This window comes from Sinanaerobacter chloroacetimidivorans (assembly GCF_018128545.1).
Lineage (GTDB): Bacteria > Bacillota > Clostridia > Peptostreptococcales > Anaerovoracaceae > Sinanaerobacter > Sinanaerobacter chloroacetimidivorans.
Genome location: NZ_JAGSND010000006.1, coordinates 1 through 57,671, shown reverse-complemented (window position 1 = coordinate 57,671; position 57,671 = coordinate 1). Strand labels below are relative to the sequence as shown.

50 protein-coding genes and 2 pseudogenes (1 of these 52 running past the window's edge) are annotated in these 57,671 nt (G+C 43.8%); 32 read left to right on the top strand and 20 right to left on the bottom strand.

The features are described from left to right. On the bottom strand, positions 1-656 hold the 5' portion of the coding sequence (locus KCX82_RS10335; RefSeq protein ID WP_227018388.1) for a transketolase family protein. 334 nt of this gene lie to the left of the window's left edge; only the first 656 of its 990 coding nucleotides appear in the window; it begins with the start codon at positions 654-656; its stop codon lies beyond the left edge, outside the window. Between the two features lie 21 nt (positions 657-677). Beyond that, positions 678-1,583, bottom strand: a complete 906-nt coding sequence (locus KCX82_RS10330) for a transketolase (RefSeq protein ID WP_227018387.1) — start codon at positions 1,581-1,583, stop codon at positions 678-680. A 408-nt stretch (positions 1,584-1,991) separates the two neighbouring features. On the opposite strand from KCX82_RS10330, the gene KCX82_RS10325 reads away from it, so the two are divergent. Continuing rightward, entirely contained in the window at positions 1,992-3,044 is a 1,053-nt protein-coding gene (locus KCX82_RS10325) for a zinc-binding dehydrogenase (protein WP_227018386.1), read from the top strand. 103 nt (positions 3,045-3,147) lie between these two features. On the opposite strand, the gene KCX82_RS10320 is transcribed toward KCX82_RS10325, so the two are convergent. Further along, positions 3,148-4,089, bottom strand: coding sequence for a sugar-binding transcriptional regulator (locus tag KCX82_RS10320; RefSeq protein ID WP_227018385.1), 942 nt, complete (start codon positions 4,087-4,089; stop codon positions 3,148-3,150). A 364-nt stretch (positions 4,090-4,453) separates the two neighbouring features. Here KCX82_RS10320 and KCX82_RS10315 point away from each other — a divergent pair, with 364 nt between their 5' ends. The 9 genes from KCX82_RS10315 to KCX82_RS10275 all read left to right on the top strand — a co-directional run bounded on the left by KCX82_RS10315 (position 4,454) and on the right by KCX82_RS10275 (position 12,764). After that, complete coding sequence (locus KCX82_RS10315) at positions 4,454-4,714, top strand: HPr family phosphocarrier protein (RefSeq protein WP_227018384.1); 261 nt, start codon at positions 4,454-4,456, stop codon at positions 4,712-4,714. Positions 4,715-4,748: 34 nt separating this feature from the next. After that, the gene (locus KCX82_RS10310; protein ID WP_227018383.1) at positions 4,749-6,389 is read left to right on the top strand and encodes a BglG family transcription antiterminator; all 1,641 of its coding nucleotides are present in this window, start codon (positions 4,749-4,751) and stop codon (positions 6,387-6,389) included. Positions 6,390-6,412: 23 nt separating this feature from the next. Beyond that, on the top strand, positions 6,413-6,868 hold the full coding sequence (locus KCX82_RS10305) for a PTS sugar transporter subunit IIA (protein WP_227018382.1): 456 nt from the start codon (positions 6,413-6,415) through the stop codon (positions 6,866-6,868). Positions 6,869-6,921: 53 nt separating this feature from the next. Next, complete coding sequence (locus KCX82_RS10300; RefSeq protein WP_227018381.1) at positions 6,922-7,215, top strand: PTS sugar transporter subunit IIB; 294 nt, start codon at positions 6,922-6,924, stop codon at positions 7,213-7,215. A gap of 62 nt (positions 7,216-7,277) precedes the next feature. Next, positions 7,278-8,690 carry a PTS galactitol transporter subunit IIC gene (locus KCX82_RS10295; RefSeq protein ID WP_227018380.1) on the top strand — a complete coding sequence of 471 codons (1,413 nt, stop codon included), beginning with the start codon at positions 7,278-7,280 and terminating at the stop codon, positions 8,688-8,690. A 99-nt stretch (positions 8,691-8,789) separates the two neighbouring features. Then, the gene (locus KCX82_RS10290; RefSeq protein WP_227018379.1) at positions 8,790-9,887 is read left to right on the top strand and encodes a 2-hydroxyacid dehydrogenase; all 1,098 of its coding nucleotides are present in this window, start codon (positions 8,790-8,792) and stop codon (positions 9,885-9,887) included. A 15-nt stretch (positions 9,888-9,902) separates the two neighbouring features. Further along, the gene (locus tag KCX82_RS10285) at positions 9,903-10,553 is read left to right on the top strand and encodes an L-fuculose-phosphate aldolase (RefSeq protein ID WP_227018378.1); all 651 of its coding nucleotides are present in this window, start codon (positions 9,903-9,905) and stop codon (positions 10,551-10,553) included. 27 nt (positions 10,554-10,580) lie between these two features. Then, the gene (ptsP, locus tag KCX82_RS10280; protein ID WP_227018377.1) at positions 10,581-12,311 is read left to right on the top strand and encodes a phosphoenolpyruvate--protein phosphotransferase; all 1,731 of its coding nucleotides are present in this window, start codon (positions 10,581-10,583) and stop codon (positions 12,309-12,311) included. 66 nt (positions 12,312-12,377) lie between these two features. Next, positions 12,378-12,764 carry a hypothetical protein gene (locus tag KCX82_RS10275; protein ID WP_227018376.1) on the top strand — a complete coding sequence of 129 codons (387 nt, stop codon included), beginning with the start codon at positions 12,378-12,380 and terminating at the stop codon, positions 12,762-12,764. A 135-nt stretch (positions 12,765-12,899) separates the two neighbouring features. On the opposite strand, the gene KCX82_RS10270 is transcribed toward KCX82_RS10275, so the two are convergent. The 9 genes and pseudogenes from KCX82_RS10270 to KCX82_RS10235 all read right to left on the bottom strand — a co-directional run bounded on the left by KCX82_RS10270 (position 12,900) and on the right by KCX82_RS10235 (position 21,567). After that, on the bottom strand, positions 12,900-13,580 hold the full coding sequence (locus KCX82_RS10270; RefSeq protein ID WP_227018375.1) for a class II aldolase/adducin family protein: 681 nt from the start codon (positions 13,578-13,580) through the stop codon (positions 12,900-12,902). 325 nt (positions 13,581-13,905) lie between these two features. After that, entirely contained in the window at positions 13,906-16,098 is a 2,193-nt protein-coding gene (gene vanT / locus KCX82_RS10265) for a serine racemase VanT catalytic subunit (protein ID WP_227018374.1), read from the bottom strand. Between the two features lie 178 nt (positions 16,099-16,276). Then, positions 16,277-16,388: pseudogene (locus KCX82_RS23370) on the bottom strand (D-alanyl-D-alanine carboxypeptidase family protein); the annotation flags it as partial. Between the two features lie 12 nt (positions 16,389-16,400). Next, positions 16,401-16,700 (bottom strand): annotated as a pseudogene (locus KCX82_RS23365) (D-alanyl-D-alanine carboxypeptidase family protein); the annotation flags it as partial. 139 nt (positions 16,701-16,839) lie between these two features. Then, complete coding sequence (gene vanG, locus KCX82_RS10255; RefSeq protein ID WP_227018372.1) at positions 16,840-17,904, bottom strand: D-alanine--D-serine ligase VanG; 1,065 nt, start codon at positions 17,902-17,904, stop codon at positions 16,840-16,842. A gap of 206 nt (positions 17,905-18,110) precedes the next feature. Continuing rightward, a complete protein-coding gene (locus KCX82_RS10250; RefSeq protein ID WP_227018554.1) occupies positions 18,111-19,208 on the bottom strand; it encodes a sensor histidine kinase in 1,098 nt (365 codons plus the stop codon). Next, entirely contained in the window at positions 19,201-19,914 is a 714-nt protein-coding gene (gene vanR / locus KCX82_RS10245; RefSeq protein ID WP_227018371.1) for a VanR-ABDEGLN family response regulator transcription factor, read from the bottom strand. Before vanR ends, KCX82_RS10250 begins: the two co-directional genes overlap by 8 nt. Further along, a complete protein-coding gene (locus tag KCX82_RS10240; RefSeq protein WP_227018370.1) occupies positions 19,911-20,999 on the bottom strand; it encodes a radical SAM/SPASM domain-containing protein in 1,089 nt (362 codons plus the stop codon). Before KCX82_RS10240 ends, vanR begins: the two co-directional genes overlap by 4 nt. Beyond that, complete coding sequence (locus tag KCX82_RS10235) at positions 20,989-21,567, bottom strand: TetR/AcrR family transcriptional regulator (RefSeq protein WP_227018369.1); 579 nt, start codon at positions 21,565-21,567, stop codon at positions 20,989-20,991. The genes KCX82_RS10240 and KCX82_RS10235 overlap by 11 nt, the downstream gene beginning before the upstream one ends. 252 nt (positions 21,568-21,819) lie before the next feature. Here KCX82_RS10235 and KCX82_RS10230 point away from each other — a divergent pair, with 252 nt between their 5' ends. The 6 genes from KCX82_RS10230 to KCX82_RS10205 are packed head-to-tail and all read left to right on the top strand — an operon-like array spanning position 21,820 to position 27,669. Next, on the top strand, positions 21,820-22,536 hold the full coding sequence (locus KCX82_RS10230; protein WP_227018368.1) for a GntR family transcriptional regulator: 717 nt from the start codon (positions 21,820-21,822) through the stop codon (positions 22,534-22,536). Positions 22,537-22,568: 32 nt separating this feature from the next. Continuing rightward, positions 22,569-23,504: a carbohydrate kinase family protein gene (locus tag KCX82_RS10225; protein WP_227018367.1), complete on the top strand. Its 936-nt coding sequence runs from the start codon at positions 22,569-22,571 to the stop codon at positions 23,502-23,504. Positions 23,505-23,518: 14 nt separating this feature from the next. Next, the gene (locus KCX82_RS10220; RefSeq protein WP_227018366.1) at positions 23,519-24,058 is read left to right on the top strand and encodes an ECF transporter S component; all 540 of its coding nucleotides are present in this window, start codon (positions 23,519-23,521) and stop codon (positions 24,056-24,058) included. A gap of 19 nt (positions 24,059-24,077) precedes the next feature. Continuing rightward, positions 24,078-25,802: an ABC transporter ATP-binding protein gene (locus KCX82_RS10215; RefSeq protein ID WP_227018365.1), complete on the top strand. Its 1,725-nt coding sequence runs from the start codon at positions 24,078-24,080 to the stop codon at positions 25,800-25,802. Further along, complete coding sequence (locus tag KCX82_RS10210) at positions 25,799-26,611, top strand: energy-coupling factor transporter transmembrane component T family protein (RefSeq protein WP_227018364.1); 813 nt, start codon at positions 25,799-25,801, stop codon at positions 26,609-26,611. Before KCX82_RS10215 ends, KCX82_RS10210 begins: the two co-directional genes overlap by 4 nt. 41 nt (positions 26,612-26,652) lie before the next feature. Beyond that, on the top strand, positions 26,653-27,669 hold the full coding sequence (locus KCX82_RS10205; RefSeq protein WP_227018363.1) for an ADP-ribosylglycohydrolase family protein: 1,017 nt from the start codon (positions 26,653-26,655) through the stop codon (positions 27,667-27,669). 142 nt (positions 27,670-27,811) lie between these two features. Here KCX82_RS10205 and KCX82_RS10200 read toward each other — a convergent pair whose 3' ends face one another. The 6 genes from KCX82_RS10200 to KCX82_RS10175 all read right to left on the bottom strand — a co-directional run bounded on the left by KCX82_RS10200 (position 27,812) and on the right by KCX82_RS10175 (position 34,149). Beyond that, a complete protein-coding gene (locus KCX82_RS10200; RefSeq protein WP_227018362.1) occupies positions 27,812-29,077 on the bottom strand; it encodes a glycosyltransferase family 2 protein in 1,266 nt (421 codons plus the stop codon). Between the two features lie 128 nt (positions 29,078-29,205). Continuing rightward, complete coding sequence (locus tag KCX82_RS10195) at positions 29,206-29,589, bottom strand: hypothetical protein (protein ID WP_227018361.1); 384 nt, start codon at positions 29,587-29,589, stop codon at positions 29,206-29,208. A 23-nt stretch (positions 29,590-29,612) separates the two neighbouring features. After that, positions 29,613-29,810 carry a hypothetical protein gene (locus tag KCX82_RS10190; protein ID WP_227018360.1) on the bottom strand — a complete coding sequence of 66 codons (198 nt, stop codon included), beginning with the start codon at positions 29,808-29,810 and terminating at the stop codon, positions 29,613-29,615. A gap of 112 nt (positions 29,811-29,922) precedes the next feature. Next, a complete protein-coding gene (locus tag KCX82_RS10185) occupies positions 29,923-30,147 on the bottom strand; it encodes a MoaD/ThiS family protein (RefSeq protein WP_227018359.1) in 225 nt (74 codons plus the stop codon). An 87-nt stretch (positions 30,148-30,234) separates the two neighbouring features. Further along, on the bottom strand, positions 30,235-32,028 hold the full coding sequence (locus KCX82_RS10180) for an aldehyde ferredoxin oxidoreductase family protein (RefSeq protein WP_227018358.1): 1,794 nt from the start codon (positions 32,026-32,028) through the stop codon (positions 30,235-30,237). A gap of 177 nt (positions 32,029-32,205) precedes the next feature. Continuing rightward, positions 32,206-34,149, bottom strand: coding sequence for a sigma-54-dependent Fis family transcriptional regulator (locus KCX82_RS10175; RefSeq protein ID WP_227018357.1), 1,944 nt, complete (start codon positions 34,147-34,149; stop codon positions 32,206-32,208). A gap of 195 nt (positions 34,150-34,344) precedes the next feature. Between KCX82_RS10175 and KCX82_RS10170 the strand changes: the two genes are divergently transcribed. The 7 genes from KCX82_RS10170 to hcp all read left to right on the top strand — a co-directional run bounded on the left by KCX82_RS10170 (position 34,345) and on the right by hcp (position 43,315). After that, a complete protein-coding gene (locus KCX82_RS10170) occupies positions 34,345-36,417 on the top strand; it encodes a sigma 54-interacting transcriptional regulator (protein WP_227018356.1) in 2,073 nt (690 codons plus the stop codon). Between the two features lie 268 nt (positions 36,418-36,685). Next, positions 36,686-37,726 (top strand): L-erythro-3,5-diaminohexanoate dehydrogenase, encoded by a 1,041-nt coding sequence (kdd, locus tag KCX82_RS10165; protein ID WP_227018355.1) that lies wholly within the window; start codon positions 36,686-36,688, stop codon positions 37,724-37,726. Between the two features lie 92 nt (positions 37,727-37,818). Further along, on the top strand, positions 37,819-38,634 hold the full coding sequence (gene kce / locus KCX82_RS10160) for a 3-keto-5-aminohexanoate cleavage enzyme (protein ID WP_227018354.1): 816 nt from the start codon (positions 37,819-37,821) through the stop codon (positions 38,632-38,634). Between the two features lie 20 nt (positions 38,635-38,654). Next, positions 38,655-40,100, top strand: coding sequence for an APC family permease (locus tag KCX82_RS10155; protein WP_227018353.1), 1,446 nt, complete (start codon positions 38,655-38,657; stop codon positions 40,098-40,100). 99 nt (positions 40,101-40,199) lie between these two features. Beyond that, entirely contained in the window at positions 40,200-40,490 is a 291-nt protein-coding gene (locus KCX82_RS10150) for a hypothetical protein (protein ID WP_227018352.1), read from the top strand. A 281-nt stretch (positions 40,491-40,771) separates the two neighbouring features. Beyond that, positions 40,772-41,515 (top strand): 3'-5' exonuclease, encoded by a 744-nt coding sequence (locus KCX82_RS10145; RefSeq protein WP_227018351.1) that lies wholly within the window; start codon positions 40,772-40,774, stop codon positions 41,513-41,515. A 159-nt stretch (positions 41,516-41,674) separates the two neighbouring features. Next, complete coding sequence (hcp, locus tag KCX82_RS10140; protein WP_227018350.1) at positions 41,675-43,315, top strand: hydroxylamine reductase; 1,641 nt, start codon at positions 41,675-41,677, stop codon at positions 43,313-43,315. Between the two features lie 69 nt (positions 43,316-43,384). On the opposite strand, the gene KCX82_RS10135 is transcribed toward hcp, so the two are convergent. Beyond that, positions 43,385-44,854 carry an aminotransferase-like domain-containing protein gene (locus tag KCX82_RS10135; RefSeq protein ID WP_227018349.1) on the bottom strand — a complete coding sequence of 490 codons (1,470 nt, stop codon included), beginning with the start codon at positions 44,852-44,854 and terminating at the stop codon, positions 43,385-43,387. Between the two features lie 133 nt (positions 44,855-44,987). Between KCX82_RS10135 and KCX82_RS10130 the strand changes: the two genes are divergently transcribed. Beyond that, on the top strand, positions 44,988-45,608 hold the full coding sequence (locus tag KCX82_RS10130) for a LysE/ArgO family amino acid transporter (protein WP_227018348.1): 621 nt from the start codon (positions 44,988-44,990) through the stop codon (positions 45,606-45,608). A gap of 78 nt (positions 45,609-45,686) precedes the next feature. Here the strand turns inward: KCX82_RS10130 and KCX82_RS10125 are convergent, their stop codons facing one another. Continuing rightward, positions 45,687-47,696: an ATP-dependent metallopeptidase FtsH/Yme1/Tma family protein gene (locus tag KCX82_RS10125; protein ID WP_227018347.1), complete on the bottom strand. Its 2,010-nt coding sequence runs from the start codon at positions 47,694-47,696 to the stop codon at positions 45,687-45,689. 203 nt (positions 47,697-47,899) lie between these two features. Here KCX82_RS10125 and KCX82_RS10120 point away from each other — a divergent pair, with 203 nt between their 5' ends. The 8 genes from KCX82_RS10120 (at position 47,900) to KCX82_RS10085 (ending at position 57,563) form a co-directional block, all read left to right on the top strand. Continuing rightward, positions 47,900-48,904 (top strand): substrate-binding domain-containing protein, encoded by a 1,005-nt coding sequence (locus KCX82_RS10120; protein WP_227018346.1) that lies wholly within the window; start codon positions 47,900-47,902, stop codon positions 48,902-48,904. A gap of 1 nt (position 48,905) precedes the next feature. Next, positions 48,906-50,399 (top strand): sensor histidine kinase, encoded by a 1,494-nt coding sequence (locus tag KCX82_RS10115; RefSeq protein WP_227018345.1) that lies wholly within the window; start codon positions 48,906-48,908, stop codon positions 50,397-50,399. Positions 50,400-50,417: 18 nt separating this feature from the next. Next, positions 50,418-52,022 carry a response regulator gene (locus tag KCX82_RS10110; protein ID WP_227018344.1) on the top strand — a complete coding sequence of 535 codons (1,605 nt, stop codon included), beginning with the start codon at positions 50,418-50,420 and terminating at the stop codon, positions 52,020-52,022. Between the two features lie 21 nt (positions 52,023-52,043). Further along, a complete protein-coding gene (locus tag KCX82_RS10105) occupies positions 52,044-53,111 on the top strand; it encodes a D-xylose ABC transporter substrate-binding protein (RefSeq protein WP_227018343.1) in 1,068 nt (355 codons plus the stop codon). 177 nt (positions 53,112-53,288) lie between these two features. Then, on the top strand, positions 53,289-54,416 hold the full coding sequence (locus KCX82_RS10100; RefSeq protein WP_227018342.1) for a sugar ABC transporter substrate-binding protein: 1,128 nt from the start codon (positions 53,289-53,291) through the stop codon (positions 54,414-54,416). 100 nt (positions 54,417-54,516) lie between these two features. Then, positions 54,517-56,037, top strand: coding sequence for an ATP-binding cassette domain-containing protein (locus KCX82_RS10095; RefSeq protein ID WP_227018341.1), 1,521 nt, complete (start codon positions 54,517-54,519; stop codon positions 56,035-56,037). 10 nt (positions 56,038-56,047) lie between these two features. Continuing rightward, positions 56,048-57,223, top strand: coding sequence for a sugar ABC transporter permease (locus KCX82_RS10090; protein WP_227018340.1), 1,176 nt, complete (start codon positions 56,048-56,050; stop codon positions 57,221-57,223). Between the two features lie 202 nt (positions 57,224-57,425). After that, entirely contained in the window at positions 57,426-57,563 is a 138-nt protein-coding gene (locus KCX82_RS10085; protein ID WP_227018339.1) for a hypothetical protein, read from the top strand. The last annotated feature ends 108 nt before the right edge of the window (positions 57,564-57,671 follow it).

Sequence of the window (57,671 nt, the reverse complement as noted above, 5' to 3'; positions counted from 1 at the left end):
ATATGAACGTGCTGTATAGATAAGCCCTTTTCTTCCAGGACTTTGGTAGCACGCATAGCTTCTTCTGTGCAAATACTGGAAGAGAAAATGGCAATATCGGTTCCTTCGGATAAAACCCGTCCTCTGTTAAATACCAGCGGCTCGTTGGCCGGGAATAGCCTTGGTACGTCTTTTCTTAACATTCGAATAAAGACAGGGCCGTTTACCTGATGTGTAACTTCCAGCACCGATTCTATATCCGTAGCGTCTCCTACATCAAATATTGTCATATTCGGAATGTTGCGCAGAACTGCCACGTCGTTGATTGCCTGGTGGGATACTCCGCCGGGCGTCATAATGCCGGGCAGGAAACCGACAAAGGTTACGGGCAGGTTTGGATAAGCCACCGACATTTCCAGTTGATCCAGTACTCGGCGATAAAGGAAAACGCCAAAGGTGTGGAGGTAGGGTCGGAAACCTTCTCTGGCAAGTCCGGCTGCCCAGCTTACCATGTTCTGCTCTGCTATACCCAGAGAAAAATATCGGTCTGGATAGGTTTTTAAAAATTCCTTTACTTCACAGGAACTGCCGAGGTCGGCGGATAATACTACGGCTTCCGGATGCTCGGATGCCCATCTGATCATACTTTTTTCGTGAGTGTTTACTTCTATTTTCATTTTGGTCACCTCATCCTTTCCTTACATCTGCTCGTAGAATTTTTTATATTCATCCATTTCGGAATCGCCGATGCGTACGAAATGTAAGAACGGTTTTCTCTTTTCCAGCATTGGAATACCATGTGCGGAAGATGTGCGACATAGAACCACTAAAGGCTTGCTTTCGTGATCTATTTTGGATGCTTCGATAAGTGCCTGAACATCATGTCCGTCCACATCGACGACTTTAGCTCCAAAAGCTTCCAAACGTGCTTGTAGAGGCTCGATGTTCATAACATCTTTGGTATAACCTTCAACCTGCTGCCCGTTGACGTCGATAAATACGACCAAATTGTCAAGATGATAAAAAGACGCTGCCTGAAATGCTTCCCAAGCCTGACCCTCCTGGATTTCACCGTCAGAAAGCAGTACGTAAATTTTACCGGCTTCTTTCTTCAGCTTTCTGGCGTGGGCAGTACCGCATGCGATGCTGATGGTCTGGCCTAAAGAGCCTGCGGTACATTCAAAACCCGGAGAATGTTCTGCTCCGATCATTTCCATGTTCCATCCGTCCACGTTGAACTTATCTATCGCCTCGTGAGAAATTCTGCCGCATTCTGCAAGGGTGCAGTAAACGACGGAAGCGTAATGTGCCGGGGAAACAAAGAAACGGTCTTTGTCAGGCTCAAAAGCTCCGTGATACAGGGAGCCTTTCGGATAATTCATGTTATCGGGAGAGGGTACTCCCGGAAAAGGCAGTGCGTCCATTGATCCAATGCTTGGTCCCAAATTTAATATTTCCATATATAATGATGCAAAGATTTCTGCAGAGGAACAAGCTTGGCCGAGATAGCAGCCGCCTCTTTCCAGGGTAAGCCTTAAGATGTTCTTTCGAACTCTTGTAGCCGCTTTTTGAATTTCTTCTTTTGAATAATTTTTGTCTGGCATTGATCTGACTCCTTTTCCATTTCTATTTATTATAACGCAACCGTAGAAAATCTTTCGACTGCAGAAAAATTTTCTTACATCTATGCGTTTTAACGTTCCGTAAACAGAACGTTATTGCATTAGCTCGTGCCTTGTCGCGAACAAAATAATTAAATAATGAACGGTTGACAACATTATTATTTCATAGAGAAGGAATTGTGTCAATAGAAAATACATTAGAAAAAGAAAACTATTTAAAAGGCATGATCTCTAAAAATCTGTGAAAAACAGCGAAAATTTAAGCATTTTATATTGACAAGGTTAAAAACCCAATTTAATATTATAAGTATAAAAATTAAAAAATTACACATAATATCATAAGCAAATGATAATGAATGTAATCAAATGTTCAAATAGGAGGAGTTCATTTTGAAAGTTGTAATGAAAACGGCCAATGGATATGACCATATGGAAATCATGGATATTCCTGAACCGGTTGCCGAGGCGGATCTTGTGAAAATAAAAATAGCATATTCCGGTATTTGCGGCACTGATCTTCATGCCTTTAAAGGGACTTATGCCAGTACAAAAACTCCGGTGGTACTGGGACATGAGTTTTCGGGCATTGTCACTGAAGTGGGACCAGACGTAAAAAGAGTAAAAGTAGGAGACCGGGTTACCAGTGAAACCACCTTCGCTACCTGCGGAAGCTGCGTTTATTGCCGGACGAAGGATTATAATCTTTGCTCCAACAGAAAAGGAATTGGAACTCATCAGAATGGGAGTATGGCAGAATACACGCTGACCAGAGAAGAAAGCGTTCATGTTCTGCCGGATAATGTAAGTTTACTGTCTGCATCCCTTACGGAACCACTGGCCTGTTCGGTGCATGCCAGCATAGAAAAAGGAGATGTTCAAAAGGGTGAAGTGATTTGTGTATTCGGAGCCGGAGCCATCGGACTTCTGCTTGCCCAGGTTGCGAAGGCAAGAGGGGCTATCGTAATTCTGGCAGGGTTGACCAGCGACGCGGAGCGTTTTGAAGTAGGAAAGAAAATCGGCGTTGACAGAGCGGTAGATCAAATGAAAGAAAACCTCGCTGAAATTGTCGGGGAAATTACAAATGGAGTAGGTGTAGATAAGGTGTTTGAATGTTCCGGCGCTGTTCCGGCGTTGAACAAAGGGCTGGAGATCGTGAAGAAAAAAGGAAAAGTTGTGCAGATGGGAGTTTTCCCGGAAGAAAAGGAATGTATCGCAACGGATTTGATTCTTCATAAGGAAATCGAATATATCGGATCCAGAAGTCAAAAACCCAGTTCCTGGGAAAAATCAATTGAAATTTTAGCATCTGGAACAGTTGTGCCGGAAATTATTGTAACAAAAATTGTATCGTTGGACAATTGGAGAGAAGGCTTTGAAGCGTCTATCAGGGGTGAGGGCGTAAAGGCTGTCGTTCAATGCAATGAGGGAATGGAATCGTTATGATCCGGCCGTAAACTCCAATAATCACAAGCACCAAGAAAATGAAATAACGCTGCTGAAACAACAGCCTCCTGCATAGTTAAAACCGGGCAGGAGGCTTGTTTCTTTATTTTTGCAGTTCCAGTAAACGATTTGCCAGAGATTCATCGCAGATCAGCGTATTGATATATCCTGCTTTGACTGCCGCCAGAGCAGGAGGCGCCTTCATCTCTGAAACACAGATTCCTATCGACCATTTAGGTACTTTTAAAGCTTCTAACGGGGCGGAAATCACATATTTGTTTTCGAGGGGGATTTCCTTGCCGTCAGCATCAAACATGCGGGAAAGCAAATGCCCTACTACGCCTTTTTTTAACAAAGATAATCTGTCTTCTTCGTTCAGATATCCTGCTCTCTGCAACGTAGAGGTGCTGTCGAATAAAGAACCGATGCCGGTTAATACTATATCTGTATGAAGCGCTTTTTTCAGTGTTGTCTGGATCTGAGGTTCTTTTAATAAATAGGAATGAACAATTTCGTTGTCCACAAAAGCCGGGGCGTAAATATTGGAATAGGTGCCTTTTAACTTGGATGAAATTTTCATCGCAAGCTCCAGGCCGTCCAAGGTGGGATTGCCCGTGCCCAGACAGCCGACCATCTGGATGACGTTTATGTTATAGAATTCTCTTGGCTCGATGGCATCGCACAAGTAATTGGTGGCTGGACCCCAGGTAATGCCAATGGTAATATTGTTGTCCAGGATGCTGTTTAAAAAGTGGGCTGCGGCAGTGCTGCATTTCTGCAGTGCGGTATCGATTTCGTGGCTTCCGGAAATAACGATGGCATCCTTTAACTTTAGTGCGGTACGAAGCTCTTTGGATAGTTCCGGATTTTTTTTTATGGGACTGTGAATGATGATTTGCACGATGCCTGCCTCTCTGGCTTCGTCTAAAATTCTGGATACGGTAGGCCTTGAAGTACAGAGGATTTCCGCAATGGCATTTTGGCTTAGCCCCTGATGATAATACAGCTCGGCAGCTCGGATGAGCAAGTCTTCTCTTGTGTCCATGGATTTCGATTACTCCTTTGCTCCTTTGTTAGCTCTCGTACAATTTTGAACCAAATTGACGGTGAACTATGCAAGGAAAATTTGCCCGCCATTTGCTTTTCAAATCGGCAGGACTTTTCAAGAACATTGTATTATATAAATGAACATGTGTAAACCCCAAAATACGAGGAATATAACAAAGTGAAATCAAAGGTTATTTTGAAAAACGTTCAAAATTCAAAGATTGACAAGCATTTAACAAGAGAGGAGTATACTTTTTGTACAGGAAGATCTCTGTTTGTTACAAAAAATGTTGTTCCGGTCGTGATACAAACGTGCTACAATGATGCCAATATGACAGCTAAGAACAATGGAGTGTATGTTTATGTTTGAAAAACAAATTATAATTCAAAATCCCACCGGACTTCATGCAAGGCCGGCAGCTCAGTTAACTGCTCTGTGCAAAGGGTATACAAATAATATCACGATCCTGTTTGGGGAGATGAAAATCAATCCCAAAAGTATCATCGGCCTTTTGTCGGCGGGAGTAAAAAAAGGATCCGAAGTGGTGATTCAGGTAGAAGGGCCTGATGAAGATAAAGTGGGTAATGAAATCGTTGAATTTTTAGAAAACCTGGATGAATAACAAAATGCCCGTAACGATGTGGTGATGGTGGCTTATGGAACTGAATGGAAGAATGGTTAATATTTTGAATGCAATGATCAATTCGTCGGAAAACTCATGGAATGAGATTCCTGTTTCCGATCTGCTTTCTGCGCTCAAAATTACGAAAAGAACCTTCTACTATAATTTTGATAAAATCAGTAAATGGCTGAAGGAAAATGATTTGGGAACCGTCAGTCTCAGTGAAGGCAACTGCTTTGTAAAGTTTCCGAAAAAGGACGAATTAAAGGAGTTGCTTCAGAGCTCCAATACGAATTATTTTATGTCTGCAGAGGAGAGGCATGCTCTGGAAATCCTTTATATCACTTTATCTTCTGAGATTATTACCATTGAACAATTTCAGCAAATGTTTGATGTAAGTAAAAACACCATCCTTGCTGATATAAAAAAACAGAAAGAAAATCTGAAAGAATTCCAGCTTGATATTAAATATTCAGCAAAGCAAGGATATTTTATCGAAGGAGAAGAATTCTCCATACGAAAATTTCTGGGAAACCAGGTCTATAGACTGGGACACATTCAGGCGAAAAAGGATCTCTACCGCTTACTGGATAATGCGCTTTTTGAACTTACCGGAAAGCAGCTGGATTTTCGTGATCGGATCCGGGATGCGATCAGGATCTATGAAACAGATATTGATACCGACCTGGTTCAAAGCTACGTGGAACATGAAGTGCTAATGATTTTCATTGCCTATAAAAGGTGCATGGGGGGAAGGCATTTTACCATAGACGAACAGGAGAAAAAGACCTTGGAAAAGCTTGCAGAGTACAAGGGAGTCCAAAAAATCATCTCCTGTTTGAATGAAAGCTGTGGCTTAAATCTGTGTGAACAGGAATCGTACTATATTACCATCCTGCTGCTGGGGGTAAAGAATTTTGATTTTAACTCAAAGATAGAAGAGGACAGCTATATACGAAACATCACAAAACAATTTATTGCCAATGTAGAGAGAAATGCAAATATAACCATAAAAGACAGGGAACCCTTTATGGCCCGGTTAGTATCTCATATCGGACCCATGTACTACAGAGTTAAATATGATATTAAAATTGAAAACCCCCTTCTGGATGACATTAAGGCGATGTATAAGCAGGCTTTTGAAGTTACTCGCAAGAGCCTTGGAGAAGTGGAAGGGGATTTGAGCGACCTGATTGATGATAATGAAATGGGATACTTGGCCATGTACATAGGCGGAGAACTCAATCAGGTAAAGCGGGAAATAAAAGCAGATCAGAAGAATGGTCAGTCGGTGCTGATTGTTTGCGGTGCGGGAGTAGCTGCTTCTGTGCTGATAAAAAGCCAGCTCATTGAGCTGATTGGAGATCAATTTAATTTTGTGCTCTGTTCCGTTGGAAAGTTAAAGGATAAGAATCTCGCTGAGTATTCGTTGGCGGTATCGACCGTAAGGTTTGATGAACTGCCGGAGCATACGGTATATGTTGGGGCAGTTCTCTCGGAACAGGACAAAAGAAAAATTATTACAGAGCTGAATAAATGCAAGATGAAAGTAATGAATGAATTTACTCTAGGTGATCTGATGAAGATTATATCCGGCAGCTCCGGAGGAAACTTAACCAATGGAGAACTGGAGGAGATCAATTATGAGTTGTGCAGATTCTTTCATACGAGCTAAAAATCTGAAAAGGAGTTGGATTCATGGCTATTGTTTTTAAGGAATTAATAAGATCGTCTATATCCGCAGTTGATAGTGAAGATGTGATTCGCCAGGTTGGGAAAGCACTTTTTGACAATGGGTTTGTAAAAGAAACCTACGTAGATGCGGTGGCTGAAAGAGAAAAAATTTACCCTACGGGTCTCCAGCTGAAAGGTATTGCGGTGGCCATGCCTCATACGGACAGCGCTCACGTGAATAAGCCTGCCATCTGTGTGGCAAAATTAGAAAAACCGGTGGTATTCGCCCATATGGGGGATCCGGATACGCTGGTGGAGGCCGAAATTATCTTCATGATGGCTATCCGCAGTCCTGATGAGCAAATTGACAATTTAAAGAGTGTGCTGAAGGTATTTACCAGCGAGGAAGCGACAAATGAGTTCAGGAATGCCAAGGATGACCAGGAGTTATTTGAAATAGCAGACAAATATCTTAACTAGGAGATTTGAGGCTTTATAAACTACAAAATTATATCATTGAGGGAGGAAACAAAATGAAAAAAGTAAAAATTTTATGTGTATGCGGTTCCGGAACCGTAAGCTCGGCTATGGTAGCTTCCAAGCTGAGAGAACAATTAAAGGAAAAGGGGTTTGACGCAGACACAGTAGAGACGAGCCCAAACGGTATTGAATCTGAAATTTCGGGAACCCATTTCGATTTAATTGCCTGTGTCAGCCCGGTGTATACAGATTATGGAATCCCCAAGGTGAACGCAGTAGGAATGCTGACTGGATTGGGTGAAGAAAAAGTCGTGGATGACTGCGTTGCAATCTTGAAAAATGTTTAATCAATAAGCCGCTTTGGCTTATATGAATTAATAAAAAGTTATATTTAGAGGAGGTATTTTTCATGACAGCAGGTTTTTTTCAAATGCTCAGTAATGTCTTTTCGACATTAGGCGCTGCCGTATTTGTTCCCATCATGCTCTTTATTATTGCTAAGTTTATGGGTGTGAACAATAAAAAGGCTTTTACATCTGCGTTGTTATGTGCGGTAGGTTTGACGGGCTTCAATCTTGTAATTGGAAGCTATAGCGGTGTTATTTCACCGGTAGTAAGTCAAATGGTTGAAAATGCAGGGGTAAATCTCCCGGTGCTGGATACCGGCTGGCAGTCTACTTCAGTTATCGCATATTCCACACAAATCGGACTTATTTTTATTGGTGTTGCAATCTTCTTGCAGATCGCATTGTTCTTTGTAAAGTGGACCAACGTATTTATGGCCAGTGACCTTTGGAATAACTACTCCTTCATGGTTTGGGGCTCTATGCTGTATGCTCTGACAAAAAATATCTGGCTGGCGCTGGCGCTGATGGTTGTACAAAACCTTTACATCTTATTGTTCAGTGAAGTAGCGGCAAAAAGATGGTCGACCTACTACCAATATCCAAATTGTTGTATGACCGCACCTCATCACTTGGAGTCTTTGCCTTTTGCAGTACTTATGAATGTATTGCTTGGCAAGATCGGTTTTAATAAGATCAATCTTAATGCTCAAGAACTGCAGAAGAAATTTGGTATTATGGGAGAGCCCATGTTCATTGGTTTGGTTATCGGTGCTTTGATTGCTATTATTGGTTACTACAATGCGCTTGGCCAGCTTGCTACCTGGGGCGTCATTTCGTCCTCGGCAATTTCCACTGCCGCAGTTATGGCTGTTTTTCCAAAAGTTGCCGGTATCTTTGCTTCTGCTTTCACAACTTTGACAGATGCATACAAGAAAAAGGCTGCTGCAAGCGGACAGGGCAGAGAGTGGTATTTGTCGGTGAATGATGCGGTAGGATATGGTGAACCAAATACGCTGGTAACTGGAATTCTGTTAATCCCCATCATGCTGCTTATCGCTTTTATCCTTCCGGGCAATAAAATTTTACCAATGATTGACCTGGTTGCGCTGCCTTATATGGTAGAAGTATTCGTTGCGGTATCCCACGGAAATATAGCGAAGAGTATCGTTACAGGTGCGGTATGGTTCTCGCTTGGCATGCTTGTCTGCTCCAACCTGGCACCAACTTTTACGGAAGTTGCTGTGAATGCCGGATTTGAGCTGTCTCAGGCAGGAGTTTACATCATCAGTTTCGGAATCATGTGTCATCCGTTTATTGCGGGACTGTTCTATGCATTCTGGACCCAGAACATATTTGTTATCGCAGCGGTAGTTGTTCTGTACTTTGTGCTGTACTTCGTCTTTAAGAAGTATAGAGTACAGATTGTGGACTTCCTTGAAAAAACAAATCAGGATGCTCCTAAACTACAGGCATAAAACACTACAATTACCTGAAATTCGATACCGCTGTTGCTGCAACAACAGCGGTTCGTTTTTGGGAGGCAATTCACACGATTGAAATTGGGAGGTATCGGAATGTTTGAGTATCTTTTAAATAGAAAATTAAAGATCGTCGTGGTGGGTGATGTGTTCGTATCTCCCGAGACTATGGCGGAGGCGGTAAAACAGTCGCCTTTAGAGGCCGGCGAAATCGTATCCTGCTTTTGGGGAAAGGATGACAAGCAAAATTTTACGGAGAGGCAGATCAACATCGAAAGGAACGGCCCGGAGGCGGAAAGTTATGCGGAAGGCCTGGATGAAGCTATCGTAGATGCTGACATTCTCTTTACCCATTTTTCTCCGGTTCCCCGTACGTTAATCGAAAAAGGAAAGAGTTTAAAAGCCATCTTTACCTGCAGGGGCGGTTTGGAGCATATTTGTATCGAGGCTGCCAGCAACAAAAATATACCGGTAGTAAATGTTATCAGAAATGCAGAACCGGTTGCGGATTTTGTTTTGGGATTGATCATTGCACTAACCAGAAATATAGCGGTTTCTCATAGGGGCCTTATGGAAGGAAAGTGGATGAAAAACTTTCCCAACTCAGAGTTTACCACTACGCTGTCCCAGCTGAAGGTAGGACTGGCAGGTGTAGGCAATATTGGGATTGAAATTGCATTGCGCCTGAAAGCTCTGGGGGTAACCGTCATCGCTCATGATGATTATATCTCCAAAGAAAGACTCGAAAAGAACGGGCTCTCGGATATGATGCTGGTTTCTTCCCTTGAAGACTTATTCCGGGAATCCGATGTTGTCAGCTTGCATTTGCGATTGACAGATGATAACCTTAAGATGATCAACAAAAAATATTTTTCTTTTATGAAGCCCACGGCTTATTTTATCAATTCCGCAAGAGGAGGTCTGGTAGATCAGGAGGATCTCATAGAGGCTTTGAAGAGCCGCAGCATTGCGGGAGCGGCTTTGGATGTCTTTGATTCGGAACCTTTAAGCTCGGAATCCGAATTGCTATCGCTGGATAATGTGATACTGACGCCCCATATTGCAGGGCAAACGGTGGACGCCATTCCGAAGGCTCCCTTTATGCTTATGAAAGAAGTTGGGAAGATTATCAATAATGGCGTTACAGATCGTATTGTGAACTACGAAAATATCCTGAATGACAGGTTAAAATAAAAGGAGGAAACAATTATGATAATGGAAAAAGAAAGAGAGATCGTGGTTGCCTATGGCAAAAAGCTGATTGAGACCGGTTTGTCGGTAGGAACCTTTGGAAATCTCAGCGTTTATAATCCAGAATTAAATTTAATGGCAATCAGCCCCAGCGGGATGGACTATTTTGAAACGGAACCTCAGGATGTTGTTGTGCTGACTCCGGATGGTGAACTGATAGATGGAAAACGAAAACCCTCCAGCGAATATGATATGCACCGCATCTTTTATCAAAAAAGGCCTGGTATTCGCGCTGTTGTTCATGCTCATTCCAAATTTGCCACAACATTGGCATGCTTGAACTGGAGCATCGAGCCGCTGCATTATCTGGTTGGATATGCAGGAAAAGATGTTCCCTGCTCCAAATATGTTCAGTTTGGTACGTATGCTTTGGCGGAATCTGCATTGGAAACGATGGGAGACAGATATGCGTGCCTTTTGGGCAATCATGGCTTGCTGGCCTGCGGCGGGGATATGGGCTATGCCTTTGATGTAGCCCAGCAAATAGAATTTGTGGCAGAGCTTTACTACCGTACAAAAGTGGCGGGAAGTCCGGTGCTTTTGAGTGAAGAGCAGATATCCGGCGTACTGGAAGGCTTTAAAACTTATGCAGACAGAAGCCATAAGTAGGTGCGGGAAAGAGAAAGGAAGGTTAAAATGAATCTTTTACAGGGACTTACGGGCGCTTTGGGATGTGCTAAGGGCACGGCTGTTGTAATAGATAATAAAACTGCTGTCGTTGAAAAAAAGACGATCTCCAATGGAGATGATGAAGTGTCAAGATTGAAAGAGGCGAAAGAACGCTACTTTCTTCAACTGGCCGAATTGGAAGATCATGCGAAAAGGGAAGTCGGAGAAAAGGGGGCCGGAATCTTTGCGGCATACCGTGAGATTTTATCTGATGACGTTTTCTTCGATAAAATAATCGATAAAATCAAGGCGGAAAAGGTAAACGCGGAGTATGCAATAGATGTGGAACGGGCAGAAGTGGTTGCTCTGTTCGAGCAGCTGGATGACGAATACCTTCGGGAAAGAGCGACGGACATTACCAATGTGTGTATGGAACTTATCGGAGAAATGCAGGGCGTAAAAAAAGGTATTGCTTTTGATTCTTCCATGGGTCACGAGCTGATTGCGGTGGCAGAGGATCTTACGCCGGCAGATACCATAAAGATGGACAAGACTGTCTTAAAGGGCATTGTTACAGAAACCGGAGGCGTTACTTCCCATACGGTTATACTGGCCAAAACGCTGGGAATTCCGGCTGTTGTGGGACTAAAAGGCGCGATGTCGGAAATCCGAACCGGAGATGAAATCTTAGTTTTTGGAAATGAAGGAAAAGTTGTAATAAACCCTGATGATAAGCAGCTGACGGAGTTTGAAAGCTGCCGGGAATTGGAGAAAAAGAAGAAGAAGCTCTTTGAAACCAAAAAGGGGCTGCCGGCTGTCACGTTAGACGGTAAAATGATTAAAGTCAATGTAAACTCCGGTGACTCGGACAGCATAGCATCCTTTCGATGTGATGAATGTGACGGCATTGGTCTTTTCCGTACGGAATTTATCTATATGGATCATAAGCAATATCCTACGGAAGATGAGCAATTTGAGGTATATCGATCCATGGCGCTGAAAAATCAAGGCAAGGAACTGATTATCAGAACCTTGGACATCGGCGGCGACAAGCAATTGGAATACATGGATCTTCCTAAAGAGAGCAACCCTTTTCTAGGTTACCGTGCTATCCGGATTTGCCTGGATCGGGTGGAAGTATTTAAAACTCAGCTCAGAGCAATATTGCGGGCCGGCGTATTCGGCGATGTAAAAATTATGTTCCCGATGATTGTAAATTTGGAAGAATTGCTAAGGGCAAAAGAAATTTTGGAAGAAACAAAGAAAGATCTTCAAGCGGAAGGAATCGATTTTAAGAAGGATATCCCTGTGGGAATTATGATAGAAACTCCTGCGGCGGTGATGCTGAGCGATAAATTAGCTGAGGAGGTGTCCTTTTTCAGTATCGGATCCAATGACCTCATTCAATACACTACTGCTGCGGATCGGATGAATGAAAGAGTGCAGTCTCTTTATGACAGTTTTAATATTTCTGTACTGAGAAGCATTCAACTGGTCTGTGATAATGCAAAGAAAAATGGCGTGATGGTTGGCATTTGCGGAGAAGCGGCTTCGGAAAGCAAGCTTGTTCCGCTTTGGGTGGCCATGGGGGTAGATGAACTGAGCATGGTGCCCTCCCAGGTGGGTAAAGTGAAATATATGATCGGCAATCTCTCGGCAGCCGAAATGAAAAAGACTCTTGATGATGTACTGAATCTTGGCAGAATTGAAGAAGTGAAAAGCAGACTGGCAGACGTTGAAAAAAAGATTCTGGGTTAGTGCGATACAAAACGGCCGCCGGAAGACCGGCGTGCCAAAATTGTTTTAAAAAGGCGGATGGAAGATATGAGTAAATGTGTATATTGCGGCAAAAAAATAAAAGAGGAAACTTACCTGGCCGGTGCTTCTACCAGGGAATTTCCGGTGTGCAGTAAGGAATGCAAAGAAGATACGGAGCAATATGTCCGGATGGATAAGAAATATAAGCTGTACATGTATCTGGCCATCTTTGTTGCGGCTGTCAGCATTCTCCTGAATCTTGTGCTTTCCAAAGGAATGACTTTGATTTATGTGATGCAGATTCTGGCAGGGTTTGCTTTTTTGTTATTTCCTTATCCGATATCGTCCTTTGAATCCTTTTACAGCTGTCCTATCAGAACGGTAGTGTGGATTTGCAGAGTAATCGGTGTGTTTTTTATCCTTTTTGGGATTTATTTACTGATAGCCCTGTAGGCTCAATTAAAATTCAACGGGAGCATGCTGCGAAATGCGGCTTCCTGTATTCTAAAAAGAGGGTGCATCGCCGAAGCGGATGCACCCTCTTTTTAAATCTATATCGGAAAAATCGTTGGAAAACTCTGATTTGGTCTACGATTCGATACGCTTTACAAGCTCTTTCGGAATGGTAGCGGTTCCTTGTCCGTAGTATTTAAATACATCTACCGCTTGTTGAATTTGTTTGTCGGTTAATTTCTTGGTCTCTCCGCAGGCTCTGGCTGCCAGATAGCATTTTGCGGACTCCTCCATATAAACTGCGGCATACAATGCCTGTTTCAAAGATGTACCTACGGTCATAACACCGTGGTTTGCCAGTATGACTGCCAGGCTGTCGCCCAGATACTTGACGGTATCGATGCCCATATCGATACTTCCCGGAGAACTGAAAGGAGTTACTTTTACGCTGCCTGCAGTGGCATTTGCCAACGTCGTGAGGTCAGCTCTGAATTCATCCTCGATCAGGCTGATGGCGGTGGCATAGGGTTGATGAGTATGAATCACCGCATTCAAATCGGATCTCTGTTGAAAAATGTAAAGGATACCCTCTGTATCGGAGGAAGGTTTTCTCGTCCCTTCGATTACATTTCCCTGTAAATCCATAACAATGACGTCGTCTGCAACCATGTCTTCGTAAATCATTCCGGAAGGAGTGATCAGAATTTCGCCGGTAGGAGTTCGCAGACTGATATTTCCTCCTGAGAGTGCAATTAGACCATATCTGTCTAAGGTGATCCCAGCTTTTATAATCTCTAATTTTTCTTTTTCGAACATCGGGTATAACCTCCAATTATCATTTTCATCTCTTGCTTATTATGATACCATAACCCGGAATCCATAACAATAAATTATTAGAAATATTTCATAAATATTTTACATAATTTCATGTCACTCAAAAGAGAAAAGTATCACGCCTGGCAAAAAAATGATTAAATAATTGTTGATATTCCAATAAAATTTTGATATGTTTCACAAATTTGGCGTTATTTACTGATTTCTTGCATTCTAGATTATATAAAATAATGATGAACAAATGTAATTGTTAGTTAAAATATGTTCAAATATCCTGCAGCAAAGCGGTGATTAAAGTTTCGCTTTCTCATTTTTCCTTGTAGATTCGCTCCAGTCGGTTTCCAAGCCTGCTTAAAATTTCATTGGCTATGGTGCCGGACCAGCCGGCGACCTGTTCGGCAGTAATGACCTCTTCTCCGTCCCGGCCGATAATCGTGGCAATATCACCCTGCCGGACCTCCGGGATTTCGCTGACATCTACTGTGAGTTGATCCATGCAGATTCGCCCTATAATAGGTGCCCGTTTCCCATTTATAAGAACATAGCCTCCTGTCAGATCCCTGGGAACTCCATCTGCGTATCCCACAGATATTCCGGCAATTTTCATAGGCGTTTCGGCAATAAAGGTTCTCCCGTAGCCAAGAGATTCCTTCGGAGACAGCTCTTTTACGATAGATACACGGCTTCGGACGGATAACAAAGGTTTTAAGGACGCATCAAGTCTGGTTCCGGCTTTCTCCTCACTGAGACATCCGTACAGGGCAATTCCCAGACGAGCGTGCGTACATTCAAGCTGCGGATAATTCAGAACTCCGTAGCTGCTTTGAATATGGACTTCGGGGAGGCTGCAGCCTTTTGACAACAAGTAACGGACAACCTGATAAAAATTGCGGATCTGCTTCGTCGTATAGAAAATATCATCTGCGGACAGGCTGTCTGCTGAGCACAGGTGAGTATAGATTCCATGAATGGTAAGATTGTTGAATTTTAGAATTTGGGAAAATCTCTCAAGGTGACCCCAGTCCTCACCTAATCGGTGCATGCCGGTATCCACCTTCAAATGTACATTTATTTTTTGTCCCATTCTGTCTAAGGCTTCAGCATAGGCATAATCCACCACCGTTTGAGTCAGACCGTATTTGTTCAGCTGTTCCGCATCCTCCGGAATTGTATATCCCAGAATAAGAATACTGCCTTTGATTCCGTATTGACGCAATCGAATCCCCTCCTTCAAGGAGGCCACGGCAAAAGAAGTAATTCCGATACGCTGCAGTTCTGCTGCAATTCTGCAATCTCCGTGGCCATATGCATTCGCTTTAACCACCGCCATGATTTTGCATTCCTCGGGCAAAAGTGATTGCAGTTCCTTCACATTATGTTGCAGGCTGGGCAGGTGGATTTCCGACCATGCTCTTCCGGTAGGATCTTCTTCTGCCAGGGCACCTTTTTCAATTGCTCTGGCAGATATCCATAATTTGCGGAAAAAACAGGATAGCAATAGAGAAAGCAGCGCCGTCAGAAGAAAATGGATCAGGCTGTTATTCACCAATAAAGATTGAGTGCCCGTAAATTTTACAATACCTCTGATCAGGACGATACACCAGGGGTGGATCACGTAAACTGCCGCAGCGATGCTGCGCATTTCCGGATGCCCCTTTCCCCTGAGCGCTATCAGAGTCTGAAAGAGGAAGTACATGGAGGGAAGCAGCATCATGTACATGCTGTCGTGCCTCGGATGAGAAAAGGTATGGAGGAGAAACCCTTCCAAAACCATCAGAGACAGAGATATCCATAAGTTTCGAAGACTTACGTTCACAACAGGAGACTCCTTTTTATCCGCCAGTCTTGCGCCAAGAAAGAGGAAAACAGGAGCAAAGAACAATCCGTTTCTTGTATAGTCAAAAAAGTGAAACAGAAACTCATAGAAAGAAGCAATCGGTGCCCATTGGGAGGCGATGCCATAATAACTGTCACCCAGAACACCGATAAGATACAGTGTTAAAACTACAGTCAAAACACCTTTCCCGGAAAGACGGCGAATCAGAAGGATCAGAAGACCGGTGCCCAATAAAACGCCGGGAAAATACCAAAGGTGGTAGAAAGTGCCGTCAAAGACAAGATCCTGCAGGAATCCGGTGAAAGAATCTCCTTCGGAAAAATGACCGGCATAGAAGTTCAGGGGCAGGTATAAAAGAACTGCCAAAGCATATAGTTTGGCGTTCTTCAGGAAAAAGTTCCGGTAAGAAAAGTCCGTCAGCCTCTCCTTGGATAGCAGAAAAAATCCTGTTACCATGAAGAAAAAGGGTACTGCGACTCTTGCCAGAATACCCGTTAAAATCATATCGCCGGTCTCGCTGTAAGAAACTAAAGGAGCGGTGTGGATGGCTACCACAAGGATCGCGGCTGCCATGCGGAACCGGTCCAAGCCGCCGTATTCTTTTTTTGCACTTGTGACCAGCGCTGCTCTGTCTTTTACGGGATCTTCCTTTTTCTTATTCATGCTGCCTGCCTCCAAACTGTTATGATTACGCCATCTACGTTGTTTCCGGAGATCTGCCATAAACCTTCAGGTGCGGAACAAGTGATGCCAGGGCTGTCTCCCAGTCTGAGACAGGAAATCTGAATCCGCGCACCGTTCTCCTCGAAGAATAAAGGATTTTCTCCATACGGGAACCCCATCAGAAAATCGATGTATTCCTCCAGACTGAATTTTTTTTCCTCCATAATTTTAGAGTGGGGGTAACCCACATAGCGGAAGTGCCAGGGTTCCGGCGAAATGCCGGTTATATGCTCCTTTCCGTCTTGATACCGTTGAACAAATCCGAAGTTTGCAGCTTTCTCCCGAAAACGCCTGCAGATTCCCGAGTAGGGAAAATCCGGACAGATCCAATGAATGTCCTCTTGCTTTTTTGCTACATCCACGGCAAGGCCGGTCTGGTGTTCGCTGCAGCCGGGTAATGCAACAAATTGCAATGTAAAAGCTTTACCGTTTTCTGTCATCGAGGTGTCAAAAATAGACTGCTGTTCCCGATGGGAACGGTAACCGCTGACAGGAATGATTTCTTTTTCGCCCTGACAGGCTTTAATTAACTGCGCCAGCATAGCTCCAGCGTGGGATTCCATCATCACCGACGGATATTCATGGGTTACGGAAATGAGATTTCCGGCAGCCTTTTCTTCCTCTTGACGGAGCGGGTAGTTTTTATTGACGAGTATGAGTTTCCCCTGATGAATATTTTCTTTAGTTAGCTGTAACAGTTTCATTTTTCACCGCCATATCAATTAATTGCTCGATTGTTTCCTGAAAATCCATACCAACCATGTGAAGCATGCTGGGATAACGACTGTGTGCAGTGAAGCCGGGTATGGTGTTGATCTCGTTAAAAATCACTTCTCCGGATGGCGTCAGGAATACGTCTACTCGTGCAAATCCCCTGCACTCAAAGAGATGATATAAAAACTTGGCAGTTTCCTTGATCTCCGCGGTCTTTTCTTTGCTGATCCTCGCAGGCAGATGAATTTTGGATGTTTCCAAAGTATACTTTTCAGTAAAATCAAAAAACCCCTTTTGAAGTTCTATTTCATCCAACTCTCCTACCGTTAGTTCCTGATTACCCAGGACGGCGCATCCTACTTCAAAGCCATTGATGGCTTTTTCAACGACGACTTTTTCATCGTGCCGGAAAGCCAGGCAAAGGGCTTCCTCCAAACGACTGCGGCCTTCCACCTTGGTAATACCAAAGGAGGATCCTGATCGCGCCGGTTTCACGAACACCGGATAACCCAATGAGTCTGCAAGAAGCATTGCTTTTTCCGGAGACTCATGCCGCCTCGCGGTAAAAAAAGGAGGCGTTTTGATGCCGGATGCCTCCGCGATGACATGCGCCAGATCCTTGTCCATACAAAGAGCAGAGCTTAATGTGCCGCAACCCACAAAAGGGATCCCCGACAGCTCCAGCAATCCCTGGAGGGTGCCATCCTCGCCGTTTTTCCCGTGCAATACCGGAAATGCGGCATCGATGTAGATTTGCTCTACTTTTGTATCGGAAAATTGCAGGATACCATGCACTTCTTTGCTGGGGGAAATGACTGCCGGCGTACAATACTTAGGATTATGCCAGGTATCTTTTGAAATCTTTTCCGCCGGCCCCTGAAACCTCAGCCAGCTGCCTTCCCTGGTAATCCCGAGCAGGATGGGATCGTATTTCTCCCTGTTGATATGATTCACCACTGCCGAAGCGGATTGAAGGGATACCTGATATTCTGTAGAACAACCCCCAAACAGTATTGCGATCTTTTTCTTCATAAAGCACTTCTCCTTTACAGTTGATCTATCCTTGGGCACCATACCCGTAAGGTTTTTATCTGAAAAGCAGTTTTGCCAATCAAAAAGCACTGCCTTTCAGTCATTTCTATTTTACTGAATAAAGCAGTGCCTTTTCTTTCGCTTTCCTTAAGAATTCCTGCGGATTTCCTGATAAATTTCTTACGATTTTCCTACAAAGAGATTCTCTAAATCCCAATAGGCAGCCGAATGGTAAATTCAATGAGTTCGTCGCTGCTGGCCGCTGTTATGGTGCCCTTGTGAAGCTCTATAATTTCCCTGGCAATGGCAAGGCCCAGCCCTGCGCCTCCCGTTTCAGAGCTTCTGGCTGTGTCCAGCCGGTAAAATTGATCGAAGATATGCTCCAATTTATGCGCAGGTATGGTATCTCCATGGTTCCGAAACTTCATGAGCAAATCATTTCCTTCCGTTCTCACATCGATTTCGATTACGCTGTTTACAAAGCTGTAGCTGATGGAATTTCGAATCAGGTTGTCGAATACCCGCTCCAGTTTCCTGCCATCCGCTCGGATAATGATTTCTTCTGAAGTCTTCAAACTGCATGTCAGATTCTTGTCTTTCATCATGGGTTTAAACTCGTCTGAAATTTGCTCCAGCATGCGTGTCAGATTCAACTTTGACGTCTCCAAAGTAAGATCCTTTAAATTAAATCTGGTAATTTCAAAAAATTCATTGATAAGATCTTCCAGACGCTCCGCTTTGTCCAAAGAAACGGCAAGATATTTTTCTCTGAGTTCTTCCGAAATCCTTTGTTCCTCCTTGAGTAACGTCAAATATCCGATGACAGAGGTAAGAGGCGTCTTTAAATCATGGGCCAGGTAAACCACCAGATCGTTCTTCCTTTGCTCGGCTTCCTTCGCCAGCTGCTGGTTTCTCAAATTGTTATATTTAATCTGATTTAATCTGTCCTCTACATCCTTTAATTCTCCGGAGAGCTTCATTAAATCAGATTCTGATTCAAACAAGCCGTCAATGGCATTGGTCATCTCTGCAATATAGCCAATGGCAATTTTAAAAAACCGCAGTGTGATGAAGAGGAAACCAATTCCCCAGACAATAATAAAAAAGATATATCGCTGATTGTCAACTACATTCAAGACCCGATACATAAGGTCAAAAGGATTTATCCAGATAATCAGGTTGTGTCCTGCATATATTCCCAACAGGAAAACGATAATCAATACTGCAGTAAACAACACCACCGACAGGCAGAAGCGCAGGAACAGCCTCAGTGTTAACTTATTCTGAAAGCTTTTTTCACCGATCCATTTCAATTTGATACCCTACCCCCCATACTGTTTTTATGAATTTTGGCTTTCTGGGCGGCTCCTTCATCTTTTCACGGAGTCTTCCGATATGTGCCATAACGGTATTATTGTTATCCAGATACGTTTCTCCCCATACGGCTTCGAAAAGTTCTTCTGATGAAACCACCCGTCCCTTGTTCTCGCAGAGATACCAGAGAATGGAGAACTCGATCGGGGTCAGCTGCAAGGGCTTTCCATAAAGGCTGCACTTGTGTGTTTCCTTATTGATGGTCAGCCCTCGAAAATCATATTCGCCGGCCTCCTGAAGCTTGTCCGGTACGGATTCCGGAAGATTGTAGCGCGTGTATCTCCTGAGCTGCGCTTTTACCCTTGCCATCAATTCCATAGGATTAAAAGGTTTGGTGACATAATCGTCCGCACCTATGGTAAGGCCCGTAATTTTATCCATATCTTCAACCTTTGCCGTAAGCATGATAACCGGATAATGATACTGTTCCCGGATTTTCAGGCAGATTGAAAATCCGTCGGTATCCGGGAGCATTACATCCAGGATCGCTAAATCCAGTTTGGTGGTCCGGATACAATCCAAAGCCTCCCCGGAAGTATAAAATTTATAGACAGTAAATCCCTCGTTTAGAAGGTACCATTCCACCAGATCTGCGATTTCCTTTTCGTCATCCAGCACTAAAACAGACTTATTCATCCCAGCAGCTCCTTCACTTCCTTATCCTTCTGGAAGAGTACACAGCCCCCTTCGTGTTCCTGCTGCAGCAGACCTGATTCTGCCAGTTTTTGAAAGAATGGAGAGGACAGGACTTCCAACAATGCAGCATCTTTCAGATTCGTTTCGGAGTAGGGCGAGAACGGGCAAGGTTCCGCACCGCCGCCGGCGTTGATATGAAAAAATCCTCTTCCTGCTGCAAGACAGCCTCCGCTGTATTTCTCATCACCCGGAAATGAGAGAAATACCATCTCGGGATGTCTTTGGCGCAGGTGAGCCACGTCACGATCAATCGCATCCGATTCTTCCCGGCTGAGAACCAGTCCTTTGCTGACACCATCTACAGGTACATATTCTACAAAAAATACCGTCTTGCAGCCCTGGCGTTTCAAACTTTCAATAAAATCATCCCGGGTGACAAGGCTGTTGTTGGCAGCGGTGACGGTAATAGAGACTCCGAAAAAGATTCCTTTCTTTTTAAATTGCTCCATAACCTTCAGCAGGACTTGGTAGATACCGGAGCCCCTTCTGGCATCCGTTTCTGCTTCCCCGCCTTCCAGGCTCAAAATCGGCACCAGATTTCTTTTTTTATCAAAAAGAAGAAGCTCTTCACTTCCAATCATGGTTCCGTTGGTAAATATGGGGAAAATGATGCTGCTGCATTCCCCGGCACAACGGATCACCTCTTTCTGCATCATCGGCTCCCCGCCGGCAAGGAGGATAAAGGATACGCCTATCTGTTTTGCCTCCTGAAAGATACGGCGCCAATGATCGGGAGTCAGGCAGCAAGGATCCTCTAAAGCGGAATGAGAAGGGCATGCCCGGGCATAGCAGCCTTTGCAGGACAAATTGCAGTTTGTTGTAATGCTTGCAATAAGGAAGGGAGGAATGTGCTTTCCTTCCTTTTCGTACTTTACTCTTATTTTTTCCGCTTTTTTGCTCTCCAGGAGATATTTAAAAAGGAAAGCAGACTCCTTCGGGTTCTGTATAGATGCCCTGGCTGCACTGTGAATGATACTTTGTATAGACTGACTCATATATTCGGCCAGTTGAAAATCAGATTGCATGGTGTTTTCCTCCTAAAAATATGGATATCTGCATTCGTATCAGCTTATCCCGGGTCTCTTTGATCTGTATATTTTCACCGGTGTATTTTTGAAATTCCTCCGCCCTCAGAAAAATCAGCTGAAGAAAGGATACGATTTCGTAGGCTATGATTTTCAGTTCCGTTTCACTTTTTCCGTCTTGAAAATACTCTTTCAAGGTCGGAATCAAATAATAGGGAAGTGATATTTGATTTTTTGTCAGTTCATATTGGATGGAAATCTTTGTAAATTTGGAATATTTCATCACCATGTCGCTGAGTGCGATAAGCATCTTTTCCAGTTTCTCTTTTGGCGGAAGGGAGTCATCCATCATATCCTTCCACCGGTCTGCAGTATTTTGGACGATCTCTCCGATGGCCTGGTTGATGAGGTCGTCCTTGGATTTATAATGATAGTTGATCAAAGCCAGATTTGCATTGGCTTGGGCAGCGATTTGCCTTGCAGTAATGGTCTCCGGCTGATCTGCCTCTTTTAACAGCTGTTTGGCGGCCTGGAGCAGCCGATTTTTTATTTCTTCATTTTTCATCATATGACTCCGTCTTCTCATTATGTAGGAAATATCGCATTGATTCCGTCATTTCCACATTCTTTATTCATGGTTATTAAACATGTATTAAACGTGTTTAATTTTATGCCGGAGCCCTGCCGTTGTCAAGATAAAAATTTATTTTTTTATAATAAATTATAAAACAGGGGAACAAGCAGGTGAAATAGGATTGACTTATATGCAAATAAGTTTTATAATCCAGACATAATGATGTCATTAGGAGGTAATGTTATTATGTATATGGAACCCCTTTATTATAAAGTGAAAAAGGATATTGAGCAAAAGATCACAGAGGGTGCGTATAAAAAGGGAGATTTTATCCCCAGTGAGCCTGAATTGGAACAGTATTATAAAGTGAGCCGTACAACCGTTCGAAAGGCCATCAATATGCTGGTGGAGGAGGGGTACCTTACCATCGTCAGGGGGATGGGAACCAAGGTCACTCCTTCAAAGCTCAAACACAAAGGAGCAGAGCTGATGAGCTTCACCGAATTGATGAAGCGGCAGGGAATGGTACCGGAAGTCAGGGATATTCAGATAAGGCGAATCCACCCTGACCAGGAGGTTCTTGAGGCTCTTGAACTGAAGCCATGGGAAGAGGTATATGAAATCTTTCGCGTACGTACGGCTGATGGTGAACCTATTACCATCAACACATCCTACATTCCCTATCGACTGGTGGAGAATCGGGATTTGTCGGTGCTGAAGGACAAACAGTCGCTGTATCAGGTACTGGAGGATTTCAATATCTTGGTACAAAACACTGAGGATACGATGAGTGCGGTAAAAGCAAGCCAAAAACAGGCGGAAATCTTGCAGATCAGTAAAAATGATCCGTTACTCTATATTGAAAGAACAGCCTATGACAGGAACGACAGAATCATTGAATTCAGCCGAATCGCAATTCGGGCAGACCGATATAAACATATTATTACATTACGCAGAAGATAAAGTAGAAGAAAAAAGAAAGGTGATGGTTGGTTATGGATATGATTGGATTGGCAACCCTTGCTATGGATGTAATGCTTCAAGTGGACAGTCTCCCGGGTGAGGACGGCTTCGCCGTGGTGATAAAAAACACCTATGTGCCTGGGGGCAGCGGAACCAATGTGATGGTTCAGGCCGCCCGACTGGGAGCTTCCTGCGGGTTTATCGGACAAGTAGGTGACGACAGTCTGGGAAAAGACATCCTGAAGAGCCTCATTTCAGAAGGGGTGGATATTTCCGGTATGCGTGTAAAACCAGGCGGGATCTCCCTTCACACGGATATTGTGGTGGACAAGGAAGGGCGAAAGTTTATTCTCCTGAACATGGGAGATACATTTTTAACCCTGGAAGAATCCAAGGTAGATAGGGATTATTTGAAAAGCGCCAAGATTTTCTATACCGACCTCCTGCCGGGAGGCCCGGCCATTGCAGCCTTAAAGGAAGCAAAGGCCGCCGGCATGAAAACTGCGTTTAATATGCAGGTTGGACTTGAAGCCATGACAGGCTTTGGAGTTGACAGGAATCAAATCCTGAGCAGTCTGGCGGATGTGGATCTCTTTGCCCCCTGTCGTGACGGACTCTATGCTTTATGCGGAACACAGGATCCGGAGGCTTGCCGGGATTTCCTGAGGCCGTGGTTTCGTGGAACCCTGCTGATTACTTTGGGAAGCCAGGGCTCGGTGGCTTTTGATGAAAAGGACAGCCGGTTCGAGCAGCCCGTGATTTCCGTTCAAGCAGCAGATACCACAGGAGCCGGAGATGCCTATATGGGCGGTATGCTCTACTCCTACCTTCTTAACAATATGCCGCTGGATGAAGCAATGCGGTTCTCCACCGCTTGCTCTGCCTATACCTGCATGGGATTGGGTGCGCGCAGCGGACCCAATCTGGCCCAGGTTCGATCGTTTATTCAAAATAATGAATACATATAAGAGGAGGTATTATTATGAGTATTAGTGAAACGAAGGTTCGGGAAACAAAGGTACCGGATCTGAAGAAAAAGAAATGGACGGTAAAAAGAATCTCCATCATGGCTATTTTTATTGCACTCAGTGCGGTGGGTGCCATGATTAAGATTCCAAGTCCCATTGGTTCTATTGGCTTGGATTCCTGTCCAGGATACTTTTGTGCTCTTGCCTTCGGCAGCGCTGAAGGAGCCATTATTATAGCCATCGGACATTTGCTGTCTGCGGCAGTGGTGGGGTTCCCTCTTACAATTCCCATCCATTTGGCAGTTGCAGTGTGCATGGGCATTCTGGCAGTAATTTTCAGACTGATAGGACGCAAGGGAACCGCCGGACTGGTGGTGTCTGTTGTTGCCATCGCTCTTCTGAACAGCTTCGGAGTAGGCTTGCTTCTGCTTCCGCTGGGAGGTTGGGGCTTGTATTTGGCAAACATTGTATCCTTATTGGTAGCGGCAGCAGTCAATACGATTATTGCTGCAATTGCCTATGCATCCGTTAAGAATAGCAAGCTGCTGAGTTAATTCATCGGAAAGGGTCGACATGAACGAAATTATCACCATCAGAGATGTCACATATACCTATCCTAACTCGTTAGAGCCGGTGTTGAAGAATGTCAGCCTGGCAGTGCGGGAAGGCGAATTTGCAGTTATTATGGGAAGAACAGGTGCAGGTAAGACGACCTTGGCTATGACTTTAAACGGTATTATCCCCCAGCTCATGGAAGGGGAAATGGCAGGTGACATTACCGTTGCTGGTATGGATCTTTCCAAGTATCAGATACAGACCATCACCCAGGAGGTGGGTTTGGTGCTACAGGATCCGGAAACCCAGATCGTAGGCCGAACAGTGGAAGAGGATGTGGCCTTTGGACCTCGTAACTATCTTATGGAACGCGATGAAATCTATCGCTGCATCGATGCCTCTCTCGCCAGGGTTCGTCTTGCCGGTTATAATAAACGGGCTACCAGCGAATTATCCGGCGGAGAAAAGCAGCGTCTCTCCATTGCAGGGGTACTTGCTATGAACCCTTCAGTACTTGTTTTGGATGAACCTACTTCAGAATTGGATCCGTTGGGCCGAGAAGAAATCTATACAACGATCCGTGACCTAAAGCAGGAGAAAGGACTTCCTATTGTTGCAGTGGAACATTCCAGCCAGGAGATCTGTGAAAAGGCGGACCGTCTGATTATTCTTGATGAAGGTGAAGTGGTCTGGAGCGGCATCCCTCGTTGTTTCTTCACTGATCTGCCCCTTGTACACCGGTGCGGTATCAAACCCTTGCCGATTAGTGAAATAGGCTGGGCCCTGGAACAGAAAGGTTTTATCGCAAAAGAAGAAATCCCTATTAACATCGATGAAGCCTATACCCTGATCCGTCGTCTGCTGGACGGCCGCAGGCTGACTACGACGCCTAAAGAACCGGCACAGGTGCCAGGACCCTCTCTTATTCGGGTGGAGAATCTTTCTTTCTGCTACGACAGCGGCAAAAAGGCACTGGACCAAATCTCCCTGAATATTCATGAGGGGGACTATATTGCGATTATCGGGCAGAACGGTTCAGGCAAAACTACACTGGCCAAGCATTTTAACAGCTTATTGAAGCCCACGGACGGCAGTGTCACAGTATGCGGTCTGGATACGGCAAATCAGGAGCCTGAGAGCCTGGCAAGATATATCGGATACGTATTTCAAAACCCAGACCATCAGATCTTCTGCTCAACTGTCTACAAGGAGCTGGAGTTCGGACTGAAAAATGCCGGACTTTCTTCGTCGGAGATTGAACAGCGCATTGATGAGGTGGCGCATCTTACGGGATTGGAAGCCGTTCTGCAGGAACATCCCTATTCCCTGGGCAAGGGCGAGCGTCAAAAGATTGCAGTGGCCAGTATTCTTGCCATGCATCCCAAAATTTTGGTAGTGGATGAACCTACCACCGGTCAGGATTGGAGCGGGATACAGGTGATGATGGAACTTATGGATAATTTACATAGAAACGGAACCACCATTGTAATGATTACCCATGACATGGACGTGGTTGCCCATTATGCCAAAAGAGCCGTTGTAATGTGCCATGGGAATATCGTAATGGACGGTCCGGCAGATGAGGTTCTGAATGAAAAGGAGATTTTGGCAAGTGCCTTCGTGACTCCACCCCAAGTGGTGGAACTGTCGCAATTGCTGGTTTCCGAAGGACTGGAGCGATCCATTACCAGTGAAGAGGAACTGGCGCGGATCCTTATTGAAAGTTTGGAGGAAGCAAGATGATTACTGTATGTAAAGAGGAAAACTCGTATCTGCATCGGCTGGATATTCGCACCAAGCTTCTGGTCTTTCTGTGTATTGTCGTGATGGTATTTCTGTTTAACAGTCCCCTCTATAACCTGGTCATTGCTGTTGTTCTGCTCGGACTGGTAGTGCCTGCAAGGCTTGATTTAAGAGGAATCATCCGTACGATAAAGCCCTTGATTGCCATTTTCCTTATTATTATTATCATGACTTGCTTTACCTCTCAGCCGGAAAAATTTATGAACGATTCCAGTCGGTACGTCTTCTTCTATTTATTGCCGGATCAGCAAATACCTGCGACCCTGGGCGGGCTTTTTATAGGACTTACCTATCTGCTTCGCATTTTTTTAATGGTGTTTGCAACGGGAATCTTTACGATGACGACCCCGATCGATGATATCCTACAGCTATTTAATAAGATCAAAGCTCCTTATGAGCTTTCTATTGTGGTAACAACAGCGATTTCATTCATCCCCACTATGACAGCAAAAAAGGACATGATTTTTCAAGCCCAGAAAACACGAGGTGCAGGCATCAGCAAGAAGGGCATTATCAGGCAGCTGAAGGCCTATGTACCGATCATGATACCATTGATAACCAATTCAATTCTAATGGCTAACAACCTGGCAGTATCTATGATGAATCGCGGCTATGGTGCCAATAAAACCTGGACAAGCCTTCATGACATTAAAATGAATGGACGGGACATATTGGTAATGGCCGGCGCCTTGAGTTTGTTAGCTGTCTGTATTTGGCTCCGTTATGGACTGAACGCAGGGGTGGTTTAATGGTTTCGTACGTAATTCTATTAGGATGAAGGGGGATGAGTATGAGTGAAATTTATTCCAGAATATTGGGTGCCCTGCTAGGTGTTGCGGCAGGGGACGCAATGGGAATGCCCACGGAAATGTGGAGCCAGAAACGAATAAAGAACAGGTTTGGCAAGGTATCGGAGTTTCTTCCCGGTCCCCCTGATAATGAAATCTCAGCCGGTCTTGCAGCAGGTGAAACTACCGACGATACCATCGTCACAGTATTGGTGGCAGAGACCCTGCTGGAATGCAACGGTCGGCCTGATGCGATAAAAATTGTAAAGAAAATAGAAAAATGGGCACAAAATAACCCCAAAAGCAAAACGGTAATCGGACCCTCGACACGTCGTGCCTTTGCCCTGATTGCCAATGGAACGCCTGTTGAGGAAGCAGGGCGTTCCGGCGATACCAACGGTGCAGCTATGAGAATTTCTCCTGTGGGCATGATCGCCGACTGGAGGGATCTGCCGGGTTTGGTGGACCTGGTTAGCCAGGTCTGCCTGCCGACCCATAACACCGGTACCGCCATATCCGGGGCAGCTGCCGTAGCAGCGGCAGTATCCTGTGCAATCGATGGAGAAGCCAGTTTGGATGTAATCACAGCTGCTGCTGTGGATGCCGCCAGGTTAGGTTCCCAAAGAGGATATGATGTATGCGGAGCTTCGGTTCCCGAACGTTTATTGTTTGCCGTAGAATTGGCTAAGCATAGATTTTCAGATGAGGAATTTTTATACCAGTTATACTCTCTGGTAGGCACTGGCTTACCTGCCAACGAAACGGTACCTTCTGCATTTGCGTTGATGTACAGAGCGGGAGGAGATGTCATGACCTGTGCCCGTCTCTGTGCAAACGTGGGAGGGGACACGGACACGTTGGGAGCCATCGCCTGCGGAATTTGCGGTGCACTGGGGGGTGAGAAGGCAGTTCCTGCAGAAATATCCGAAATGCTCCAGCGGGTAAATGGATATGATTTTGCGGTCCTGGCTGAACACCTGACTGAATTACGGCAAAAATACAGATCTGATCATCAATAATTCGGCTTAATGCAGGAAAGTGATTTCCTTTCCGGCTTGTCAGCATGTTCGAATCATCCCGGTTAAACGGGATGATTCGGACACCCCCAATTTGTTGGGTTCGGCGAAAGTGGCGTTAGCCGCTTTTTTGACCTCCAGTGAACTATGATATTGGAAGATCGCTGAGCGCTAAGCTTCTGGTATGCTCAATCTGTTTCCATTCCGTATCCTTCTTAAAGAGACAGATGCAATTAATAGGAATCCAGCTGGCGATAAAGAACCATGCTGTTAAAATTCCTTTCAGCATCGGCAATGGATTTTTATTTTCTAAAAGTAATACAGAAACGGCAATCAGCAATGATGTTGCATAAGAGGTATCAAAGGAAATGAAAAGTTTAAAAGCAAGATCTGTTTGAGGGAAGAGATTGTAGCTGATATGCAGCACCGTCAGGGTAATGGTGAGCAAAAAGGAAAGAAAGCCTGCGATCTGCATGTGGGTGGCTGTAAACATCAGGAGAAGATCCGTGCAAAGGAGACTTCTCCTTTTTGCTGCGGCTTTCAGTAAGGGCCTCCAATAGAATGAAAGGCACTGCTGCATGCCTGTGGACCATCTCATGCGCTGATGCCAGGACTGGGAAAAGGTTAAGGGCTGCTCATCATAGAAAACAGCTTTAGGTACCCAGCCTATCCTAATCCCGTTCAAAGCACAAAGCGCACAGAATTCGAGATCCTCTGTCATGGTTACCGTATTCCATCCGCCCAGATCTTTTATGGTTTCCGCGCTTACCATAAAACCTGTTCCGTTGATCACCGCAGATAGGCCCAGAACGCTTCTGGCATGATTATATAGTCTGTTTATGCTATAATAATAAATCGTGTGGTTGGCGGAAATGATGGTGTCCAATGGGTTCTTGCTGTCCCGGTATCCCTGAGCAACCTTGATTCCGGAACAAAGCGCTTGGTTCATTTCTTGTAAGAAATCAGGATCTGCCAAATTATCGGCATCAAAAATACAGAAAGAATCAAAATGATTTCTGTTCTTTAAAATTTCGTTTATGGCAAATTGGAGCACCTGGCCTTTTTGTCTCACCTTTATTTTGCAATCAAGTATGGTAGCTCCGGCCTTCAGAGCCGCTTCACGGGTATTGTCGGTGCAGTTGTTCGGGATCACAAAGATTTCATATAAGTCCTTTGGATAATTCTGCTGCTTTAAACTGTAAACCAAGTTTCCGATTACTTGCGCTTCATTCCTTGCCGCAATCAAAACGGCAAATCTATGTTTGGGTGCAGCGGTGGGAATTTCTTTGCACTTTTTTAAGGCAAAGAGAGTGACGATTCCATAATAGCCTGCGTAAATAACCATAACAAAGCTGCATGCCCATAATAAAAATGTTACCGAATGGTAAAGGGTAAAAGGGATTACGTTCATATTCTGCCCTCCTGATTAACATGAATCCTTATGTTTCTCTTCTATTTCATTATAAATTTGAAATGGATCATGCGGATTAAGGGCGTGTTAATTGTATGTAAAAGATGTACTTCGCAGCAGTACTTCTTTTAGAAGACTTTTATGCTGTCAGCGGCCCTGATTCCCAGTTCGGTGATTGCGGCGCTGCCCTTTTCTATATTTGCGGTATCGCAGATAAAGTTCGGCTTTTCCTTTCCTTCCCTTACGGTTTCTTCAAAGTACAAGTATGCGGCAGAACTGATGTGCAGGTCATAATCATATCCTTCAATAGGGATATCATAATCCAACGAAATCAATCCTTTTTTCTCCAAGTTTATGAGTATACCGGCCCTTTCTTTTACTGTCTCCAGGCTGTCGTCCCGGCTATTGACGGAGGCCGGTGCCAGGGCAACGAAGCTTGCTTCTTCTGTGCTGCTGCTTATGATAAAACGACTAATTGGCAAGTAGATATACTGGGCCAAATCTAACAACATCATCAACTCTGCTTTGTTAAGGTTCAAAGGTTCCTGTTTGTGGCTGTGACAGCAGCCTTCCTGACCCGCTCCCTGCTTGCTGCTGCAGCAGCCTTCAGACTGTTGATGACTTTCAGGCCGCTGATGGCAATGGCAGCCGCCTCCACAGCCGTGTCGTTGCTGCCCGTCGTTATGATGATGAGTCTGGTGGATTTTATGCATAAAAGTTTCTCCTGTTCCAAGTTAGCAAATGCTAACTGTGTTTTAATTTTAATCCGCTCCCAAAAGAGCGGATTAAACAAATTCTATTACAGGTTATCCTAAAATTGATCTGCTGTCAAGTCTTCGAAATATTCAGCCTCCGCCTACAGGAGGAAACATGGAAACCACATCTCCATCCTGGAGCGGTTGATGAAACTTGGAGTGCCTTCCATTGATCATAAGGATTGCTACTTGATTATGAGGAATATCCAATGAATCGATTAACTCAACTGCGGCGGTTCCTTGGGGCACCTCTAAAGTCATTACTTTTTGTCGTTTTTCTCTTAATGTTGCAAATAAGCGAACTTCAATTTTCAACAGATCACCATCCTGTCTTCTTCCCTTCGGCTGTGCATTGTCAAAATTGATAACTCCGGATTACAAATTAAAATGGACAGCGGTCAATTATAACCCTAAAGCTTCAAGTTTTTCTGAAGTCGGAATACCTGAAACGTCCCAGCCTCTTACAGCATAATATTCAGGCAGCATTTCAGAAAGCTTGCTTACCCAACCTTCGGAAGGACCTTCCGGAATTCCCTCGGAAAGCAGCCGCTTTGGCAGCGTGTCCTGAGATGGATCGATACCCGCTTTCAGGTTGTACGTACGCTCTAAATTCCAGATACGTTCACCGGCGGTGAAGATATCGTCTCCTGTAAAGTTGGTTCCGCAGATGGCATTCATAAGATCTGCGTAGTCCGGAGCCCCCATAGCAAAGGAGGTGAACAGACAAAGGCCCAGAGAATCGATAGAAGCGGTAAGATCCTGGAATGCCTTGCACCAGCCTGCTTTTCCTTCGATTGACAATCTGTCCAATTGCTCCGGCAGACCCAGAATTTCCGGTGAAATTAAGTATCCTCTTACGTGGCAGCCCCCACGGTTTGAAGTTGCATACTGAAGACCCTGGCCTTGGATTCCTCTTGGGTCATAGGCAGGAATTTCAAGCTTCTTAACCGTCATGGATACATCGGTACTGCCATACATTTCACCAAGTCTATAGGAACCCTGTGCAAGCTTTGCTCCAAGTCCGTCTTTATTGGCCATTGCTTTTGTCCAGTAAACCACTGCGTCATTGTTGCCAAAGGCAAGCTCCGGTCCGTTTTCAAACTCTTCTTTTTGAATCAGACCTTTTTGGTATAATTCCATGGCTGCTGCCAGCGTTGAACCGGCAGAAATGGTATCTACGCCGACTTCGTTGCACCAGAAGTTGGCTTTGATGATGTCCGGAAGACTGTTCACACCGCAGTCGCCTCCAAAGGCCCAGATGGTTTCGTATTCCGGCCCGCCTCCTTTGACATCATCTACTTCACAGAAACGCCCGCAGGCGATCTGACAGTGGTAGCATACGTCTTTCTTCGTCAGATATTTTTCGGCCAGAGTTTCTCCGCTGATGTCTTCCGCCATTGGAAACTGTGATTTCTGGAAATTATTCGTCGGGAAAGATCCGCTTTCGTTGATTATGTTAACCAAAATAGCGGTTCCGTATGTAGGCAAACCCTGGCCGGTTACGCCATTCTCCCTGATTTTCTTAAGGCAGGAAGCAAAAACTTCTTTAAGTTTATCTGCATCTGCAACTTCAACTTTGCCGCTTCCCTTAACCACGATACCTTTTAAGTTTTTGGAACCCATAACGGCACCGACACCGGATCTTCCGGCGGCACGATAACGATCGTTCATGACAGCGGCGATCTTTGATAAATTTTCGCCTGCGGGACCGATTGTCAGAACCTTGGCTTTTTCGCCATGGACGGCTTCCAAAGCATCTGTGGTTTCGGACACCACTTTGCCCCAAACCGCTGAAGCGTCCAGGATCTCCACCTTATCATCCACAATATTCAGATAAACCGGCTGATCGGCCTTACCTTCTAAAATAATGCCGTCGTAACCTGCTGACTTTAATTCTGCACCCCAGTGTCCGCCGGAATTGGAACAGGCGATCGTTCCTGAGAGGGGAGACTTTGTAACCACCATGAAACGTCCGCTGGTTGGAGCTTTCGTTCCGGTTAAAGGACCGGTAATAATAACGATTTTATTCTCTGCATCCAATGGATCTATTTCAGGATCCACCTCGTCCATATAAAGCTTTGTTCCTAATCCTCTGCCGCCGAGATACTTAATAGCGGTTTCATGATTCAACTCCTCAGTTGCAATTGTCTTAGTTGTAAGGTTGATTCGAAGCATTTTTCCTGTATACCCAAACATAAAATCCCTCCTTAAAGCATGTTTGACAGTAACTTTCTTTGTGCTATATTAGAGCAATTTTCATGCCATTAAAAAAACCGTTGGAATTCCAACGGTTTTTCGAAGGTTCGAATTGCGAATTGCATGAAATGTTCCGTTTTGGGACATTGCTCTTGACTGGTGCTGTTCCGAAACGGATCACTGTTTCAGATTTGAACAATCTATGCCATAATTTTCTATGCTTCGGTATAAAGTATTTCTTGAAATTCCCAATACTTTTGCACTTAGAGAGATATTTCCATGATACTTTGAAAGAGTATGGAGAATAAAATGCTTTTCCATTTCATTCAGGGTAAGATCCTTTTCATCAAACCTCCAATCCCCCGGTTTTATTTGTGCAACCAAGGAGGGCAAGCCATTTGCCGTCATGGCATTTTCCTGAGGAATTTCCAAGGGTAAAGATTCTGCATTTATGATTAGTTCTACAAAATTTTCCAGTTCACGGATATTCCCCGGCCATTCGTAGTTCATAAGCTGCTGCATCTGCGCTTCCGCCAATTCGAACGGTCTTTTATTCAATCGTTTGGAAATCCGCTTCATAAAATAATCGATCAAAATCGGAATGTCGTCTTTACGCTGCCGTAACGGCGGCAGCATCAACGGCAGAACATTGAGGCGGTAATAAAGGTCTTTTCTGAAATTTCCCTGTTCAACTTCTTCTTTCAGGTCCTTGTTGGAAGCGGCAATGATTCTCACGTCCACAACGAATTCCTTGGTACTGCCTACTCTGCTGACGGTTCCTTCTTCAATGATCCGAAGCAGCCGTGTTTGCATGTCCAGAGGCATTTCGCCGATTTCGTCTAAAAATAGGGTTCCGCCGTCTGCAATTTCAAACTTGCCCGGATTGCCGGAGGTCTTGGCACCGGTGAAAGCCCCTTCTTCATAGCCAAATAATTCGGCTTCAATCAAGGTTTTTGGAATGGCACCGCAGTTTAATGCCACAAAGGGTTCTTCCCGCCGGTCCGAATGATTGTGTATGGCCTGTGCAAAGAGTTCTTTGCCTGTGCCGCTTTCACCCAAGATCAGAATTCCGGAACGGCTGTCTGCAATTTTTTTGGCAAACTCCACAACCCTGCAAAAGTGTTCATTTTTACCGATAATCTTGTCGAAGGTATAAACTGCTTTCCGGCCCATGATACGATTGGCAAGTTTTCTTATTTTCTTAACGTCTTTAAATACAAATATAATATCCCTTAGCTTATTATAGCTGTCTATGATCGGATAGGTGCTCAGGATTAACTGCAGCTTGTTTCTTTTGGAATTTACAAAGACCTCTTCTTCTACAAAACCGCGCCTTGCAGCGGAAGAAGTCAGTACCTGTTCCCATCCGTCAAAGAGCTGCCATACTTTCATTTCACGCAGTTCTGAAGCAGAATATCCGAAAAGCTCAGGGATATAATGGTTGACCGTCTTAATGACCCCGTTTACATCAGCGGTTAGAATTCCTGCGGATATGCTGTCAATGATGGTATCGTTATAATGCTTGGCAAGATAAAGCTCTTCGTTATAGTTCTTTTCCTTAAGAATATGCTCAATGGCATTTGCGGCTGCCACCACCATTCCTAATGTATGCGGATGAACCTGCTTAGAATAGCCTGTCAGGTCTATGGTCCCCAGAATTTTTCCGTGGCGGTCCCGAATCGGCGCCGCAGAGCAGGTCCACTTGTGGTATGATTCAATGTAATGCTCTTTACCGGATACCTGCACCGGCATTTTTTCCGCCAGCGCCGTGCCCATGGCATTGGTACCTATATTCGGCTCGTCCATAAAAGCTCCGGGAATCATTTTATAGGAAAAAGCTTCCTTCAGTATGTTTTCGTCACCGATGATGGTGAGAATGCAGCCTTCTTCATCTGTCAGCAATGCGAAGAAATCCGTTCCTTTTACAAAGCCATAAATTTGATTAATAAAAGGCTTTACATTCTCGATTAAATGTCGTTTTTCTGAAAGTCTGACGAAGAGATCGTCACCTGTTAATATTTTTTTGCTGTAAACCTGATTCCGTTCAATTCCCATCTGGTCACACCGCTGATGAGATCGCCGGATAAAGGTTTTTTCAGATACTTCTTTAGCTGTATTCATATTGTCCTACCCCTCATTCCTATTGAATTTGTTTTACGGCAGCCAGAAAACAGGTATGTCCTACTTACAGTATAACGAAATTTTCCGGTAACGCAATCATGTAAGAAATGGATGTTTGCTGATGCCCGGATTTTATGCTTTTGGTAATAATGGAGAATGACAGGACATATGTTGCTTAGCAGGAGGGTTGATTCCATGAAAAAATTCGATAAATATGGATTCTATCGGACTTTGGAGCCGCAGAATTCTTTTTTGCAGAACGCATGGAAGCTTGACAACAGTATGGAGCCCTATGAAAATGAGCTTCTGATTGACGTTGAAATATTGAATATTAATTTTGTGAGTTTTGCGCAGATTCTTGAAGACACCGGAGGCGACAAGGAGAAAATTGCAGGCCGGATCATAGAAATCGTGAATCTCAGAGGAAAACTGCACAACCCGGTAACCGGTACGGGAGGAATGCTTTATGGAAGAGTGCGTAAAATCGGAAAATCCTACAGAAACGATCTGGGGTTAAAAGAGGGAGATGAGGTAATCTCTTTGGTTTCGTTGTCAACGACTCCTTTGAAAATTGAGAAGATAGTCAGTATTGATATCGGCTTTGCCCAAGTGACAATTATAGGCCAAGCCATCGTGTTCCAATCCTCTTTGATCGCCCGCAAACCGGAAGATTTGCCGCTGAGAGTGGTAATCAGTGCATGGGACGAGGCAGGTGCCCCTGCGGAAACAATGAGAATAGTAAATCCGGGTGATACGGTTATCATTCTGGGTGCCTGGGGGAAAATGGCACTTCTTTGTGCTTTTGCAGCAAGAGAAAAGATGGGAAATTGCGGCAAAATCACGGGAGTTGTCAGTTCTGAAAAAGGGGAAGCAAAACTCAGGGCGAGCGGTGTTTTTGATGAGATCCTGTGCTGCAGCGTTAGTAATACCCTGGAATTTTATAATCAATATTTCGAAGAAAACCGGTTATTTGATGTAGTCATTAATTGCTCGGAGGAAGCCTATACGGAAATGGTTACTCTGCTGCTTGTCAGAAATAAGGGCATTGTTTATTTTGCAAGCCTGAGAAGTGACTGCAAAGTGGCAAGTCTTACGGCCGAATCCATCGGAAAGGATGTTACGATTATACCGTATAGAGGCTATGTGGAAGGGCATACGGATAGGACCCTGTCCCTTCTGAGAAAATATCCCGCTCTTAAAGAATTGATAGAAGAGGGCCATCAAAAGGGCTATGCATTTTTAAATTCCTACAAAGATACGGACCGTGAGTATATTGAAGCAAGTCTGAATAAATTATCTGAGGATTCCAATTCAAGTTATGTTTTTGAAAGCCAGTCCATGAGAGCGGTGCTCAGAAATGCAATCAAGGTGGCCAAGTATGACTGCACCGTGATGATCACGGGAGAATCCGGCACGGGAAAAGAAGTGGTGGCCCAATTTATATTCAATAACAGCAAGAGAAACAATTTCCCCTTTGTGAAAATCAATTGTGCTTCCATACCGGAAAATCTTTTGGAATCAGAGCTTTTCGGATATGAAAGCGGATCCTTTACGGGAGCGCATCCAAAGGGGAAAAAGGGCCTTTGGGAGACCGCTCAGGGTGGTGTCCTGTTTTTGGATGAAATCGGCGAGATCCCCATGTCCATACAGTCAAAATTATTGAGAGTGCTGCAGGAAAAAGAAATCTATCGTATTGGGGGAACCTCCCCGGTCAAAACCGATGCCAGAATTATCGTTGCAACCAACAAGGACCTTGGAGATATGGTAAAAAGAGGGCAATTCAGAGAGGATTTATATTACCGACTGAATGTTTTTCCCATTGAAATTCCGCCGCTGCGGGAAAGGCGTCAGGATATCATCCCCCTCGCCAGGCTTTTTCTAAGTGAATATAATGAAAAATTTAATCTATCTAAAAGCATTGACAGGGACGTCATTTCCTATCTGATGGAATATGATTGGCCGGGAAATATCAGAGAGTTGCAGAACTGTGTGCAAAGATTGCTGATCACTGCGGAAGGGGATGTGGTAAAACTGGAGGATGCACATAAAATGATCCTCTTTGACAGGAAAGATCCGGATCTGAAATGGTGGGAATCACCTCTTTCTCTTCCGGATAGCGGTACCTTCTGTGACTTTATGGACAGGATGGAAAGAGAGCTTTTAAGACAGTATAAGGCCAAGTATAAGACAACCAGAAAAATGGCAAAAGCAATGGGGATCACACAATCCAGTGTCGTCAGAAGACTTTGCAGACTGGGGATTCACTGAGTCAAAACTGCATCTGATCACAGGGAATTTCCCGTTTTTTACTGACAATTCAGCATAAAACAATGGAATTTCAATGACTGAGTCGATTTTGCTTCAAGATTTAGTTTTGATTCAATCCAGGGTACGGTAGCAAGAATGTTTTATATGAAAAATAAAAGAAAGCACCATTTTCCAACGTGGAAAAGGTGCTTTCTTTGCTTTACTTATTTGGCATGCTTTATGCTAATCGAAAATGTCAGATAAAAGATTTAACTTAAAGGAGGTCCCAATGAGAGAGAAAGGTGACGTCTATGGCTGCCACAGAGTGCTTTATCCCACGGGATTCATGCCTCAGGCAGCAGAAAGGCTGGATAATCATCCTGAGATTTTTTCAAATGAAATATTGATCGATGTCATTGCACTGCAGCCTACTGCCACGGCATTCTCAAGAATCAAAACGGAGTGCGGCGGCGACGTAGAAAAAATGAAAAAGGAATTTATGAACATCGTCCAACATGCAGGAAAATTCCAATGCCCTGTAACCAGATCAGGAGGCATTCTGATTGGAAGGATAAAAGAAATCGGGTCAGATTTGGCAGATCATACGGAAGCAAAGGTGGGTGATAAAATTGCCACACTGGTTTCCTTATCTTTAACGCCGTTAAAAATTTATTCCATTGAAGATATCAGTCTTGAAACGGAGCAGGTTTTTGTAAAAGCTGAGGCAATCCTTTTTGAAAGCGGGATCTATGCCAAATTACCGTCGGATTTAGATGAGAATATTTCTCTTGCCCTGATGGATGTGGCCGGGGCACCGGCACAAGTAGCAGCGAATGTGAAAACCGGGGATACGGTGGTTGTGATTGGCGCAGGGAAAGCAGGGATCTTATCTCTGGCCGAAGCCAAGAAAAGAGTTGCCCCTTCCGGTAAGGTGATTTGCATGGAATACGATGGACAGCAATGCAAAACAGTCCGGAAACTGGGAATCGCAGACCATGTCATTCAAGCCAATGCACAAAGTCCTGTGGAGGCCTTCGGAAAATACAATAAAGTAATGAACGGGAAGCTGGCCGATTTTACGGTGAACACGGTAAATGTTCCGGATACGGAGCTGACTACGATACTGACCACAAAAAATGAAGGATTGATTTACTTCTTCAGTATGAGCACAAACTTTGTGAAAGCATCCCTGGGAGCAGAAGGAATTAAAAAATACACCCGAATGATGATCGGCAACGGATATTATCCAAATCATACCGAAATCGCCTTTTCCATAGTCAGAAATCATCAAAAAGTAAAAAATTACTTCGCCGCAAAGTATACGAAGTGATTTTTCTATAAGGATATTGATTTTAGAAACGTATGCCAAATGATTTTTCTAGAAGGACACCAAATATAAGAATCAGAAGGAGGTAAGATTACATGGAAAAATTAATTATCACTGCGGCTATTTCTGGTGCGGAAGTAACAAAAGAAATGAATCCGGCAGTACCGTATACCATTGAGGAAATAGCCAGAGAAGCAAAATCCGCTTACGATGCCGGGGCTTCCGTCATTCACCTTCATGTCAGGTGGGATAACGGAACACCGACTCAGGATAAAGGCAGATTTAAAGAGGCCTTTCATGCGATTCATAACGTTTGCCCGGATGTTATCATCCTGCCAAGCACAGGGGGCGCTGTGGGAATGACAGCGGAAGAGCGGCTTCAGCCCATTGATCTGAAGCCGGAAATCGCCACTCTTGATTGCGGGACCTGCAATTTCGGAGGAGATGACATCTTTGTCAATACCGAAAACATGAACATTGCATTTGCTGAGAAGATGCTGGCAATGGGCGTAAAACCTGAGCTTGAAGTATTTGAAAAAGGAATGATTGATAATGCTCTTAAATTATATAAGAAAGGATTACTGAAAGCCCCTCTTCATTTTAACATCGTTCTTGGCGTAAACGGTGCTATGGCAGCTACCACAAGAGATCTGGTTTATATGGCAGGATCTCTCCCCAGCGACGCAACCTGGTGCGCAACGGGTATCGGCAGAAGTGAATTTGAACTGGCTGCAGTTGCAATCGTTATGGGAGGAAATGTCCGTGTGGGATTTGAAGATAACCTATATCTTGAGAAAGGAGTCCTTGCTAAAAGCAATGGAGAGTTGGTAACGAAAGTGGTCAAAATGGCCAATATTCTGAAAAGGGAAATCGCTTCGCCGGCTGATGCCAGAAGAATATTAGGCTTATAAATAATAAAGGAGGTTAGAACATGAAAGAAAAGAAAAAAGGCTTAAGTCTGATCGACTTCTTTATGCTAGGATTTGGTTCGATGGTTGGTGTCGGCTGGTCCGTTGCGGTAAATGGCTGGTTCGGATCAGGCGGAGGCCCTATCCCTACCTTTCTTGCCTTTGCTATCGGTACTTTATTGATGATCCCTATCGGATTCTGCTATGCGGAGCTGACAACGGCAATGCCGGTTGCAGGAGGTGTTGTAGCATTTTCCTATAAGGCATTCGGTACATTCCCTTCCTTCCTCGGAGGCTGGTTTGTGGCATTAGCATACGTCACAGTATTGCCCTGGGAAGCAATCTACATCAATGATGTCTTAGCCCTTATTTTTCCGGTCCTGAAAGCAGGAGAGCCTCTCTATAGTATAGCCGGTGTAGGTATCTATCCTCAAGGCTTAGCTGTTGGTGTTATTCTTTCTCTTGGTCTCATTGCCATCAATTGGGTCGGTGCTCGGGTGGCCGGAAGGGTGCAGACGTATTTAACCGCACTTCTGGCTGTTACAGGAATTTTAGTTATTATTTTTGCATTATTGAAAGCAGATCCGGCGAATCTGCAGCCAGTTTATGAAAATGTAGGCAAGGGTACGCATACTTCCTTCTTTACCGGGATTATAGCCATGATGGTTGTGGCTCCTTTCTTCCTGGCCGGGTTTGACACCATACCACAGGCAGCAGAAGAGGGAGACGCAAAGATCAATATGAATAATATCGGAAAAGTATTGATTGGTGCCGTCCTGGCAGCGGGATGCTTTTACTGCCTGATCATTCTGTCAACGGGCATGTCAACACCTTGGGAAGAATTCTATGGATATCAGAGACCTGCAACATCCTTATTGTTCCTGAATTTATATCCGGGGGGTTTAGGTGCGCTGCTGTATTGGGTGTCACTGATCGGAGCCCTTGCAGGACTGCTTACAACCTGGAACGGCCTTTATATCGCATCAGCCCGTCTGCTGGTGGGTATGGGCAGAGCTCGTCTGGTACCGCAATTTTTCACTTCCGTCCATCCGAAATACGGTACACCGAGAGGGGCCAATATCTTTTGCGGGATCGCATGCCTGATCGGGCCCTTTGTGGGTATGGGTATTATTGATCCGTTAACCATTATCGGATCAACTGCCTTTGTAATAGGTTGGTTTGTAACCTCCGCATCCGCAATTAAACTGCGCTATAGTGAACCCGACATGCTTCGGCCGTACAAGGTTCCCGGCGGTTTGCCGAGCATGTGGGCAGCGGCTGTCATTTCCGGCATCATTATTATCATATCCTTTGTTCCGGTCTTACCAAGCTTCATGGGCAGCCTTGCCATTACGATCTTTATCGTATGGATTGCTTTGGGTCTGGGATTCTATTTCGGAACCAGCGGATTCCGAAAAGCAATTACAGAGGAGGCAAGAATTGAAGCGATCTTTAAAAGTAAAAAATAAAAGAAAAAAAGCAAAAAAAATTGAAGAAGATTCATTCCAGGACCCTTGAATATATGCTAGTATAAGAACTGTAAATACTTGGATAAAGGAGTGAGAAAAATGACAAATGATTGCCAGGCAAAGGGTCCCTCTCTGGTAAAGGTTGAAGTCACAGCATCGGAATGCGATGCGATGCCTTCGGGGGATGTTCTCATTTTAGAAGGCCCTTCCATTAACTACGAAAAATCAGGTCCTGTCTGCTTAACGGCACTGAATGCCATTTATCCCTGGATTATGGTGACCCGTTTTGGAGTAGAAGCGGAGGCTTTGGATTATGATGCTGAAAATAAGTGCTATTATGGTGTCTGTCCATGCGGAACCGTAAAATTCCGTATCAGCAGCATGAAGTAAATCTACATATCAACATCAAGCAAAGCTACATAGCAGCGTCAAATAAATCTGCGCAGCAGTGCCATGTATGCCTTGAATCAACGGTGTCCGGAAAATAAGCGGTGACTCGAAAGAATCAGATCTCGATTTTTTGAGCCACCCCTTATTCTTATATGCAGAAAGTTTTTCAAGGAATGGTTGATGCATCTTAAATTGAAAATAAACGATGAGAGATTCCCTCCGGGAATATTATTTTGTTTTGGGCCTACAATATAAGGAATAAAGTATTGGGGAGCTTGCTTATGCATTATATCGTATTTGATTTGGAATTTAATCAGGAAATACCATCCCTGCAGGAGAAAAAGAAATATCCATGTCCCTTTGAAATCATACAAATAGGAGCAGTGAAACTGGACAGCCGATGGAAAACCGTGGGTACTTTCAACCGCTTGATAAAGCCAACCTTATTTGAGAGGGTAAACCCATTTATTACGGAACTGACGGGGATTACCACGGAGAATTTGCAGGAAGAGAGTCTTTTCCCTGATGTTTATAAAGATTTTCTGGAGTTTATCGAGAGTGTGGAATCCGTCTTTTGTGTATGGGGCATGACGGACATGAAAGAATTATATAGAAACGCAGAATACCATGGATTGGATCAAAGTCTTCTGCCGAAAGGATATCTGAATATACAGCCCTATTGTACGAAACATTTTCACCTTCCTGCAAAAAGCTTACTCAAACTTGAAAATGCGGTATCTCTGTTGAATCTCCCCGTGGATGCCCATTTCCATGATGCGCTGAATGATGCCTGCTATACGGCTGAAATTATGAAAGCTATTTATGAACCCTCGATGCTGCCAAAAGTTTATGATCCGGCTTACATTCCCGTCAGACCCCCTAGACAGAGAAAGAAAGTCATTGATTTTGAAGGGCTGTTGCATCAATTTCAAAAGATGTATGAACGGGAGCTCACTCAAGAAGAAGCCGGTATGATAAAAACAGCTTATCAGATGGGAAAAACAAAACAATTTTTGAAAGAATAAAAAAGTTGGCAATCTGAACCAACTTTTTTTATTTTTCGTTGCTTTTGCAACGACCTGAAAAGTGAAAATCCTTTACTATAAAAATACACTACGACAACGTGGGAATGAGAAATGATGAAATAAATGTTATAAAAATGTAAATTAAAGGAGGAAGATTCAATGAGTATGTTTTGTTATCAATGTCAGGAGGCTGCGAAAGGAACCGGCTGTGAAGTGAGAGGTGTATGCGGAAAGAGTGAAGATGTGGCAAAGATTCAGGATCTCTTGATCTACACACTGAAAGGAATTTCCGACATCGTTGTAAAGGGAAACTTACAGGCAACGGATTTGGGAGATGTCAACCATGAGGTCTTGAAGAGCCTTTTCATGACAATCACCAATGCAAATTTTGATGACACTGCGATTGAAAAAGAAATCACTAAGATGATAGCGCTGAGAAACGATCTTAGAAATAGAGTCAATGCGCTGGTACAGGAAGAGCTCCACGATGCAGCGAAATTTGAAGTGAGCACAAAGGAAGATATGCTGAACAAAGCTGCTTCGGTAGGCGTACTGGCTACGGAAAATGTAGACGTTCGTTCCCTGAGAGAGTTGATTACCTATGGAATCAAGGGCCTTGCGGCGTATGCACATCATGCATTCAATCTGGGCAAAGAGAATGTTGAACTATATGAATTTATCTATGAAGCTTTGGCTGCAACGCTGAATGATTCCCTTTCCGCAGATGATCTTGTTGCATTGACAATGAAGACCGGCCAATTTGGTGTATCCGCCATGGCGCTGCTGGATGAGGGGAATACGTCAAAATACGGAAATCCGGAAATTACGGAAGTCAATATCGGAGTCAGAAACAATCCGGCTATTTTGATTTCCGGTCATGATCTCACAGATCTGGAACAGCTTTTGGAGCAGACAAAGGGCACCGGAGTAGATGTTTACACCCACAGTGAAATGCTGCCGGCCCACTATTATCCTGCATTTAAAAAGTATGATAATTTTGTTGGAAATTACGGAAACGCATGGTGGAAGCAGACAGAAGAATTCGAATCCTTTAATGGTCCGATCCTATTTACAACCAACTGCATCGTACCTCCGAAAAGTCCAGAGGTAAAGTCCAGAATCTTTACCACAGGAGCTGCAGGATTCCCGGGCTGTGCACATATTGATGCGGACGAAAACGGCAGGAAAGACTTCTCCGAAATCATCGCCATGGCAAAGGCATTAAATTCACCTACAGAAATTGAATCCGGAAAAATTGTCGGCGGATTTGCACATGAGCAAGTATTCGCCCTTGCAGATAAGGTGGTTGATGCAGTAAAATCCGGCGCGATTAAGAAGTTCTTTGTAATGGCAGGCTGTGACGGAAGAATGAAGTCCAGAGAGTACTATGAACAATTTGCTGAAAAACTTCCGAAAGATACGGTGATTCTCACTGCTGGATGTGCCAAGTATCGCTACAATAAGCTGAATTTAGGTGACATCGGCGGTATTCCGAGAGTACTTGATGCCGGACAGTGCAACGATTCCTATTCCCTGGCTTTGATTGCCTTGAAGCTGAAGGAAGTCTTTGAGTTGAACGATGTCAATGATCTCCCTATTGCTTACAATATTGCGTGGTATGAGCAGAAGGCAGTTATCGTTTTACTGGCCCTCTTGTACCTGGGAGTGAAGAATATCCACCTTGGACCGACTCTTCCTGCTTTCTTATCACCGAACGTGGCAAAAGTGCTTGTGGAGACCTTCGGAATAGGCGGTATCGGTACGGTAGATGATGATATCAAAATGTTCATGGGAGCATAAGAATAAAAATCCTTATAAAATAAAAACAACAGGCAGGCTGCATGGCAATATGCAGTTTCTGCCTGTTTTTTATTTATACTTTTTGATGATTGTACTGAGTACCTGAAGCCCTGTCTCCAGGTCTTTTTTATCTGCATAGGCATAGGATAATCGGATGCTCCGGTTCTCTTTATAATCATAGATGCTTCCCGGATTTAAGAGAATATTTTTGCTCAGGGCTTTGTGAAACAGCTTATCACTTGGGATGCTTTTCTTTATGTGTGCCCAAATATAAAACCCGCCCTTTGGCGCGGTCCATTCCGCAATATCCGCAAAGTACCTTTCTAATAGATCCAGTGCAAGATCCCTTCGTTCTTTTAACTTAATGCGCAGTGTCTTTAAATAATCGTCGTAAGCACCGCTCTCAAGCAATTCTGTCAAGGCCCACTGGGATAATGAACTGGCGCCGTAATCCATTTGCATTTTCACATCGCCCAGCCTGTCGACTACGGACTCCGGCCCTACCAGCCATCCGATGCGAAGTCCCGGTGCCAGAGTCTTTGAAATGGTTCCGGTGTAAAGGATCATTCCGCTTTTATCCATGGATTTTATCGGAAGCGGAGGCTTTTCATCAAACCATAATTCTCCGTAGGCATCATCTTCCAAAATAGGCAAACGGTTTGCACTGCAAAAGTCATATATTTCTCTTCTCCGCCCTTGGGGCATAATCGTTCCCGTTGGATTATGGTGAGTCGATATGGTGTAAAGCAGGGAACCCTGGAGGACCTTTTCGATTTTCCAATACATGAGTCCGGATTGGTCCATAGGGATACCGTTCAGATCCATTCCAGCAGATTGGAAAACCTGCAACGATTTTAAGTAGGTGGGTGCTTCCGTAAATACGGTGGCACCAGGTTTGAGCATGCAGACCGAAATAAGCTGCAAGGCCTGAAGGGATCCGGAGGTAATTAGAATATTGGACGGCTTTGCCTCGATACCCATGGCAGCCAGCCTTTTGGACAGGCTCTCCTGAAGCTCCGGGAGTCCATGGGGTCCCAGATAATTCAGCGATGATATTCGTTTCGGCAATACTTTCATCAGGTCTTCCATCATGGTTTTGGGAAATAAATCCGGAGAAATTTCACCGGTACCGAGACGGATATATTTGGAATCAAACTCCAGCTTGTTAATCACCTGAATGGTAGGTACGTTGGCTTTAAAGGGCCCGGACGATATATATTTATTCCAGTCCGGCGGTGATGACAAAAAGAGGGACCATGTGTTACTGGCTATTCGGGTTCCGCCGCCATAGGCCGCTTCTATCATTCCATAGGACATGAGTTCCTCCATAGCCGAAACAATGGTGCTTCTGTTAACGCCGAAAGCCTTTGCCATTTCTCTTTGTGCCGGAAGCCTGCTTCCAACGGCCCAGTCACCGCCGGAAACTTTGCTGCTTACATATTCGACGACTTGCTTGTATAAGGGCATTTTAGAATTCTTATCCGGCTGCCAGCTGATATGTACATAGTTCTGCCGTTTTTGTTTCAAAGGTTTCGACATAGGTTTTCACACTCCTTTCATAATACTTTATATTTGGTTGGCTTGTAAGTCAATGGTTGGATGGTTACAAACTGTAAAATACTGAATATAATTTATCCATAAACTATATTTGGTTGGCATAAAGGTAAATACGATGATTTATTTTTTACAAGGTTTTACAATGGGTCTTGCTTACGTAGCCCCAATCGGACTTCAAAACTTATTCGTAATCAACACGGCACTTACGCAGCCAAAGCCAAGAGTATATATAACGGCTTTGATCGTTATCTTCTTTGATATTACATTGGCACTTGCCTGTTTCTTTGGGATTGGGGCCATTATGGAGGCTTCCCGGTGGCTGGAGCTTGGCGTATTACTGATAGGAAGCATCATTGTCATCTGGATCGGCATTGGACTGCTGCGTGCAAAAGGAAGCCTGGATACCGGTACCGATGTGAACATTCCGATTTTAAAGGTTATTACCACGGCTTGTGTTGTAACCTGGTTTAATCCGCAGGCGTTAATTGATGGATCCATGATGCTGGGAGCTTTTAAAGCGGCTTTGCCCGCAGGAGAAGATCTGCACTTCATTCTAGGCGTTTCCTCTGCCTCGCTGGCCTGGTTTCTTGGAATTGCAACCATCATTTCGCTGGTTAGCACAAAGATTACAGATAGAGCTCTTAGAATCATCAACGTGATATGCGGCATTGTAATCATTTTTTACGGAGTAAAATTAGGAATGAACTTTGTACAAATTTTAATGGATACCATTTAGGAAATTTTCTACCCAAAATTTTTCTAATTGTATGAGACGGCCTTGATCCCCGGGATCAAGGCCGTCTTTCCTTTCAGATCAGGCAGAGCGGCTTTCGCTTATTAAGGCGTCGATTTCTGCTTCGTCCAACGTCTCCTTGTCTAACAAGGCTTGCGCAAGGGCGTCGAGCCGCCCCCTATATTTGATCAGAAACTCGATGGTTTCTCTGTAAAGCTCATTCGCCATATTGGAGGCTTCGTCTATCATGTTGAAATGATTCGTCAGCTGTGTCAGATCAATCATACCCTTGCTTCCCATGCCATAAATTGCGATGTATTCTTTGATGATTTCCGTTGCCTGTTTAATATCCTGAGAGGCGCCGGTGGTAATATCCTCGTCACTGTCCAGCAATATTTCTTCGGCAGCCCGGCCTGCATACATAACCTTTACAAGATTTCGAAGATATTTTTTGCTTCTTAGCGGAATATCTTCCGGTGTTCTGAAGGTAACACCGCCGGCTCCCGACGTGCTCTGAACGATAGTCACCGTAGATACGCCGTCATTGGTCAAAAGCTTGGTTGCCAGTGTATGACCTGCTTCATGATAGGCCACCAGCTTTGCATATTCATCATTACTTGTCCGCTCTTTTTTATGTCCGTTCATGATGATCTTGAAGAACGCGTCGTCAATATCCTCGCAGGTAATAAACTCCTGATCTTTTGTAGCGGCAATCAATGCTGACTCATTGAGCAGATTTTCCAGTTCTGCTCCTGAAAATCCATTGGTTTTCTTAGCCAGAGTTTCAATGCTCACTTCTTCGGATAATATCTTATCGGCACTGTGCAGTTTCAGTATTTGATATCGTGCCTGCTTATCCGGGAGGTTTACTGCAATTTTTAAATCAAATCTGCCGGGACGTATCAGTGCGGAATCTAGAATATCCAGCCTGTTGGTAGCACAGATGGTAAGAATTCCTTCCGCAGCGGAAAACCCATCAAGCTCGGTGAGTAAGGCATTAATGGTTTGATCCCTTTCGCTGTTATTGCTTTCTCCTCTGTTGCCGCCGATGGCGTCTATTTCATCGATAAAGACAATACAAGGAGAAGCTTTTCTGGCTTTATTATACAATTCACGAATTCTGGATGCACCAACACCGACATATTTTTCTACAAAATCACTGCCGGAAGCAGAGAAGAACTGCACCTCGGCTTCTCCGGAGATGGCCTTTGCAATTAATGTCTTACCCGTGCCGGGAGGTCCATAAAGTATAAGACCTTTCGTTGGTCGGGCTCCCAATTTTTTATATTTTGCAGGATACTTCAGCGCATCTACCAATCGAAATAAATCCGGTTTCAACTCATCGATTCCCTGAACTTCGTTAAAGGTTACCTTTTTCTCCGGAAGGGCTTCTCCGTTCTTTCCGTTTTCTTTTTTCTCCTTTTTCTCCTTTGCACTGACGGCCAGCTTGTCCGTTTGATATTCTTTTCGGTTCATAAAAAAAGCCCATGCTATAAAAAAGATTAAGGATAGAATCAGCGAAACCACAATAAAAGTACCCAGAAAACTGACGGATCCGTTTTCTTCCTTGGCAGCTACCTTCTGACTGCTGCCTTCTTTTAAAACACCGGTTAATTCCAGAGCATTAATATATTCACTGGACATTTTAATGGTACAATATGTGTTGTCCGTAGTTCTTATCAATAAATCATTATTCGATGTCATAGCTATGGACCCAATTTTCATCTCAAAATTCAGGTCATAAAATTCCTTCTCGGTGATGCTGCCTACCTCGACGTATTGGGATAATTCATCAATATCGATTTTATTAAGCTTCAATTGATCAAAATCCATAACCGATTCGCTGTCTGATACCTGCTTGCTGTCTGATACCTGTTCATTGCTGTAGCCTGCATCAATAGGTTCCTGACCGAAATAGGGACTTCGGAATGAAAGCAGCAAACTTGAACTTCTGCCTGCTTCGGTTTTGGACTGATCAACGTCACACAATTCGCTATTCTCTGCATAAGCGGAGATCATCGGAAACAGACTGAGGAGAATACTGATAAACAGAATTGACGTGATGCTCCTCATTGTGTTCTTTTTTGACATTACTACAAACCTCCTTTCATTCATATTTTTAACTATATTTTTAACCTAATCTTCCATGGGTATTTATGAAAAAAGAAGAAAAAATAAATTTATTGAAACAAATTAATTTCTTATGACTTTGTTACGAAAATTGAGGTATAATGAAACTGAGCTGTTTCTGGTCCGCTGTTCTTTACGATCTTTTTTTGTTAAGGAGCTTTATCGTGAAAAAGAATCATATTATTCTTTTATCAGTCTCAATATTGGCTATTCTAATCATTACCCTGCTTATCTATTACAACATAAACAATGCTTTACATTCGATTGATAAAAGCGATGACATCGTAGTGTCCAACACAAATCCCGATTATCATTTTGCCATGATCTGTGAAAATATGGAGGATCCTTTTTGGCTTTCCATTAAAAAAGGGGTGGAAACTGCCTCTAAAGAATTCAACGTCGCAGTGGAATTCAACTGGCCCAGCGGCGCAAATGCAGACGAGCAATGGAAGTCTCTGGATATGGCGATCGTCTCGAAAGTGGACGGCATTGTTACCTATGTTTGGGATGAAGAGGAAACCGGTCAGCTCATCAATCAAAGTGTGGAAAAGGGTATCCCCATGGTCACCATCCGCACCGACGCAAAGAACAGCAAGCGTGCTGCATTTGTGGGTCTGAATACCTATAGCGCAGGGACTGAAATGGGAAGGATGCTGCTGGCAGCCACCGGAGATCAGGGAGATGCAGTGATTCTGGTCAGCAATCATGAGACAGGAGGCACCGTCGTACAAAATCTTATGATCTCAGGTATCAAGGATGCGGTTCAGTCGTCGCAGCGGTTCAATCTCAATACCATTGAATATGATCAGGCTAATTTCATTAGCCTGGAAGATACCATTAAGGATGTACTGGTCAACCAGCCTGGTCTGGATGCTATTATCTGCACCAATGAAAAGGATACGGCCCTGGTTGCCCAGAGGCTGATAGATCTAAATAAAGTAAATTATAACATTATCGGATACGGGGACTCTCCTGAAATTTTACGCTATATTGACAATGGTGTCATTTTCGGCACTGTAACAGCCAACCATGAACAAATGGGCTATGATGCCATAAAGGCTTTGGTAGATTTGAAAACCAAGGGAAGAACTTCAGCCTATTTCACTGCGGATACCCATTTGATCACAAAAACCAATGTGGCAAAATATTTGAATTCAAGTGAGGAGTAACATGGGGTTATGGTATAAAAACAGCTTAAAAAAAAGATTGATTATCTATTTTATGGCGACCATTGTAATCATGAGCGCTATGAATATTTTCCCTTATTACAGTATCTCCGTGCTTATGAATAAAATGAGTTCGACCTTTGAGATGAACGTTGAACTCAACCAATTGAATAAGACGCTGGAAAAGCTGAATTATGCCTATGAGAGTTACCTTACCACCAAGCATTCCAAGAGTTTGGATGATTATTACCGCTATTCCAACGAACTTTGGAAGGAAGCCAGTGAAATACACATTGATAACTCCAGCATGGATAATATCCTGATCATGAAGGATATTAAGAATATGATTTCCAATTACCTTGATGAAATGGATGAGGCGGTAAAAGCCAGAAGAGCCAGAATGGTGGACGATTATCTGTATCACTATCAGGAAAGCGTCAAAATCCGCCAATACATTGTAGAATATATTCAAAAGCTCAATAATAACATGTTCTTTCAAAATACGGACCGGTATATGTCGGTAAGTAAAAGCATCCGGATTATGGAAACCATGAATATCGGACTGCTTTCGGTAATTTTTGTTTTATCCATCGTATTAATTTTATGGTTTACCTATAGGATCACCAAACCTATTTTTGAATTGTCCAAAGCGGCGGATGAGATCACCCATGGGAATTTTAACGTGCCAAGCGTAAAAGTAAACTCCAATGATGAGATCGGAATTATGGCGGAAGCCTTCAACCGCATGACGGAAAGCATACGCCAATACATCAATGAGATCAATGAGAAGGTTGGCCTTGAGAGAAAATTGCAGGAAAAGGAAATGGAGAATCTGATCATCAGAACCAACTTAAGGGAGGCGGAGCTTCATGCACTGCAGGCTCAGATTAATCCTCACTTTCTATTTAATACGCTGAATGCGGGAGCGCAGCTTGCCATGATGGAAGGTGCCGACCGCGCCTGCTCCTTTATTGAAAATGCTGCGGAGCTTTTCAGGTACAACATGCGGAATCTGGATAAACCGGTAACCATAGGAGATGAAATCCGAAATGTAGAAAATTATATGCATTTGTTAAATGAACGCTTCGCTGATAAAATTGAATTTACCATGTACAAGGAGGAAAGCATTCTGGAGAGAAAGATCCCTTGTATGATTTTGCAGCCCATTGTAGAGAATGCCTTTATCCATGGCATTAGCGATGTGGAATATCCGGGCAGGATCAGCCTCCGTGCGGAGCTGCAGGACGGATTTGCCGTGATTTCCATCAAGGATAACGGAAAGGGAATGAGTGCGGAGAAAATTCAGGAAATCATCAAGAGAGATATGGGAGATAAACCTGATTTTAAGGGGCGCCATGAAGGACATACCAACGGCATCGGAATGAATAATATCCTAAGCCGTTTAAAGATATTTTACAGCCGGGATGAGATCATGGAAATATTCAGTGAGCCTGGTCAGGGTACCGAGGTTGTGCTGCATATTCCTATTGAAAGCTAAAGTTGGAGGAAGCTGACTATGATTAAAGTAATGATTGCCGATGATGAAAAGGTGGCCATTGATTCTTTAAAGTTTATCATAGAGAAAAACTTTACCGATGTAGAGATTATTTCTACAGCCAGGTCAGGGAGAGAGGCTATTGAAAAGGTGGAGGAGAATGTTCCGGATGTTCTGTTTATGGATATCCGCATGCCGGGCATTAACGGCATAGAGGCCATCCGGGAAATCAGAAGCAGGCATAAGCAGGTGGTTATCATTGTACTGACAGCCTTTGACCAGTTCGAGTTTGCCAAAGAGGCCGTAAATCTGGGAGTCATGGAATACCTGCTCAAACCTGTAAATCGTGCCAAGGTGGTTGAAGTTGTCAATAAAGCGATAAACATCATCCGCATCGAGAAAGAAAAATGGAAAGTCGAACTGGAGATGAAGGAAAAGCTGGAGTATATGACACCAATCTTGGAAAACGGATTTATTTATTCCATTTTGCTATTTGATGATAACAGCAAGGAACTTCTAAACTATAAACGTCTTTTTGATATCAAAGAGGACGGTGGAACTATCTTTACCGTGGAAATTGTAGATGAGGAATCGGGCGGGTATCTGGACACCAAAATAGGCTACAGCGTGAAAAGCCAACAGTTTTATCCTTATTTTACCGATATGGTAAAGTCTATGTGCAATTGCATTGTCGGTCCGGTAATGCTGAACAGGGTGGTAGTATTTGTTCCAACCGATGCCGAAAAGGATGAATTCGCCGGCCGTTTGGAAGCCGTCTCTCTTGCTGAAACGCTGCTGCAGCGGCTTACGGGGAAACTGAACTGCGGGTTGAAAATCGGTATCGGCAAGGGATACAAACGCTTTGACATGCTGTCGGCTTCCTATGAAGAGTCTTTAAAAGCCCTGCGTTACCTGCAGGGAACCGGCGTCATGCATTTTATGGACATTAGTGCTCGAAATGCAAAAGGGCCTGAGTATCCGGAATATAAGGAAAAATATCTACTGCAAAAGGTATCCGCAGGAGATGCGGCGGAAAGCATCAATGCCTATCACTGCATTTTTGACTGGCTTGCAGGGGAGTATGGAACACAGCCTATGAAAATAAAGAACAAGCTTCTTGAGATTTTATTCTTGATCAATCATCTGTCCTGGGAATATGAGCCGGATGAAGAATTGTTGAGAATTGATTTTCTGGAAGAAATGCTCCCCATCAATGATCTGGGAGAGCTTCGGCTTTGGTGCAGAAAAAGAATTGAAAATATCATTACACAGATCAATTCCTACCGGGATTACAAAGTAGGCAGACTTACCAAACGTGCCAAGGAATACATCAAAACCAATTATTCCAAGTCCATTACGCTGGAGGATGTTGCAAGGGAGATCAATGTCAGCCCGCAATATCTCAGCAAGCTTTTTAAAGAAGAAACCGGTGAAAATTTCATAGACTATCTTACGGCTATACGTATCAGGATCGCAAAAAATCTGCTGGAAAGCGATGAACTGAGTGTCAAGGAGATTTGCTACAGCGTTGGTTACAGTGATCCCAATTACTTCAGCAGGATTTTTAAACGAATTGTCGGAGCGACCCCTACAGAATACAAGGAAAGTTTCTTATCAGCCCAATGATGTATTGAGGAGGTATTGGAAATGTACGGTGTAAAAAGGGTATTGAAAATGGTATGGCTGCTTGTTTTTTCCGTTTCTTTGCTGGCGGCATGCAGCGGATACCAGGAGAATGAGACAGATGTCAGTCCGCCTGAAGACGATAAAATCGTCATCGGGTTTTCTATGGACACTCTGGTCCATGAAAGGTGGCTTCGTGACCGGGATATTTTCGTTGCAAAAGCAAATGAATTGGGTGCAGAAGTGATTTTGCAGATTGCCTACAGTGACAGCGAGGAACAGGAAAAGCAGGTGCAGTACCTTTTAGATCAGGATATTGACGTACTTGTCCTCGTGCCTCATGATGCGGTTTCTGCTGCCGGTATGGTGAAAAAAGCCAAAGACAGGGGAGTCAAGGTCATCTCTTATGACCGTCTTGTCAAAAATGCCAATGTAGATCTTTATATATCCTTTGACAACATCATGGTAGGACAGCTGATGGGCGAGGCAGCGGTCAGTCAGACCCCTCAGGGAAACTACCTCCTGCTGAACGGATCCCAGTCAGATAACAATTCTTCCATGTTCCGGGAGGGATATCTAAATGTTATCGATAAAGGAATACAGGACGGCACGATCAATCTTGTAGCCGAAACCTGGGTAAAGGATTGGCTTTATGAGAATGCTTTATCGTATATGGAAGAAACTATGGATTCGGGAACGAAAATCGATGCCATTATCGCCGGAAATGACACTCTTGCCAGTGCTGCAGTACACGTTCTGGCAGAGAAACGGCTTGCCGGAAAGGTAACGGTAGTGGGGCATGATGCAGATCTGGACGGCTGCCAGCGAGTGGTGGAGGGAACGCAATACGCTACGATCTATAAACCCATTGACATCATCGCTACCAAAGGAGCCGAATTTGCGGTAACCTTAGCCAAGGGGGGCCTGGTTCAAACCAATACCACCATCAGTGACGGAAGATATGAAATTCCATTTTATAAAATCGACCCTATTCTGGTAACAAAGCCCAATATGATGGACACGATTATCAAAGATCAATTCCATCGTATGGAAGATGTTTATATGAACGTTCCAAAGACCCAATGGCCATAGGCTGTTCGGGTCTTACTTTTTTTAAGATTAATAATTTTAACGGTTACAGGCAACATAGCCCTCCTGATAAATTTAATGCAGATGAGCGTTAAATATGTCCAGATGGAACCATGGTATAATGACCACGAAGAGACGGGTGCATCGATAACACGTCTATATAGTTAAGGAGGGAATAAAATGAAAAGGTTTTCAAAATTAGTCGTTCTGTTGGTTGTTATAACCATGATTGCAACCCTGTTTGCAGCTTGCGGCGGATCAGAACAAGCCGGTCAGGATGAAGGAAAGAGCACGGTCGATATCGGTATCGTTCTTCCGACAAAAGATGAACCAAGATGGGTTCAGGATGAAACAAGATTCAAAGATGCATTGAAAGACACCGACTATTCGGTAGAAATCCTATTCAGCCAAGGTACTTCCGCTAAGGAAAAGGAAAATGTAGATGCATTGATTGCCAAGGGAATCAAAACATTGATCATTTGTCCTCAGGACGGAGCGGCAGCTGCAGCAGCAGTTCAAGCTGCAAAAGCAGAAGGCATTAACGTAATCGCTTATGACAGATTGATTACCGATACCGATGCTGTTGATTACTATGTAACCTTTGACAGCGTAGCAGTTGGTGCGGCTCAGGGACAATATCTCGTTGATAATGCTAAAGCCAAAGGGGAGCCGTTGTATCTGTATGCAGGAGCTTCTTCAGACAATAATGCATTCCTGTTCTTTGAAGGCGCCTGGTCCGTATTGCAGCCAAAGATCGCTGATGGTACCTTCGTGATTGCCAACTCCAGCGAAGCAGTTGCTTTAAAGGACAAAGCTACATTGACTCGTGATGAGATGAGCAAAATCATAAGCCAGGTTACCACAAACTGGGATTTCAACGAAGCAAAGAATAAGGCTGAAGCGCACTTGACAGCCGCTGATGCTGCCTCAAAAGGTGATGTAGCAATTCTGGCTCCAAACGATGGTACTGCCCGTGCTATTGCAGATGCATTCGCAGCAGATCCTGCTATCAAGAGCTATGTTGTTACCGGCCAAGATGCAGAGAAGGCATCCGTTCAGTACATCATCGACGGCAAACAGTCCATGACTGTATTCAAAGATGTACGTACTCTTGTAAAAGACGCCATCGAAATGGCAGTTACACTCTTAGACGGATCCACTCCGGCAACTACCGGTTCCTATGACAACGGTGCGACGGATGTAAAAGCAAAACAGACAGAAGTTATCGTAGTAGATCAGTCCAATGTAAAAGCAGCGCTGGTTGATTCCGGTTACTATGCAGCGGGAGACTTCACAGGGTTACAATAAACACACAATTACTTGATCGGTCAGAATAGTGATAGACTCGTCTGTCACTATTCTGCTATTCATACTGGTTCATGTATTAATAAAGGGGCGGTTAGCTACTATGGGCAAATACATACTTGAAATGAGAAATATAACCAAGGAATTCCCTGGTGTAAAAGCTTTAAATAATGTGAATTTTAAAGTGGAAGAAGGGGAAATTCACTGTCTGGTTGGGGAAAATGGGGCTGGAAAGTCAACCCTGATGAAGGTGCTGAGCGGTGTTTATCCTCATGGATCCTATAAAGGAGATATTGTACTGAATGGTGAAATCCAAAAGTATGCAACGGTCCGTGACAGTGAAAAAGCCGGCATTGCCATTATTTATCAGGAATTGGCACTGATTCCCGATATGACGGTTTATGAGAATATTTTTTTAGGCCATGAAATCAAAAAAGGAAGAACCATTGATTGGAACGAAACCATCGTAAGAGCAACAGAAATGTTGAAACGAGTGAAGCTCAATGTAAATCCTGAGGCTTTAGTTAAAAATTTAGGCGTCGGAAAACAGCAATTAATCGAAATTGCGAAGGCTTTGAGCAAAGATGTAAAGCTTTTGATATTAGATGAGCCTACATCTGCACTCAATGAAAATGACAGCGAAAATCTGCTGCTTCTCCTCAAGGAACTGAAACAACAGGGAATCACATCCATTATGATCTCCCATAAGTTAAAAGAAGTGATTTCCATTGCGGATACCGTAACAGTATTGCGTGACGGACAGACCATTTGCTCTTTGGATGCAAAAAAAGGGGAAGTAACGGAAAATGTAATTATAAAGAATATGGTCGGGCGGGAAATCGACAACATCTATCCGAGGCGTGATTTCAAACCATCGGAGGATAAGGTGCTGGAGCTGAGAAATTGGAGCGGCTATGATCCCACCCAAGGGAGAGATATTTTAAAGGACATTTGCATCCACGTAAAAAAAGGAGAGATCGTTGGTATTGCCGGCCTGATGGGTGCGGGCCGAACAGAACTGGCACAGAGCATCTTCGGCAATCCGGGAGGTTACCGGCTGAAGGGCGAATTATACGTCCATGGTAAAAAGAAGAATTTCAAACATACCAGTGATGCGATGAGAGCCGGAATTGCCTATGTAACGGAGGATAGAAAGGGAAATGGCTTGATTTTGATTCAGGATATCAGGCAAAATATTTCCTTGGCAAATCTGAGAGAAATTGCAAACAATGGCGTCATTAATAAAAACGAAGAAATTAATATTGCCAATGAGTATAAGAAAAATCTGAATATCAAAGCACCGAGTATAGAACAGACAGTTGGAAATTTAAGCGGCGGCAACCAGCAAAAGGTTTCTCTGGGAAAATGGCTCTTTGTAAAGCCGGAAGTCCTGATACTGGATGAACCCACCCGTGGAATCGACGTTGGTGCCAAGTATGAAATCTATACCATTATGAACGAACTGATCAAACAGGGCATGAGCATTATCATGATTTCATCCGAGTTACCGGAAATCCTGGGAATGAGTGACAGGGTCTATGTTGTATCGGAGGGAAAGATTACCGGTGAACTGCCGATAGAAGAGGCCACTCAGGAAAGAATTATGGCGATGGCAACGAATTAGGAGGAGTAACATGAAGTTTTTGAATGAAGCAAAAACATTGCTGAAGGAAAATGTGCGTGAATACGGGATGTATATTGCATTGGCTGTCATTATGATTACCTTTACAATTACAACAGATGGATTGTTTATGTCATCAAGAAACATCAGCAATTTGATCAATCAGACCGGATATATCGCAGTTTTGGCTATTGGTATGACACTGGTCATTGTGATCCGGCATATTGACTTGTCGGTTGGATTCCTGTCCGGATTTTTAGGGGCAATATGCGCCATTATGCTGACCTTCTGGGGCTGGCCTGTTTATCTTGCAGTTCCTTTGATTTTGATATTTGGAATTCTGATTGGGTTTTTTAACGGCTTCCTGGTTGCTAAGGTAGGCATTCCTGCATTTGTAGCATCACTGGCGGGATGGCTGATTTTCAGAGGTCTGCTCCTTTGGGTGACGGAAAGCTCCGGAACAATTGTTATCAGCGATAAATATTTCAATGCCATCGGAAACGGTTTTATACCGGACATTGCCAATGTAGGAAATTTCCACCTCTTAACTGTCATTTTAGGAGCTGTTGCAATCCTTCTTTATATTTATAGTGAATTCCGCAGCAGAAAAATAAAACAGAAGTACAATTTCGAAGTTACTTCCATGAGTATCTTTATACTCAAATTAGTATTTCTATCTGGAATCATAGCTTATATTACCTGGATCCTTGCAGGGTATAACGGCCTTTCCTGGACCATTGTCATCGTAGCTGTCACCGCTTTCATCTATCATTTTGTTACCACGAAGACGGTACTTGGCAGGCATATATACGCGCTGGGGGGCAACCCTGAGGCGGCAAAATTGAGCGGAGTCAATATTAAAAAAATTACCTTTATGGTTTTTTGCTCCATGGGGATGCTATCGGCTCTTTCTGGAATCTTGTTTGCTTCCCGCCTTCAGTCTGCAACAACCACGGCAGGAACCCTTTTCGAAATGGATGCCATCGCTGCGGCTTATGTAGGCGGAGTTTCTGCTGCAGGAGGAGTCGGAAAAATCACCGGATCTTTAGTAGGAGCTCTTGTTATGACCTCATTGGTAAGCGGGATGAATCTAATGGGGGTTGGAATTTATTACCAATATATCATCAGGGGCGCCGTACTTGCAGCAGCTGTTATTTTTGATGTGACTACACGCAGAGCAGCAAAGTAATTTTATGCAAAATGGAATATAACCATGTATGAAACTATTGAATTAATTTCATTTTCGAATCCTCAATTAAATATGAAAAGAGAATATCCCTGCCTGATGCAGGGATATTCTCTTTTATAAAAAAACGGTTTTTTATGTTGATTTATGCAATAAATGGTAGTATTATGAATACAAAAAAAGGGAGTAAGGGGAAAAGTGAGAAGTGAGCAACGAAGAAAAAATTGTAGAATTATTGGAAGCAATATTAGAACGAGTAGATGAGATCGAAAAACAGGCCTTGGAAATATCGGATTTAAAAGATGTAACCGATTATATTCTGTTGAAGATCTTAGAAAACTAATCCTAGTTCCCAGGAAAAAGAACCATCATTTTGAAGTGCACCCCAAATGTTGGATGAAAAATCTAGCTTTTGGAGGTGTACTTTTTTATGACTAAATTCAGTAAAGAA

Excerpts from the sequence above, each read along its gene's own strand:
- KCX82_RS10275 (WP_227018376.1), top strand. The coding sequence starts at position 12,378 with ATGAGTAAATGTGTATATTGCGGCAAAAAAATAAAAGAGGAAACTTAC.
- KCX82_RS10305 (WP_227018382.1), top strand. The coding sequence starts at position 6,413 with ATGGCTATTGTTTTTAAGGAATTAATAAGATCGTCTATATCCGCAGTT.
- KCX82_RS10320 (WP_227018385.1), bottom strand. The coding sequence starts at position 4,089 with ATGGACACAAGAGAAGACTTGCTCATCCGAGCTGCCGAGCTGTATTAT.
- KCX82_RS10125 (WP_227018347.1), bottom strand. The coding sequence starts at position 47,696 with ATGTCAAAAAAGAACACAATGAGGAGCATCACGTCAATTCTGTTTATC.
- KCX82_RS10135 (WP_227018349.1), bottom strand. The coding sequence starts at position 44,854 with ATGTCGAAACCTTTGAAACAAAAACGGCAGAACTATGTACATATCAGC.
- KCX82_RS10095 (WP_227018341.1), top strand. The coding sequence starts at position 54,517 with ATGGGCAAATACATACTTGAAATGAGAAATATAACCAAGGAATTCCCT.
- KCX82_RS10150 (WP_227018352.1), top strand. The coding sequence starts at position 40,200 with ATGACAAATGATTGCCAGGCAAAGGGTCCCTCTCTGGTAAAGGTTGAA.
- KCX82_RS10220 (WP_227018366.1), top strand. The coding sequence starts at position 23,519 with ATGAGTATTAGTGAAACGAAGGTTCGGGAAACAAAGGTACCGGATCTG.
- KCX82_RS10230 (WP_227018368.1), top strand. The coding sequence starts at position 21,820 with ATGTATATGGAACCCCTTTATTATAAAGTGAAAAAGGATATTGAGCAA.
- KCX82_RS10225 (WP_227018367.1), top strand. The coding sequence starts at position 22,569 with ATGGATATGATTGGATTGGCAACCCTTGCTATGGATGTAATGCTTCAA.
- KCX82_RS10310 (WP_227018383.1), top strand. The coding sequence starts at position 4,749 with ATGGAACTGAATGGAAGAATGGTTAATATTTTGAATGCAATGATCAAT.
- KCX82_RS10210 (WP_227018364.1), top strand. The coding sequence starts at position 25,799 with ATGATTACTGTATGTAAAGAGGAAAACTCGTATCTGCATCGGCTGGAT.
- KCX82_RS10205 (WP_227018363.1), top strand. The coding sequence starts at position 26,653 with ATGAGTGAAATTTATTCCAGAATATTGGGTGCCCTGCTAGGTGTTGCG.
- KCX82_RS10195 (WP_227018361.1), bottom strand. The coding sequence starts at position 29,589 with ATGTTGTTAGATTTGGCCCAGTATATCTACTTGCCAATTAGTCGTTTT.
- kce (WP_227018354.1), top strand. The coding sequence starts at position 37,819 with ATGGAAAAATTAATTATCACTGCGGCTATTTCTGGTGCGGAAGTAACA.
- vanG (WP_227018372.1), bottom strand. The coding sequence starts at position 17,904 with ATGAAGAAAAAGATCGCAATACTGTTTGGGGGTTGTTCTACAGAATAT.
- KCX82_RS10145 (WP_227018351.1), top strand. The coding sequence starts at position 40,772 with ATGCATTATATCGTATTTGATTTGGAATTTAATCAGGAAATACCATCC.
- kdd (WP_227018355.1), top strand. The coding sequence starts at position 36,686 with ATGAGAGAGAAAGGTGACGTCTATGGCTGCCACAGAGTGCTTTATCCC.
- KCX82_RS10180 (WP_227018358.1), bottom strand. The coding sequence starts at position 32,028 with ATGTTTGGGTATACAGGAAAAATGCTTCGAATCAACCTTACAACTAAG.
- KCX82_RS10270 (WP_227018375.1), bottom strand. The coding sequence starts at position 13,580 with ATGTTCGAAAAAGAAAAATTAGAGATTATAAAAGCTGGGATCACCTTA.
- KCX82_RS10090 (WP_227018340.1), top strand. The coding sequence starts at position 56,048 with ATGAAGTTTTTGAATGAAGCAAAAACATTGCTGAAGGAAAATGTGCGT.
- KCX82_RS10100 (WP_227018342.1), top strand. The coding sequence starts at position 53,289 with ATGAAAAGGTTTTCAAAATTAGTCGTTCTGTTGGTTGTTATAACCATG.
- KCX82_RS10295 (WP_227018380.1), top strand. The coding sequence starts at position 7,278 with ATGACAGCAGGTTTTTTTCAAATGCTCAGTAATGTCTTTTCGACATTA.
- KCX82_RS10300 (WP_227018381.1), top strand. The coding sequence starts at position 6,922 with ATGAAAAAAGTAAAAATTTTATGTGTATGCGGTTCCGGAACCGTAAGC.
- KCX82_RS10200 (WP_227018362.1), bottom strand. The coding sequence starts at position 29,077 with ATGAACGTAATCCCTTTTACCCTTTACCATTCGGTAACATTTTTATTA.
- KCX82_RS10240 (WP_227018370.1), bottom strand. The coding sequence starts at position 20,999 with ATGCAATCTGATTTTCAACTGGCCGAATATATGAGTCAGTCTATACAA.
- KCX82_RS10115 (WP_227018345.1), top strand. The coding sequence starts at position 48,906 with ATGGGGTTATGGTATAAAAACAGCTTAAAAAAAAGATTGATTATCTAT.
- KCX82_RS10235 (WP_227018369.1), bottom strand. The coding sequence starts at position 21,567 with ATGATGAAAAATGAAGAAATAAAAAATCGGCTGCTCCAGGCCGCCAAA.
- hcp (WP_227018350.1), top strand. The coding sequence starts at position 41,675 with ATGAGTATGTTTTGTTATCAATGTCAGGAGGCTGCGAAAGGAACCGGC.
- KCX82_RS10285 (WP_227018378.1), top strand. The coding sequence starts at position 9,903 with ATGATAATGGAAAAAGAAAGAGAGATCGTGGTTGCCTATGGCAAAAAG.
- KCX82_RS10105 (WP_227018343.1), top strand. The coding sequence starts at position 52,044 with ATGTACGGTGTAAAAAGGGTATTGAAAATGGTATGGCTGCTTGTTTTT.
- ptsP (WP_227018377.1), top strand. The coding sequence starts at position 10,581 with ATGAATCTTTTACAGGGACTTACGGGCGCTTTGGGATGTGCTAAGGGC.
- vanR (WP_227018371.1), bottom strand. The coding sequence starts at position 19,914 with ATGAATAAGTCTGTTTTAGTGCTGGATGACGAAAAGGAAATCGCAGAT.
- KCX82_RS10155 (WP_227018353.1), top strand. The coding sequence starts at position 38,655 with ATGAAAGAAAAGAAAAAAGGCTTAAGTCTGATCGACTTCTTTATGCTA.
- KCX82_RS10130 (WP_227018348.1), top strand. The coding sequence starts at position 44,988 with ATGATTTATTTTTTACAAGGTTTTACAATGGGTCTTGCTTACGTAGCC.
- KCX82_RS10330 (WP_227018387.1), bottom strand. The coding sequence starts at position 1,583 with ATGCCAGACAAAAATTATTCAAAAGAAGAAATTCAAAAAGCGGCTACA.
- KCX82_RS10170 (WP_227018356.1), top strand. The coding sequence starts at position 34,345 with ATGAAAAAATTCGATAAATATGGATTCTATCGGACTTTGGAGCCGCAG.
- KCX82_RS10110 (WP_227018344.1), top strand. The coding sequence starts at position 50,418 with ATGATTAAAGTAATGATTGCCGATGATGAAAAGGTGGCCATTGATTCT.
- KCX82_RS10215 (WP_227018365.1), top strand. The coding sequence starts at position 24,078 with ATGAACGAAATTATCACCATCAGAGATGTCACATATACCTATCCTAAC.
- KCX82_RS10315 (WP_227018384.1), top strand. The coding sequence starts at position 4,454 with ATGTTTGAAAAACAAATTATAATTCAAAATCCCACCGGACTTCATGCA.
- KCX82_RS10175 (WP_227018357.1), bottom strand. The coding sequence starts at position 34,149 with ATGAATACAGCTAAAGAAGTATCTGAAAAAACCTTTATCCGGCGATCT.
- vanT (WP_227018374.1), bottom strand. The coding sequence starts at position 16,098 with ATGAATAAGAAAAAGGAAGATCCCGTAAAAGACAGAGCAGCGCTGGTC.
- KCX82_RS10290 (WP_227018379.1), top strand. The coding sequence starts at position 8,790 with ATGTTTGAGTATCTTTTAAATAGAAAATTAAAGATCGTCGTGGTGGGT.